Genomic DNA, 55,630 nt, shown 5'->3' with positions numbered 1-55,630 from the left:
GGGCGTCGGCCCGGGGGCCGGTGAGGCGTGTGCCTCCTGCGCGCTCGCCCCGGACGCGGCACGCCTCGCCCGCCTGGGGCTCGACCCCGGGCGCTACTCCTACGTCGTCGCCCTCGCGGGCAACCCGAACACCGGCAAGAGCACCGTCTTCAACGCGCTCACCGGTCTGCGCCAGCACGTCGGCAACTGGGCGGGCAAGACCGTCGCGCGCGCCGAGGGCGGCTTCTCCTACGGCGGGGTCGGCTACCGCATCGTCGATCTGCCCGGGACGTACTCGCTGCTGTCCACCAGCGCCGACGAGGACGTCGCCCGCGACGTGCTGCTGTTCGGGCGGCCCGACGTCACCGTCGTCGTGGTCGACGCGACGCGCCTCGAGCGCAACCTGCCGCTGGTGCTCCAGGTCCGCCAGATCACCGGACGGGTGGTCGTCGCCCTCAACCTCGTCGACGAGGCCCGCCGCCACGGGATCACCGTCGACGTGCGCCACCTGACCCGCGAGCTCGGCGTCCCCGTCGTCGCCACTGCGGCCCGGCGCGGCGAGGGCCTGTCCGACCTGCTCGCGGCCATCGAGCAGGTCGCGACCGCCGACGACCCGCCCGCGCCCCTGCGCCTGACCCATCACGACCCCGAGCTCGAGCGGGCGGTGTCCGCGCTGGCCCAGCAGGTCGCGGCGCGCTTCCCGTCGCTGCCCAACACCCGGTGGGTCGCGCTGCGCCTGCTCGAGGGCGACCCGGGCATCGAGGCCGCGGTGCGCGACGGCACGCTGGGGGACCTCGCCGCGCCCACGACGGACACCGCCGCGGAGGCCGCGGGATGACCGACCTCCTCGACGAGGCCGCCCGCCTGCGCCGCGACCTCTCCGACGACGTCGGCGACCGCATCGTCGAGTCGCTCTACACCGACGCCGCCCGGCTCGCGGCCGAGAGCGTCGACCGCGACGGCGCGGCCGCCCGCCTGACCGTCGACCGGGCCCTGGACCGCGTGCTCACCCACCGCGTGTGGGGGTTCGTGGCGATGGGCGTGCTGTTCTTCGGCGTCTTCTGGTTCACGATCGCCGGCGCCGCGGTGCCGTCCGACCTGCTCTACACGCTGCTGGTCGAGAACGGGCACACGTGGCTGCGCGACGGGTTCACCGCCCTGGGCGCGCCCGCGGTGGTGACGGGTCTGCTCGTCGACGGGGTCTACCTGGCCACGGCCTGGGTGGTCGCGGTGATGCTCCCGCCGATGGCGATCTTCTTCCCGCTGTTCACCCTGCTCGAGGACTTCGGCTACCTACCGCGCGTGGCGTTCAACCTCGATCGGCTGTTCGCCCGCGCCGGGGCGCACGGCAAGCAGTCGCTGACGATGATGATGGGCTACGGCTGCAACGCCGCGGGCGTCACCGCCACGCGCATCATCGACAGCCGCCGCGAGCGGCTCATCGCGGTCATCACCAACAACTTCAGCATCTGCAACGGGCGCTGGCCGACGCTGATCCTCATGGGGACGATCTTCGTCGGGGCCGTGGTGCCGCCGGCCCTCGCCGGGTTCGTCGCCGCGGGCGCCGTGGTCGCGGTGGTGATCCTCGGGATCGGCGTGACGCTCGCGGTGTCCTGGGCGCTCTCCCGCACGGTGCTGCAGGGCGAGAGCTCCGTCTACTCCCTGGAGCTGCCGCCCTACCGACCGCCGCGCGTGCTGCGCACCCTGTACACGAGCATCATCGACCGCACGCTCAAGGTGCTCCGCCGTGCCGTCGTGATGGCGGCGCCGGCCGGTGCGGTGATCTGGCTGGTCAGCAACGTCGACCTCGGCGACGCGAGCGTCGCCGCCCACCTCGTCACGGCCTTGGAGCCGATCGGCTGGCTGATGGGGCTCAACGGGATCATCCTGCTCGCCTACGTCGTGGCGGTCCCGGCCAACGAGATCATCATCCCGACGATCGTCATGCTGACGCTGACCCTGGGCGCGCCCGCCGCCGGTGCGGCGCCGGGGGTGATGCTCGAGCTGGGCGACGACGCGCAGATCGGGTCGGTGCTGGTCACGACCGGCGGCTGGACGCTGCTCACGGCCGTGAACCTCATGCTGTTCACGCTGCTGCACCACCCGTGCAGCACGACGGTCCTGACCATCTGGCACGAGACCCGCAGCCTGCGCTGGACGCTCGTGGCGACGCTGCTGCCCCTCGCGCTGGGCTTCGTGGTGTGCGCGTCGGTCGCCGGGCTCTGGCGTCTCGTCTCGTGAGTGCTCGTCCGTGCCAGGGCACGGACGAGCACTCACGAGGCGGCAGCCACAGGGCGCTCGGAGGTCTCGGCGCGGGCCATCCGCCGCTCGACCAGCGCCCCGAACACCAGCCCGAGCACGCCCCAGAGCAGCATCTGCGCGGCGAACGACGCGAGGCGGAAGTCGTAGAGCACGTCCGCGTCGAAGCCGGGGTAGAGGATCGCCCCGGACGCGTCGCGCAGCGGTATCGGTGTCTCGCTGACCCGCGGTCCGTTCTCCACCACGTTGATCGTCAGCTCGCCCAGCCCCGGCAGCACGGCCATCAGCACCGCTGAGAGCGCCACGTAGACGACCCCACCGACGAGCACGGCGTTCCAGGTGCCGAGATGCTCGCGGACCAGGCGCGCGACGAAGACCGCGGCGGCCAGGAACGCCAGCGACCCGATGACCATGAGCAGGTAGAGCGCCGTGCGATCACCGATGGTCTCGTCACTGCCCACCGCCGGCGGGCTCGCCGGGTACTTGAGGAACGGCGTCGCGTAGATCGTCAGGAAGCCGGCGCCGGCCACGACCAGCGCGAGCACCCGCGGGCGCAGCGCCACCCGGCCGTGCAGCAGCGTGTACGCGACGGCGAACAGCAGGCCCAGCGCGATGCCGATGCCCACCATCCCGACCCCGATCCCCAGGGTGGCCTGCACCCCGCGGGAGACGATCTCCTCCTCGCCGCCCGCGGCGGGGGCCGACCCGGCCGCGACGGCCAGGGCCTCCTCCGCCGCGCCGCGACCCTCCTCGTAGGCGATCGCGGCCTCGATCTGCGGCTCGGCGAACACCAGCGAGAACACCCACGAGACGAGCCCGGCGGCCGCGCCCGCCAGCACGCCGCGCAGCACGAACGAGCGCGCCTCCATCCCCACTCCCTCCTCGTGCGACAGGGGACTAGTGGCAGGGGAAGCCGAGGAAGTGGCGGGCGTCGTGGACGAACTCGTGCAGCACGGTGGTGTCACCGAGAACCGACACCGCGCCCTCGTCGACGCCGATGACGTAGTAGAGCACGAGACCGACGACCAGGGCGCTGAGCAGCCACGGCAGCGTCTCCGACGCCGGGACGGCGGTGGCCTGGGCCTTCGCGGTGGCCTGGTTGCTGGACACGGCACCGGCAGAGGTCACGGTGTTCTCCTTCTCGGAACGGCACGATTGCGGCGGCCGGCCGTGACGGGCGGCCGCCGGCCCACGCTAGGCGGCCCCGCCGATCACCGTCAACACCTCAGCATGTGGTGAGCTATGGGCCCTGAACAGGACATTCCATCGTGGGCGCGGCTACGGTCATGCCGCCACATGATGGCAATACATGACGATATGCGCGTGCGACCAGTGCGTTGCAGAGCACGAAAGGCAGGCGCCCTCCGACGGCGAGTGCCCTCTAGGGTGAGGGCCGATGACGTCCTCTCCGGCCACCGAGGTCCGCGACCTGCGCCTCACCATCGGCGGCACCACCGCGGTCGACGGCCTGTCACTGCGCGTCGACGCCGGCGAGCGCTGCGGGATCGTCGGGCCCTCGGGGGCGGGCAAGTCGTTCACCGCGGCCGCCCTCGCCGGGTTGCTGCCGCCCGGTGCGGCCGCGACCGGCAGCGTCCGGGTCGCCGGCGCCGAGCTCGTCGGCGCGTCCGAGCAGGCCCTCGCCGGGGTCCGCGGGCGCGAGGTCGCCCTCGTCGCCCAGGACTCGGCGACGGCGCTGCACCCGCTGATCGACGTCGGCCGCCAGCTCGCCGGGGTCCTGCGTCGCCACCAGGGCCTCGCGCGCGGCGCCGCCCGCGGCCGGGCCGCCGAGCTGCTCACCGAGGTCGACCTGCCGGAGGAGCTGGCCCGCGCCCGCCCGGCCCAGCTCTCCGGCGGACAGCGCCAGCGCGTGGCCCTCGCCGCCGCCCTGGCCTGCCGGCCGCGGCTGCTCGTCGCCGACGAACCCACCGCCGCGCTCGACCCGCCCGTCGCCCGCGCCCTGCTCGACCGACTCGGCACCGCGCTCGCCGCCACCGGGACCGCGCTCGTCATGGTCACCCACGACCTCGGCGTGCTGGCCGCCGTGTGCGAGCGCGTGCTCGTCCTGTCGGGCGGGCGGGTCGTCGAGCAGGGCTCCGTGCGCGAGGTCCTCGCCGCGCCGGAGCACGAGATCACCCGCGCGCTCGTGGAGGCTGCGCGGCTGTCCGTGCCGGAGGTGCCGGCGTGACCTTCTCCCTCGCGGGCGTCACCCGCCGCTACTCCGTGCCCGGCGACCGGCCCCGGCCGTGGCGACGAGGCGTGACGCGCACGGCGCTCGACGGCCTCGACCTCGAGGTGCCCACCGGACGCGATCTCGCGATCGTCGGGGCGTCCGGGTCGGGGAAGTCGACGCTGCTGCGGGTGCTGCTCGCCCTCGAGGCGCCCGACGCGGGGACGGTCCGCTTCCGCGGCGACCTCGTGACGCCCCGGGCCCCCGGCGCGCTGCGCCACGCGGTCGGCGTGGTAGCCCAGGACCCGGCCAGCTCCCTGGACCCGCGGCTGCCGGTGGGCGCGAGCATCCGCGAGCCGCTCGAGTGTCTTCGGGTGGACGGCGACCACGGCGCGCGGGTGGCCCAGCTCCTCGACGCCGTGGGTCTCGACCCGGCCGTCGCCGCCCGCCGACCCGCCGCGTTCTCCGGCGGCGAGCGCCAGCGCATCGCCCTGGCACGCGCCCTCGCCGCCGGCCCCGAGGTGCTCGTGGCCGACGAGCCGTTCAGCGCGGTGGACCCGACGACGCGGGCCCGGCTGGTCGCGCTGGTCGACGACCTCACCCGTGCCGGGGGCACGCAGCTGCTGCTGGTCAGCCACGATCTCGGGATCGCCCAGCGGCTCTGCGCCGATGTGGCCGTCCTGGACGCCAGCCGGGTCGTGGAGACCGGTCCCGTCGCCACCGTGTTCGCGCGGCCGTCGGCCGACGCCACGCGGGCGCTGCTCGGCGCCGTCCTGCCCGTGGAGTGGGGATGACGGCACTGAAAGCCCTGCTGCGCCGCTGGTCGGTGCTCGGCCGGCTCGCCGAGCTGCCCGCGCCCATGCGCCTCATCGTGCTCGGGCAGCTCGCGTTCAACACCGGCTTCTACCTGGTGCTGCCGTTCTTCGCGCTGCACCTCACCCGCGATCTCGGGCTCGGCGCGACGCTCGTCGGGCTCCTGCTGGGGCTGCGCACCTTCAGCCAGCAGGGGCTGTTCTTCCTCGGCGGGGCGCTCGCCGACCGTTTCGGGACGCGGCCGGTGGCCCTCACCGGGTTCGTCGTGCGGATCGCCGGCTTCGTGCTGCTCGCGCTGGCCGACGGGCTGCCGCTGCTCGTCGCCGGCACCGTCGCCACCGGGTTCGCCGCGGCGCTGTTCTCGCCGGCGGTGGAGTCCGAGCTCGCGCGCCGCGCCGGGGAGCTGGAACGGGCGGGAGGTCCGGCCGGACCGACGCGCAGCGAGGCGTTCGCGATGTTCGGGGTCGCGGGCGAGGTCGGCGTCGTCGTCGGGCCCGTGCTCGGGTCGGTCCTGCTCGCCGTCGACTTCGCGGTCACGTCTCTCGCGGCGGCGGGCGTCTTCGTCGTCGTCCTCGTCGCGTTCGCGCGCGTCATGCCGCGCGAGCCCGCCGCCCATGCCGGTGAGCCGTTGCTCGGCGGCTGGGGCCGGGTGCTGCGCAACCCCGCCTTCCTCGCGTTCACGGCCGCCTACTCGACCTGGCTGCTCAGCTACAACCAGCTCTACCTCGCGCTGCCCGTGGAGCTCGAGCGCGTCGGGTCCGCGGGGGTGCTCGGCGCGCTGTTCGTGCTCTCCGCGGTGATCGTGGTGCTGGGTCAGATCCCGCTGGCCGAGCTCGTGCGCCGCCGCCTGGGCACCCGCGCGTTGCCGCTCGGTTTCGGCGTCCTCGCCGCGTCCTTCCTCGCCACGGCGGTGCTCATCGCCCTCGAGGTGCCGGGCCCGGTCCCCGCGGTGGTGTTCGTCGTCCTGCTGACCCTGGGCCAGATGACGGTCGTGCCCGTGGCCCAGGACGCCGTCGGGCGGCTGGCCGGCGAGCGCCGTCTCGGCGCGCACTTCGGCGTGCTGGCCTCGGCCGGCGGGCTGGCGGTGCTCGGCGGCAGCTCGCTGCTCGGTGCCCTGCTCGACGTGGACGCCCGGCCCGCCCTGCCCTGGGCCGTCACCGCCCTGCTGCCCCTGGCCAGCGCCGTCGTCATGGGCGTGCTCGTGCGCCGCGTCCCCGCCCTGCGCGCCCCCGTCCCCACCCCCGAGAGGACCTCGTCGTGATCCGGTTCGCCGCCGTCCTGACCCTGCTCGCGCTCGTCCTCGCCGGTTGCTTCAGCGGCTCGGGCGGCGTGGAGGGCGGCGTGGAGGGCAGCGAGGGCACCGAGAGCCGGCTCCGGGTGGGCCTGTCGTTCCCGCCCACCTCCGGGCTCTCGCCCTACGGCAACGAGGCCACCCTGGCCACGAGGCTCGGGGTCACCGAGCCCCTGGTGACGCTCGCCGCCGGTGGCCCGGAGCCCGCGCTCGCGACGGCGTGGACGCAGCTCTCCCCCACGAGCTGGCGCTTCACCCTGCGCCCCGGCGTCGCCTTCCACGACGGGTCGCCGCTCACCCCGGAGGCGGTGGTGAACAGCCTGACGCGCGCCGCGGCGGCCACCCCGGCGCCCCGCGCGCTGGCGTCCCTCGCCGAGGGCCGCGCCCCTCTCACCGCGCGCCCCGACGGTCCCGACGCCGTCGTCGTCACCACGCCTGTCCCCGACCCGGTGCTCCCGCAACGTCTGGCCTCCCCCGAGCTGGTCGTCCTCGCCGCCGGCGCCTACGCCGACCCGACCCGTCCCAGCCCGGTCCGTGCCGGCACGGGCCCGTTCGTCCTCACCCGCGTCGACGGCTCGACCGGCGCCGCGCTGGACGCCAACCCGTCCTCGTGGCGGGGACCGGTGGCCGCGCCCGGCATCGACGCCCGATTCCTGACCGACGGCGCGGCACGGACGAACGCGCTGCGCGCGGGCGAGCTCGACGTCGCCGAGGCCATCCCCGCCTCCCAGGTCGCCTCGATCACCGCCCCCCAGCGCGTCGTCGGTGTGCCGTTGCCGCGCAGCGTCGCGGTGTACCTCGACCAGCGCTCGCCGGTGTTCGCCGACCCGGGCCTGCGGGCCGCGGCGCGCGCGGCGATCGCCCCGATCGACGTCGCCGGCACCATCTACGAGGGCCGCGCCGACCCCGCCGGCGGCCTCTTCGGGCCGGCCACCCCGTGGGCTGTGGCTCCTGGCGCGCGTCCCGCGCACGCCGACACCCCGCCGACCCCGCCCACCGGCCAGCGCATCCGGCTGGCGACCTACTCCGACCGCGCCGAGCTGCCCGAGATCGCCGCGGCCGACGCCGACGCGCTGCGGCGCGCCGGTTTCACCGTCGACGTCACGGTGCTGGAGAGCTCGGCGTTCGAGGCGCAGCTGGGCACCGGCACGTTCGACGCCGTGATCGTCAGCCGGTCGCAGCAGCTCGACACCGGCGACCCGATCGGCTACCTGACCAGCGACTTCTCCTGCGCTGGCGGCTACAACTGGGCCGGCTACTGCGACCCGGCCACCGATGCGGTCCTGGCGACCGCCGCGCAGACCAGCGACGTCGAGGCCCGCCGCCGGGCCGCGCTGGAGGTGGAGGCCCGGGTGCTGGCTGCCGACGCGGTCGTCCCGCACGTCACCGAGCGCGCACGGATCGGCGTCGGCGCGGGCGTCACCGGCGTGGCCGAGGATCCGAACGAGCAGGTCCTCGTCACGCAGGAGACCCGGCGCGGATGAGGCGTTCGAGCAATGCGGCTTTGCTGGCGACGAACGCCAGGATCGCCACACGCTCGCGGCCGCGACACGCCGGGACGGGCCCGTGACCCCGGCCCGGCGGCTCCTGCCCCTCGTCTCGGGCGCGGTCGCCGTGGTGCTGGTGTCGCTCGTCGTCGCCGCCCTGCCGTGGCTGTGGGAGACCGACCCGGCGGCGAGCGTGCTGCACGTGCGCTACCCCGAACGCGGCGTCGACCCGGCCGCCCTCGAGGCCCTGCGGGCCGAGCTCGACCTGCCCGCCGACCCCGTCCGTGGGGCGCTGGGCTGGCTGGGCGATGTCGCGCGGGGTGACCTCGGGACGTCGTGGGTGTCGCGCGCGCCGGTGGGTCCGTCGGTGTCCGGGGCGCTGGGCGTGTCGCTGACGCTCGCGGTCGCGGCGGTCGTGGTCGCCGCGGTGACCGCCGTCGCCCTGCTCGCACCGGGGGTGTGGCAGGCGGCGCGGCGGGGCGGGACGGACACCGGGCGCGGGAGCGCGGTCGCCGCCTCGGTCCTGGGTGCGATCCCCGAGATCGTGCTGGGCGCCGTGCTCGTCGCGGTCGTCGCCGTCGGTGCGGGGCTGCTGCCCAGCACCGGGTTCGCCGGCCCGGCGAACCTCGTCCTGCCCGCGCTCGCCCTCGGCCTGCCCGCGGGCGGGCTGCTGGCGCGGATGCTGTCGTCGGCGACCGAGTCGGCGCTGGCCGAGGAGTGGGTGCGGACGTGGCGCTCGTGGGGCACGCCGCCGGCGACGGTCGCGGTCGGGGTCGCGCGACGCGCCGTCGCCACGGCGACACCGCAGATCGCCCTGCTCGTCGTCGGGCTGCTGGGCAGCGCCGTGGCCGTCGAGCAGCTCTTCGGCATCCCGGGGGTGGGCACGCTCGCGCTCGACGCCGTGCTGGCCCAGGACCTGCCCGTCGCACAGGCCGCGATCATGCTGCTGGTCGTGCTGGGCCTCGCCCTCGGCGGGACCGGGGTCCTGGCGCACCGTGCGCTGCTGGGCCCGGCGGGCGCGGGCGGGGAGCTGCCCTCCGGGGTGCCCGACGCCTCCGGCCGCGCGCGCTCGTGGGCGCCGTGGGCCGCCGCGGGTGTGCTCGCCGCCGTCGTCGTGGCGGGCCTGCCCCGGGACGCGTCGACCACGGTCCCCGGGCGCCGGCTCGCCCCGCCGTCGTGGTCCCTGCCCCTGGGGGCCGACGCGGTCGGCCGGGACCTGTGGGCGCGGATCGCGCACGGCGCCCTGCTGACGGTGGGCACCGCCGTCGCGGTGACCGCGGTGGGCCTGGTGATCGGGCTCGCGGTCGGGGTCGGTCGGCGGTCCGCGCGGGCCGGGGCGGCCGACGTCCTCAACGCGCTGCCCCCGGTCGTGGTCGGCCTGGTCGTGGCGGCGATCGCGGGCCCCGGCCTGCTCGGGGCCGCGATCGCCGTCGCCGCCGTCGGCTGGGTGCCGCTGGCCGTGCACGCTCGGACGCTGGCCGTCGAGGCGCGGGCGTCGGGGTACGTGCGCGCGGCGGTACTCGCCGGGGCGTCGCCGTGGCGCGTGGCGCGCAGGCACGTGCTGCCCGCCGTCGTCGGTCCCGTCGTACGCCACGGGCTCGCCCGCGTCCCGCACGCCGCGCTGGGCATCGCCGCCCTGTCGTTCCTGGGGCTCGGCGCGGCGCCCGACTCCCCGGAGTGGGGCGCGGTGCTCGCCGCCTCGCTGGCCTACGTCGAGCGCGCCCCGTGGACGATCCTCGCCCCGGCCGTCGGGCTGGTGCTGCTCGCCGTCGTCGTGGCCCTCGTGCGCGAGACGCGGACGAGCAGTTAGGTCGGTGCCGTGCGCCTGCACCTGCTCGCCCACGCCGCGACCACCGCGTCCCGGCACGCCCGCTTCCCCGCCGACGAGCCGCTCGACGACGGCGGGCGGCGCGCCGCGTCGGCGCTCGCGGGCGTCCTCGCCCCGCCCGAGCTCCTGTGGTGCGGGCCGACACGCCGCTGTCGGGAGACCGCGGAGCTCGCGCTGCCCGGTCGTCCGGTCGACGGCGACGCCCCGGCCGAGCCCGACCCCGGCGCCTGGGTCGGGCGGGCGCCCGACGATCTGGCGGTCGAGGACCCGGCGACGCTGCAGGCATGGCTGACCGACCCCGACGCCGCACCGCCGAGGGGCGAGTCCCTCGGCGCGCTCCTCGGGCGCGTGGGGGCCTGGATGGACGCCCTCCCCCGGACCGACCGGGCGGTCGTGCTCGCCGTCGTCGACCCGCCCGTCGTCCGCGCCGCGGTCGCCCACGCCCTCGGGGCCGGGCCCCCCGGCGCGTGGCGGGTCGACGTCGCGCCGCTGTCCCGGTGCGTGCTCACCGGCGGCGACGGGCGGTGGAACCTCAGGCTGGGCTGACCGCGCCGCGGCGCAGGCCGTCGACCAGCAGCGCGGTCATGCGCCGGGCGTGATCCGGGCCGGCGTCGTGGGCCGGCCCGCAGAGGTTGGCGACGGCGCGCAGCAGGTCGTTCGCCGCGACGTCGCAGCGCGCCTCGCCGGCGTCGACCGCCGCGGCGAGCAGCGCGTCGAGGGCGGGCCGGAACCGTTGGTCGAAGTAGGCGGGCAAGGCGTCGAACGCCGGATCGCCGGAGTGCAGGGCCGCGGCGAGCCCGCGCTTGGTGGCGATGAAGTCGGTGTAGCGCAGCAGCCAGCGGGCGAGCGCCTCGCCCGGCGGGTGCTCGGCGGCCAGCGCCGGGGCCTCGTCGGCGCAGGCGTCGACGGCGTGGCGGAACACCGCCGCGACCAGGTCGGCGCGCTTCGGGAAGTGCCGGTACACCGTGCCGACGCCCACCCCGGCCGTCGTCGCGATCTCGCGGACCGGGGCGTCGACGCCGGACGTGGCGAACACGGTCGCGGCCGCCTCGAGCAGGGCGTCGGTGTTGCGGCGCGCGTCCGCGCGCACGCGCCGCACCGGGCCCGCCTCTCCCACCGCACACCTCCTTGCAAACGGAACCACGTTCCGTCTACGGTTCCGGACGTACGTTCCGCTTCTGCGACGGTAGCCCGTCGCGTCGGCGCCCACCACCTCGTCCCCCGGGAGGGACCGTGCAGTACCGCACCCTGGGCCGTACCGGTATCAAGGTCAGCCCCTACTGCCTCGGCGCCATGATGTTCGGCGCCGTCGGCAACCCTGACCACGACGACTCGATCAAGATCATCCACCGGGCGCTCGACGCCGGGATGAACTTCGTCGACACCGCCGACGCCTACTCTCGTGGCGAGTCCGAGGAGATCGTCGGCAAGGCGCTGCTCGGCCGCCGCGACGACGTCGTCGTCGCCACGAAGGCGCACCTGCCCATGGGCGACGACCCGAACCGGCGCGGCAACTCACGGCGCTGGCTCGTCCGCGCCCTCGACGACTCGCTGCGCCGCCTGCAGACCGATCACGTCGACCTGTTCCAGGTGCACCGCCCCGACCCGGACACCGACGTCGAGGAGACCCTCTCGGCGCTCACCGACCTCGTCCGCGCCGGCAAGATGCGCGCGATCGGGTCGTCGACCTTCCCGGCGACGGAGATCGTCGAGGCGCAGTGGGCCGCCGAGCGGCGTTCCTACGAGCGCTTCCGCACCGAGCAGCCGAGCTACTCGATCCTCACCCGCGGCATCGAGCGCGAGGTGCTCCCGGTCGCCCAGCGCTACGGGATGGGCACGCTGGTCTGGAGCCCGCTGGCCGGGGGCCTGCTCACCGGGCGCTACCGCAAGGGGCAGGAGGCCACGGCGCACCGCGCCGGTTTCGGGTTCGCGCACCTGCGCGACGAGCGCCGGCTCGACGTCGTCGAGCAGCTCCTCGGACTCGCGCGCGACGCCGGGATGCCGCTGACCCACCTGGCCACGGCGTTCGCCATCGCCCACCCCGGCGTCACCTCGGCGATCATCGGACCGCGCACGATGGACCACCTCGAGGACCTGCTCGCCGGCGTCGACACCGTCCTCGACGACGATCTCCTCGACCGCATCGACGCGGTCGTGCCGCCGGGCACCGACGTGGGGCGCCTCGACATGGCCTACGACCCGCCGGAGATCACACAGCCTCGTCTCCGGCGGCGGCCGGTGGCGGAGCGGGCGGCCGCCTAGCGCCGTCGCACGAGATAGGTGTCCATGAGCCAGCCCTTGCGCTTCCGGAGCTCCTGGCGCGCGGCGAGGATCTCGTCGCGCACATCGCCCACCCGTCCGGCGACGAGCACCTCGTCGGGGGTGCCGACGTAGGCGCCCCAGTACACGATGGCGTCGTCGTCGAGGTGCTCCAGCCCGTGCTCGCGCGCCCCGTCGAGCATGACGACGAGGTCGGCCTCGCCGGAGTCCACGCTGTCGTCGAGCACCCGGCGGGCGGGGGTGATCGTCGCCGCGCGGGCGGTGCGGGTGAGCGTCGTGCGGTGGGCCGCGGCGAGCACCGTCGGCGCGCCGAGGCCCGGGACCACGCGCCAGTCGAGCGCGACGCGGCCGCGGGCGTCGAGGCGGTGCAGCATCTCGACGGTGCCGTCGTAGATCGCCGGGTCGCCCCACACGAGCAGGGCGCAGGAGCCGCCGTCGGGCACCTCGTCGAGAAGGGTCTGTTCGTAGAGCGCGGCGCGCTCGTCGCGCCATCGCTCGGTGGCGCCCTCGTAGTCGGGCGACGTCCGGTCGCGCACGGCGTCGTCACGCTCGACCACGCGGGCCTGCGGAGCGAAGCGCTCGACGATCCCGGCCCGGATCGAGGTGAGCTCGTCCGCCGGGCCGGGCTTGTGCAGCAGCACCACCACGTCGACGGCGCCGAGCGCCTCGACGGCGTCGAGGGTCAACTGACCCGGCTCGCCCAGACCGATCCCGACCACCAGCACCGTGCGCACGGGAGGCACGCTCTCACGGGCAGCGGGGGCGCCTCGGCCCGCCCGCGTCGTGACCGACATGAGGACAAGATCGCACCGAGACCGACACCGGCGCCTCGGCGCCTACGGAGCGGGTGACTCCGGCGCCACGTCGACCGTCACCGGCACGGTGACGATCCGCAAGTCGCGCTGCACCTGCAGCCACAACGCGTACCGCCCGGCGCGCGGGAACGTGTAGTCGAACGCGATGCGCGGACCGTAGGTGCCGGTCGGCCCCGCGGGCGCCATGTCGTGGACGTGGCCGAACGCCGAGGCCGGGTCGGTGGGGTCGGGACCCCCGCCGGTGCCGGGGCCGAGCACCATGAGGTGCCCGGCCATGCCCAGCCATCCCTGTAGGTTCGTGACGGGCGCGCCGCCCTCGTCGAGGGTCAACGACACCTGCGTCGGGCGGCCGGCGACGGGGTCGGGCACGGCGACGTCGGCGCGCATCCCGGCGACGTCGCGCACGCCGGGACCGGGCGCGGGTGCCGCGGCGGGAGCGGGGCCGGCGACGTCGAACGCCGTGCGCGCGACCTGGTGCCCGCCCTCGCCCGAGCGCTCCATCTCGGCGAACACCCCGTAGCGCCCGCCCGTCGCCGCCGTCATCCGCACCTCGTAGCGGCCGGGTGCGGTGCGCACGGGGTGGAGGTGCGAGAGCTGCCCGTCGGGTCCGATCACCGCGAGGTGGATCAGCGCCTCGTCATGGATCGTCAGGTCGTCCACCACGGCGCCGCTGGAGCCGTCGGTGAGGTCGAGGACGAGGTCGGTCGGGACGCCGGCGCGCGCGTCGGAGGTGGTCCGCGCGCTGAGCACGACGGCGCCGGAGGACGTGGTGGACATCGGCGCCGTCGCGGGCGCCGCAGGCGTCGGCGGCATGGCGGCCCCGCCGTGGCCGGCGTGGCCCGCGTGGCCGCTCGGCACCGGGGCCGTGCCCGTCGCGGTCGCGGGCGCGCCCGTCGTGCTCGCGGGGGCGGCCACCGCGGCCGTCACCGCCACCGTGACGGCCACGAGCGCCACCCCGCCGAGGGCGAGCGCGAGCCGTGGCCGCGCGCGGACCGCGGGCGCGAGGGCGGCGATCAGGGTGACGGCACCGAGCACCGCCCCGACGCGCACCGCCCACACCCAGCCGGGCGTCGGGGTGGTCGCGGCGACCGTGACCGGGACGCGGGCGGTCTGCGCGCCGTCGGAGACGGTGACCTCCCAGGCCCCGGGCCCGTCGGTGGTCAGCGCGACCTCGTGCGGCTGCCCGACGGGCGCGGCCGGCACGGGGACGGGACCCCCGGTCGACGCGTCGGCGCCCGGGCGCACCGCGGCGAGGGTGACGCCCCCGGGCACCGCCTCTCCGCGGGCGAGGACGACCACGGGCATCCGTCCGCCGCCCTCCGGCGGGGCGGTGATGGTGAGCGCGAGCGACCGCTCGCCGAGCGAGAGCTCGATGCGCTGGACCCCGGTCGGCAGGCTCTCGTGCGCGGAGGCGGCCGCCGGGACCAGGAGGACGCCGAGCGCGGCGAGCAGGACGAGGACACCCCACACGGAGCGGCGGCGCTGCTGCTCGGTCACGGCGCCACGGTAGGTGTCGGCGGGCCGCGTCGCCGCCCTGCTGTCGGCGACACCTCATCAGACGGTCAGATCTGCAACGGTGATCGCCCCCGGTGCTCCGTCGACCCGATCTCCTGGTGAGGCCGACGGAGCACTCGGAGCGATCACGAGGTCCGCGACGTCGACGGGCCGTCGGCGCCAGGAGCACCGGTCGTGGGCGCGCATCACGCTGCGGGTGCACTCGGCGCTGGACGCCGTCGCCTCGCCCCGGCCGCCGCCGGCGAGACATCCGTCGGAGTGCTTCGCTTCCCGAAGCGTTCGCTCAGTACCCCGGCCCAGCGTGCCGCACCACACCCGGCTGCGGGCCCGTGAAAACCGTGCGGCGCGGCGTCAACGACGCGTCAACGCGGGCCTCGCCGGCCCGCGTCGGGCGCACCCTCGACGGTCGGTGCGCCGCCATGGGGGCGGCGCTCGACGAAGGGGAACCGGTGCTCGACCTCCTCTACGCGGGCGTGGTGATCGTGGTCTTCGCGATCCTGCTGCTCGCCGTGCGCGGGCTGGACAGGCTGTGAGCGCCGCCGCCGTGACGGAACTGGTCGGCGGCCTCGTCGCGCTGGGCCTGCTGGTCTACCTCGTGATCGCGCTCGTCCGCCCGGAGAAGTTCTGATGGCCGGCGTCCTGCAGGTCCTGGTCCTGCTCGTGCTCCTCGCCGCCGTCTGGCGACCCCTGGGCGACTGGATGGCCCGCGTCCACACCGATGAGCGCGACTGGCGCCTCGAGCTCGGCATCTACCGGCTCGTCGGCGTCGACCCGCGCTCCGAGCAGCGGGCGAGCACCTACGCCGTCGCGATCCTCGCGTTCTCGTTCGCCGGCATCGTCCTGCTCTACCTGCTGCAACGCCTCCAGACGCTGCTGCCCTGGTCGTTCGACCGAGGGACCGTCGAGCCGGGGATCGCCTTCAACACCGCGATCTCGTTCGTCACCAACACCAACTGGCAGTCCTACGTCCCCGAGACGACGCTCGGCCATGCCGTGCAGATGGCCGGGCTGACCGTGCAGAACTTCGTGTCCGCCGCGGTCGGGATGGCCGTGGCCGTCGCGCTCGTCCGTGGCTTCGTGCGCAGCCGCACCGACCGCCTCGGCAACGCCTGGGTCGACATCGTCCGTGGCTGCACGCGCGTCCTGCTGCCGATCGCGGGCGTCGCCGCGGTCGCGCTCGTCGCGACGGGCGTCGTGATGAGCCTGCGTGCGGGCGTCGATGTCGTCGGTCCGGACGGGCGGCCATCGACGATCGCGCTCGCGCCGACCGCCTCCCAGGAGTCGATCAAGGAGCTCGGCACCAACGGCGGCGGCATCTTCAACGCCAACTCGGCGCACCCGTTCGAGAACCCGAACCCGGTCTCGAATCTGCTCGAGACCTTCCTGCTGCTCGTGATCCCGGTGTCCCTGACCCGCACGTTCGGTCGGATGGTGGGTTCGATGCGGCAGGGCGTCTCGCTGCTCGCCGTGATGGCCGGCCTGTGGGGCGCGATGCTCGCGGTGATCTGGACGGCCGAGGCCCGCACTGCGTCGTTCGCCGGCGCGAACCTCGAGGGCAAGGAGACCCGCTTCGGTATCCCGGCCTCGGCGCTCTGGGCGAACGCCACGACCGGGACCTCGACCGGCGCGGTGAACTCGATGCACGACAGCTTCTCCGCCTTCGGCGGCGGCGGGGCGCTGGTCAACATGCTGTTCTCGGAGATGACGCCGGGCGGGGTCGGGACCGGCCTCTACTCGATCCTCGTCGTCGCGATCGTCGCGGTGTTCCTCGCCGGGCTGATGGTCGGGCGCACCCCGGAGTACCTCGGCAAGCGCCTCGGGCGCCGCGAGGTGACGTGCGCCGTGGTGGTCGTGCTGACGATGCCGGCGCTGGTGCTCGGGGGCACGGGGCTGGCGATCGCCCTGCCGTCCACACGCGACGCGATGACCAACTCCGGGCCGCACGGCCTCTCGGAGGTCCTCTACGCCTACGCCTCGGCCGCGAACAACAACGGCTCGGCGTTCGCCGGCCTCACAGTCACCAGCGGCTTCTTCCAGACCACGCTCGGGATCGCGATGCTCCTCGGCCGCTTCCTGCCGATCGTCGCCGTGCTCGCCCTGGCCGGGCTGCTGGCACGCCGGCCCCGGGTGGAGCCCCGGCCGGGGACCCTGTCCACCGGCACGCCCCTGTTCTCGGTGCTCGTCGCCGGCACGGTCGTGCTGGTCGCGACGATCACCTTCCTCCCCGCCCTCGCTCTGAGCCCGCTCGCGGAGGGACTGACATGACCGCTCCCCCTGTCGTTCCGGCAGCTCACCGTTCCCCGGCCGAGGCCGAGCAGCTCCACGCCGGCCGCACCGGCCGCGCCGTCGGCGCCGGCGCCTTCCGGCCCCGGCAGCTGCTCGAATCGCTGCCCACCGCCCTGCGCAAGCTCGACCCACGCCGGCAGGCGCGCAACCCGGTCATGTTCGTGGTGTGGGTCGGGTCGGTCGTCGTCACCGTCGCCGCGATCCTCGACCCGACGGTGTTCGCATGGTCGATCGCCGTCTGGCTGTGGCTGACGGTGGTCTTCGCGAACCTCGCCGAGGCCGTCGCCGAGGGCCGCGGGCGGGCGCAGGCCGACGCGCTGCGGGCCACGCGCACCGACACCGTGGCGCACCTGGTCGACGGACGTGCCGTACCCGCCACCGAGCTGCGCGTCGACGACCGCGTCGTCGTCGAGGCGGGGCAGACGATCCCGGGCGACGGCGAGATCGTCGAGGGCATCGCCACCGTCGACGAGTCGGCGATCACGGGCGAGTCGGCGCCGGTGGTGCGCGAGTCCGGCGGCGACCTGTCGTCGGTCACCGGCGGCACGACCGTGCTCTCCGACCGCATCGTCATCCGGATCACCGCGAAGCCCGGCGAGTCGTTCGTCGACCGGATGATCGCTCTGGTCGAGGGCGCGCAACGCCAGAAGACGCCGAACGAGATCGCACTGACCATCCTGCTGTCGGCGCTGACGATCGTGTTCCTGGTGGCCGTGGTGACGCTGCAGCCGATGGCGGCGTACTCGGGCGGGGAGCAGTCGCTCGTCGTGCTCGTCGCGCTGCTCGTGTGCCTCATCCCGACGACGATCGGCGCGCTGCTCTCCGCGATCGGGATCGCGGGGATGGACCGGCTCGTGCAGCGCAACGTGCTCGCGACGTCGGGGCGCGCCGTCGAGGCGGCCGGGGACGTGTCGACGCTGCTGCTCGACAAGACCGGCACGATCACCTACGGCAACCGGCGCGCGACGGCCCTGCACCCGCTGCCCGGGGTCGACGTCGCCGAGCTGGCCGAGATCGCCCGGCTCGCGAGCCTCGCCGACACCACCCCGGAGGGGCGCTCGATCGTCGAGCTCTGTGCCCGCGAGTACGGCCTGCCCGTGGAGGCCTCGGCGACCGAGGCCGCGGCGGAGTTCGTGCCCTTCAGCGCGACCACCCGCATGTCGGGGGTGGACATGGACGACGGAGACGGGCGCGAACTGCGCAAGGGCGCGACGTCGGCGGTGCTCGCGTGGCTGGACGACGACACCGATCGCGCCCGCCTCGAGGCGATCGCCACCGCGATCGCCGAGCGCGGTGGCACACCCCTGGTGGTCGCCTATGTGCGTGATCTTCTGGGCTATAGCACCAAAGATCGCTCACGTGGGGGCGCGCTCGGGGTCGTCGAACTCTCGGACGTCGTGAAGCCGGGGATCGCGGAGCGGTTCGGCGAGCTGCGGGCCATGGGCATCAAGACCGTGATGATCACCGGCGACAACCCCGTGACCGCGCGGGCCATCGCCGCCGAGTCCGGTGTCGACGACGTCCTCGCCGAGGCCACGCCGGAGGACAAGCTCGCGCTGATCCGCTCCGAGCAGGCCGGCGGGCGCATGGTCGCCATGACCGGCGACGGCACCAACGACGCGCCCGCCCTCGCGCAGGCCGACGTCGGTGTCGCCATGAACTCGGGGACCGCCGCGGCCAAGGAGGCCGGCAACATGGTCGACCTCGACTCCGACCCCACCAAGCTCATCGGGGTGGTCGAGGTGGGTAAGCAGATGCTCGTCACCCGTGGCGCGCTGACCACGTTCTCGCTGGCCAACGACCTCGCCAAGTACTTCGCGATCCTGCCCGCGATGTTCCTGGCGCTCTACCCGCAGCTCGGGGCGCTCAACATCATGGGCCTGGCGACCCCGGAGTCGGCGATCCTCTCGGCGGTCGTCTTCAATGCGCTGATCATCGTCGCGCTCATCCCGCTGGCCCTGCGCGGGGTGCGCTTCCGGCCCTCGTCCGCGGACCGCCTGCTGCGCCGCAACATGCTCGTCTACGGGCTCGGCGGCGTCATCGTCCCGTTCGTGGGCATCGTCGGAATCGACCTCGTCGTCCGGCTCGTCCCGGGGATCGGCTGACCGCCGTGACCACCCTCCTCGAACCCGACACCGAGTCCGGGACCTCCGCCGTCACCGGTGCCCAGCTGCGGCGCCAGGCGGGCGCCGCGATCCGGGTCCTGCTCGTGCTCACCGTACTGCTCGGCGTCGTCTACCCCGCCGCGATCTGGGGCCTCTCCCGGCTCCCGGGACTGCACGGGAACGCCGAGGGCTCGGTGATGCCGAGCGGCGGCTCGAGCCTGATCGGCATCGACCCCGTCCCGGCGGATCCCGCCGCCGACCCGTGGTTCCACACCCGGCCGTCGGCGTCGGCACCCGACGACCCCGGATCGGTCCCGGCGCCGGGCCTCGGCCCCGCCGACGCCACCACCTCGGGCGGCTCCAACCTCGGCGGCGACGCCGAGGACCTGGGCGCCGCCGTGGCGGAGCGCCGCGCCGCGATCGCGGCCCGCGAGGGGATCGACCCCGCCGCCGTCCCGCCCGACGCGCTCACCGCCTCGGCCTCCGGTCTCGACCCGCACATCGGCCTGGAGTACGCGGCGCTGCAGGTGCCCCGCGTCGCCCGCGTGTCCGGGCTCGGTGAGGACCGCGTCCGGGCGCTGGTCGCCGACGCCACCGACGGGCGCGTGCTCGGCGTGCTCGGCGAGCCGCGCGTGACCGTGCCGGAGCTGAACGCGGCCCTCGTCTCGGCCCTGACCCCAACGGCTCCGGGGGTCGGTGAGGAGTGCGGGTGCACGATGAGGAGGTGACCTCGCAGGACGCCCCGCGCCGCGGTGAACTGCGCATCCACCTCGGTGCCGCCCCCGGGGTCGGCAAGACCTACGCCGCGCTGAACGAGGCCCGCCGCCGGCTCGAACGCGGCACGGACGTCGTCGTCGGGCTCGTCGAGACCCACGGGCGGGCGCGGACCGCCGCTCTGCTCGAGGGCCTCGAGGTGCTGCCCCGCAAGGTCCTCGATCACCGCGGCACGGAGCTCACCGAGCTCGACGTCGACGCCGTGCTCGCCCGGGCGCCCGAGGTCTGCGTCGTCGACGAGCTCGCGCACTCCTGCGCGCCCGGCTCGCGGCACGCCAAGCGCTGGGAGGACGTCGAGGACCTGCTCGCCGCCGGGATCGACGTGATCTCGACGGTGAACGTGCAGCACCTCGAGTCGCTCGGCGACGTCGTCGAGCGCATCACCGGGGTGCGCCAGCGCGAGACGATCCCGGACGCCGTGGTGCGCGCGGCGGACCAGATCGAGCTGGTCGACATCACCCCCGAGGCGCTGCGCCGGCGCATGGCCCACGGGAACATCTACCGGCCCGAGAAGATCGACGCCTCGCTGGCCCACTACTTCCGCACCGGCAACCTCATCGCGTTGCGCGAGCTCGCGCTGCTCTGGGTCGCCGACCAGGTCGACGTCGCGCTGCAGCGCTACCGCAGCCGGGAGGCCATCTCCGAGGTGTGGGAGGCGCGCGAGCGCGTCGTCGTCGCCGTCACCGGCGGGCCGGAGAGCGCAACCGTGATGCGTCGGGCCGCGCGGATCGCGCGTCGTGCCGGGTCGGCCGACCTGCTGTGCGTGCACGTGCTGCGCAGCGACGGGCTGGCGGGCACCGGTCCGCCCGGCACCAGCGGGCCGGGCCTGCGTCGGCTCGCCGAGGACGTCGGCGCGTCGTTCCACACCGTCGTGGGTGACGACGTGCCGGCGGCCCTGCTCGAGTTCGCCCGTGCGGCCAACGCCACCCAGCTCGTGCTCGGGACGTCGCGGCGCTCCCGCTGGGCGCGCTTGGTCGACCCCGGGATCGGCGCCCGGACCATCGCCGAGTCGGGCTCGATCGACGTGCACCTCGTCAGCCACACCGAGGCGGGCGAGGGGCGACGACGGCGACTGCGGCTCGCGCTGCCCGCGCGGCGCCACCGCTACGGGTGGCCCGCGGCGGTGCTGCTGCCGGTGCTGGCGACGCTGATCGGTGTGGGATTGCGCGAGGAGGTCGACCTGTCGACCGACGTCGTGCTGTTCCTCCTGGCCACGGTCGTCACGGCGATGATCGGTGGCCTCGCGCCGGCCCTGGTCGCCGCGATCGGCGGCGGCCTGCTGCTCAACGTCTTCCTCACCCCGCCGCTCCACACGTTCACGATCGCCGAACCGCAGAACGCGTTCGCCATCGTCGCGATGGTGGTCGTCGCCCTGCTCGTCGCCGCTGTCGTCGACCGCGCCGACCGCCGCGCAGCCCAGGCCGCCCAGGCCCGCACGGAGGCGACGCTGCTCGCGTCGTTCGCCCGCGTCGTCCTCTCGCGCTCGGACCCGCTGCCCAAGCTGCTCGAACGCGTCCGGGAGGCGTTCGGGCTCTCCGCGGTGGCCCTGCTCGAGCGCGGTCCGCAGGCGACCTGGGAGGTCACCGCGTGCACCGGTGGCAACCCCTGCGCCAGGCCTGCCGACGCCGACGCCGACGTCGAGATCGACGAGGGCGTGCACCTCGTCGGCACCGGCCGCGCGCTCACCGCCAGCGAGCGCGCGCTGTTCTCCGCGGTCAGCGGGCAGGCGCTGCTGGCGCTGCGCAACCGCCGCATGGCCGCCCAGGCCACCGACGCCCAGCGCCGCGCGGACGCCGCGGACCTGCGCACCGCGCTGCTCTCCGCCGTCGGGCACGACCTGCGCACGCCGCTGACCGCGATCAAGGCGGCGGCCGGCAGCTTGCGCGACCCCGTGCTGCGCATGTCCACCGCCGACCGCCAGGAACTGCTCGCCACGGTCGAGGAGTCCGCCGACCGCCTCACCGGTCTCGTCGACAACCTGCTCGACTCCTCGCGCCTGGCCGCGGGCGCGGTCACGCCCGTCGCCGCCCCGGTGGGGCTCGACGGGATCGTCGCGGCGTCCCTGACGGGGCTGTCGTCCGCCGACGGCGATCGCATGGTCGTCGACGTGGCCGAGGACCTGCCCGACGTGCGCGCCGACCCCGGACTCGCCGAGCGGGTCGTCGCCAACCTCGTCGACAACGCGCTGCGCCACGGCGGGGACGGCACGGTCGCGGTGCGCGCCAGCGCCTACGCCGACCGCGTCGAGCTGCGCGTCGTCGACCGCGGACCGGGTGTGCCCCGCAAGCAGCTCGACGGCCTGTTCACCCCGTTCCAGCAGCTCGGCGACCGCCGCCGCGCCACCGGCGTGGGCCTCGGGCTGCACGTCGCGCGCGGCTTCGCCGAGGCGATGGGCGGCACGCTCGACGCCGAGGACACCCCGGGCGGCGGGCTGACGATGGCGCTGTCGCTGCCGGCGGCCTCCCGCCCGCTGCGGGACACGCAGTCAGCCGAGCACGGCGATCGGGGAACCCGACCCGACTCGCTGGTCCCGTGAGCCGCGTCCTCGTCGTCGACGACGATCCCCACCTGCGCCGCACGCTGCGGATCAACCTCGCCGCGCACGGCCACACCGTCGTGCTCGCCGCCGACGGCGCCGCCGCCCTGCGCGCGAGCGCCGACCACCCGCCGCCCGACGTCGTCGTGCTCGACCTCGGGCTGCCGGACATGCCCGGCCTCGACGTGCTCGCCGGCCTGCGGGGCTGGAGCTCGGTGCCGGTCATCGTGCTCTCGGCGCGCACCGACTCCGCCGACAAGATCGCCGCGCTGGACGCCGGCGCCGACGACTACGTGACCAAGCCCTTCGGCGTCCCCGAGCTGCTCGCGCGCCTGCGCGCCGCGGTCCGCCGCGCCGCCGTCGTGGTCCCCGAGGGGACGCCGGTGGTCGAGACGGCGAGCTTCACCGTCGACCTCGTCGCCAAGAAGGTCGTGCGCGACGGCGCGGAGGTGCACCTGAGCCCCACCGAGTGGGGCGTGCTGGAGCACCTGGCCCGTCACCCGGGGATGCTCGTCACCCAGCAGCAGATCCTGCGCGAGGTCTGGGGCCCGTCCTACGGCACCGAGGGCCACTACCTGCGCGTCTACCTCGCCCACCTGCGTCGCAAGCTCGAGCCCGACCCGTCCCACCCGCGTCACCTGGTGACGGAAGCCGCGCGGGGGTACCGGTTCGAGCCGTGATCAGCGGTCCGCCCGACCGGCCCTCGCCGCGTGCTCCGTAACGCTCAGCGCGCTCCGCCGATCCCTCTCCAGGACGACGCGTCGGTGGAGAGGTCGGGGGACATGGGGACGACGACCCGGGAGACGGACACCTCCGGACCGGCGCGTGCTGAGCAGGACGAGCCGGCCTCGATGAGCCGGGGCAGGCGGCTCGGGATCACGGCGCTCATCCTCCTGACCCTGGTGGGGATGCTCGCCAGCACCGCCCCAAGAGGGGTGATCAAGGACGGCCTCCTCGACCTGACGCGCCCCTACCTCCTCGCCACCGGGCTCGACCAGGCGTGGGGTGTGTTCGCGCCCAGTCCGCCTCGCGTGACGAACGAGGTCGTCGCGCGCGTCGAGCGCGCGGACGGGACCGTCGGCGTCTACCCGCTGCACGGCGGGAACGGGCTCACCGAGTACTGGGACTACCGCTGGCGCAAGTACGGCGAGCAGATGTGGAAGAAGCGCTCCGCCGAGCGGGAGCGCGCGGCCTTCGCCGGCTGGGTCGCCGACCGGGACCGCGCCGCGGGCCACCGGCCGGTGCGCGTCACTCTGGTGCGCGCCGTCCGGCCCAACGCCCCACCGGGAGGACCCGCACCCGACGCGGGCTCCGGGCGCGAGATCCCGTTCTTCACGACGCCGGTCGCCCAGCGATGACCGCGTCATTGGTCCGGCTCCGCGACGGCTGGGACCGGTTTTGGTTCGCCCCGCAGTCGACGGCCCCGGTGGAGGTCCTCCGCATCGCTTTCGGGGTCGTGACGACGGTGTGGATGCTCTCGCTCGTCCCCGTCCTGGACCCGTTCTTCGGCCGCGACGGCGCTATCCCGGTGCGCGAGCTGCCCGTCGGCGGCTGGACGCTCTTCAGCCTTGTCCAGGGCTCACCGCTGATCTGGGTGCTGTGGCTGGCGGGCGTGCTCGGCGCGGTCGCGCTCACGGTCGGGTTCCGCACGCGCGTGGCGGCTCTGGTCGTCTTCGTCGTGATCATGTCGGTGACCCGCTCGGCGCCGCTCGCCTTCAACGCGGGAGACGGCCTGCTGCGGCTCGTCGCCTTCTACGTGCTCCTCATGCCAGCGGGGTCCGCGGCGTCGGTGGACCGGTGGCGCGCCGATCCCGAGCACCTGTGGAGCTTTCCCCGTCGTGCGCCGTGGGCCCTGCGCCTCGCGCAGATCCAGCTCAGTGTCATCTACGTCTCCACCGTGTGGGAGAAGGCGGGCGGCGCGCGCTGGCGCGACGGGACCGCGGTCTCGTACGCGGTGCGCATCGGCGAGGTCAGCCGCGTCCCGGTGCCGTCGTTCGTCACCGGCTCGCCGCTGCTCGCCGAGCTGGCGACCTACGGAACGCTCGCCGCGGAGCTCGCGATCGGCGTCCTCGTCTGGAATCGGGCGGCCCGGCCCTGGGTTCTCGCCCTCGGCGTGCTCCTCCACCTCTCGATCGAGATCACCCTCGCCGTCGGCTTCTTCAGCCTCACGATCGTGACCCTCTACCTGGCGTTCCTCCCGCCCGACCGTGCCGAGCAGGTCCTGCGGTGGGTCCGCGACCGGGTCGGGTGCCGAGGACGGCGGCGCCCGACGAGGACGCCGGCGAGCGAGGAGGGGCCCGAACCCGAGGACCGGCCGACCCCGGCGGCCCGGGAGTGCGTGGACGCCGAGTCGCAACCTGTCGCCGAGGCCGCGCAGGGGATCGGCGTGAGCGCCGAGGGTCGCGCGGAGCCTCAGTCCGACGGTGAGCCCAACGGCCTGCCCGGCAGCGGACCTAACGCTTTCATCACGGTGCTCCCCGCGAGTAACAACGAACGGGTGATGGTCGACACGGACAACGTCGACGGGGCGGCGGTCAGCGCAGGGAACGGGCCGGCACGAGCCGGGAACGGAGAGAGGACATGACAAGTCAGGGGATGGGACACCGGGCCCTGGTGCTGGGGGCGGGCGTGCTGCTCATCGGATCGCTCGGTGTCGGCTCGGCCTCGGCGACGTCGTACACGAACAGCAACTGCGTCGAAGTGTCGACCCACTACCACCCGCGCCACCACGGCAGCAGCGATAGCCGCACCGACAGCAGCACGGACGGCTCGACCGACAGCACCGGTATCCCAGGCCTCACCGAGATCCCTGGTCTCACCGAGATCCCCGGTCTCACCGAGATCCCCGGCCTCACCGAAACGCCCGGCCTCACCGAAACACCCGAACTCACCGAAACACCCGAACTCACAGAAACACCCGAACTCACCGAAACACCCGAACTCACCGAAACACCCGAACTCACAGAAACATCCGAGTCGTCCGACACCTCTGGAGGCATGGGTGGGGATGAGTCGGTAACCGTTGGCGGCGGCGTTCCCTCGGTGGCCCCCGCCGGCACGTTGGGGCTCCGCGCGAGCGTGCCGGCCCCGGGCACTGATTCGGGCTCCGGCACCGACTCGGGCTCGGGCACCGACTCGGGCTCGGGCACCGACTCGGGCTCGAACGTCGACTCCGATCTGGACCGCAGCGAAGCCACCCTCACGACCACGGACGAGGGCGACAACTACGACTCCGGCTACGATTACCGCCGCGGTCACGGTTACGGCCACCACGGATACGACCGCACCGTGTGCTACTACAACAGCTCGGTGCACCACTACTGGTACGACTACCGCCCCGTCGGTGAGGTGTACGCGACGCAGGTGAAGCGCGTGCCGGTCGGCGGCGTCGACACGGGGAACTGAGCGAGCCGGCGATGGCCATCACCGACAAGAGCCCGGACCAGAAGTCCGGGATCTCGATGACGAACATCTCGATCGGACTGATCGTGGTCCTGGTCGGCCTGGCCCTGGTCGCCGGGATGGGATCGGGTCCGTCCGCGTTCACGTCCCCGGAGCCGCTGGCCGCGTCGGCCCCGAGCCGGGTCACGGTGCCGTCGATCTCGGCGGAGTCGAGCCTCGTCCCGACCGGGCTCCAGGAGAACGGCAGCCTCGAGGTCCCGCCGGTCTTCCAGCCGATGCAGGCGTCCTGGTTCGACCAGAGCCCGACCCCGGGCGAGATCGGGCCGAGCATCGTCCTGGGGCACGTCAACGGGGGCGGGCAACCGGGCATCTTCGCCAACCTGAAGGACGTGGTCGCCGGCGCCCAGGTGTTCGTCGACCGCGTCGACGGTCAGCGCGCGGTGTTCGAGGTCTCGCGGGTGGAGACGATCCCGAAGGACTCCTTCCCGACCGACGCCGTCTACAACGACACGGCCAACCCGCAGCTGCGTCTCATCACCTGCGGCGGGGACTTCGACCGGGGTGCCCGGTCGTACCTCTCCAACGTGATCGTCTACGCCGACCTCGTCGAGGTGCAGAGGATCTGACCGACGATGCGGGACCCGGGCGCGCCCCGGGTCCCGCATCGTGTCAGCGGTCCCGGCCGAGGTCGGACTTGACGTCGACGATCGGCGTGCCGTCGACCGCCTCGAGGGCGTCGACGTGGATGCGCAGGCCGTCGACCCCGAGCACGGTGACGGGGTGCAGGCCCAGCGGGTTCGGTCGCGCCGGGGAGCGGGTGCTGAAGACCCCGGTGAGCGGACGGGTGGTGTCGCTGCGCGGGTGGACGACGAGGACGTCGCGGTCCGCCTCGTGCAGCCACGTGACCACCACGAGCCCGTCGCCGGGGTGGATGTCGGCCGCCGCCGCCTGCAGGCCGTCGTGCAGGACGAGCCAGGCCTCGGGAGCACCCTCGTCCGCCTGCTTCGGGGCGTCGGCGAGGTCGGTCAGGGTCGACTCGACGTGCCCGATGGGCCGGATCTCGATGGTGTCCACCTTCACCTCTCATTCCATCGCGGTGACAGCACCAGACCCCCGGACCGAACACCACCGCGGCTCCGCGGGCCACCACCCGCGAGCCGACGCCGACACACCGCCGGGAACTCGACCAAGCTCCGGCTCGTTGTCGCGGATGTCCGCTTCGAGTCCCACCCTGGGGAGCCCATGTCCCGCCGTCCGCGACGGCCCGTCCCCTCGGTCGTCCCGTGATCGAGGCCCTCCTGATCCTCGCGGCGGTGCTGCTCGTCGGCGCCTGCGGCGTCTTCGTCGCCGCCGAGTTCGCCTTCGTCGGCGTCGACCGCGCGTCGATCGAGCGTGAGGCCGAGCACGACCGGCGGGCCCGCGGGGTGCTCTCGGCCCTGCGCTCGCTCTCGACCCAGCTCTCGGCCGCGCAGCTCGGCATCACCGTCACCAACCTCGCGATCGGCTTCCTCGCCGAGCCGGCGATCGCACGGCTGATCAGCGGCCCGCTCACCGATCTCGGCCTCAGCGGCGGCGCTGCGTCGGCGGTGTCGCTCACCATCGCGCTCGCGCTCTCGACCGCGATCACCATGATCTTCGGCGAGCTGGTCCCGAAGAACCTCGCCATCAGCGAGCCGGTCCGGACGTCCAAGGCCGTCCAGGGCGCCATGCGCGCCTTCACCACCGTCACGCGTCCGCTGGTGCTGCTGCTCAACAACAGCTCCAACGTGGTCGTGCGCGCCGTCGGCGTGCAGCCCACCGAGGAGCTGGCATCCGCCCGCTCCCCGGAGGAACTGTTCTCGCTCGTGCGACGCTCCGCCGACCAGGGCACGCTGCCGGGCGAGACCGCGACGCTGGTCCAGCGCACCCTCGCCTTCACCGAGCGCCACGCCGCCGACGTGATGACCCCGCGCGGCGCGACGGAGACCCTCGCGCCGGGCGACACCGTCACGACGCTGCTCGAGCGCGCGGCCGCGACGGGGCACTCGCGCTTCCCGGTGCTGGGTGAGCCCGACGACCGAGCCGAGCCGGGGGTGGTCCAGGTCCGCGACGCCCTGGGCCTCGCCGAGGCCGACCGGGCGGGCACGACGGTCGCCGAGCTGGCGCGCCCCGTCGAGGTCGTCCCCGAGACCGTCGACCTCGACCGCCTGCTCACCCTGCTGCGCGGGGGCGAGGCACAGCTCGCGCTGGTCGTCGACGAGTACGGCGACCTCGCGGGCCTGGTGACGCTCGAGGATCTCGTCGAGGAGATCGTCGGCGACGTCCGCGACGAGCACGACCCGAGCGCCCCGCCCGGACAACACCTCGGCGACGGCGCCTGGCGCTGCGACGGCCGTCTGCGGCCCGACGAGGCATCGGCGCTGCTGGGCTGGTCGCTGCCCGAGTCGCCGGAGTACGACACGCTCGCCGGCCTGCTCGCCGAGCATCTCGGCCGCGTACCGGACGAGGGCGACACCGTCACGGTCACCGCGACACGGGCCGGCGACGAGCTCGGCGACGTCGAGGAACGTGCCGTGCGGCTGACCGTCGAGACCGTCGAGCGCTGGCGCGTCGCCGCCGTGCGACTCGAGCTGCTGCCCGCCGAGGAGGTGAGCGCATGAGCATCGAGCCCGCGATCGCCGCGGCGATCGTGCTGCTGGCGCTCAACGCGTTCTTCGTCGGCGCCGAGTTCGCGCTGATCTCCGCCCGCCGCGCCTCGCTCGAGCCGCGCGCGGCGACGTCGCGGGCGGCGCGGATCACCGTGCGCGCCATGGAGAACGTCTCGCTGATGATGGCCGGCGCGCAGCTGGGCATCACGATCTGCTCGCTCGGCCTGGGCGCGCTCGGCGAGCCCGCGGTGGCCGCGGCGATCGAGCCGGCGTTCACCGCGCTCGGCCTGCCCGAGGCCGCCGTGCACCCGGTGGCGTTCGCGATCGCCCTGATGATCGTCGTGTACCTGCACGTGACGGTCGGCGAGATGGTGCCGAAGAACATCGCGCTCGCCGTCCCGGACCGCGCCGCGCTCGTGCTGGCGCCGCCACTGGTGGCGGTCGTGACCGTGCTGCGTCCGTTCCTCTGGGTGCTCAACGGCCTGGCCAACCTCACCCTGCGGGCGATGCGTGTCGAGCCGCGCGACGAGATCGCCAGCGCGTTCAGCCGCGACGAGGTCGCCGGGCTGGTCGAGCAGTCCCGCGCCCACGGCCTGCTCGACCGGGACGAGGCGGCGCTGGTGCACGGTGCGCTCGGGTTCTCCGAGGCGACGCTGGCCTCGGTCGCGGTGGACGACGTCGTCACCGCCCGTCCGGGCGCGACGGTGGCCGAGCTCGAGGCGCTGGCCCACGAGCACGGGTTCTCACGCCTACCGCTGCGCGACGAGCGGGGCTGGCACGGCTACGTGCACGTCAAGGACCTGCTCGCGCCCCCGGCGCCGCCGCGCGACCGCCCGGTGCCGGCGCGGCTCGTGCGGCGGCTGGCGACGCTGTCCCCCGACACGACGCTCGCCGAGGCCCTGAGCGGCATGCGCCGCAGCGGCGCCCACCTCGCCCTCGTCGCCGACCCGGGCGCGGATCCCGACCGCGTCGTCGCGCTCGACGACGTCCTCGCGGCACTCGTCGGCGAGATCCACCACGCCGGGACGGGCTCCTAGGGCTTCACCGCGAGCACGGGCACGGGTGCCTCGAGCAGGAGGCGCTGCGCGACGTCGCCGAGGAACGCCTTGCCCACCGGGCTGCGCCGGCGCAGGCCGATGACGAGGAGGTCGACCTCGACGTCCTTCTCCAGTCGCTCGAGGACCGCGTCGCCGTCCTCGACCCCGAAGGTGCGGTCGACGACGGTGAGGCGGGCGTCGGACGGGACGGCGAGCGGCTCGGGCCGCAGGTTGAGTGCCACCACGTCGGTGTCGCGGCGCCGACCCTCGGCGAGTGCGCCCTTCAGCGCCGCGGCGCCCTCGGCGTCGTCGGTGACGGCGACCAGGATGGTCATCGGTGCTCCGGTGGCTCGGCGGTGTCCCCCGTCGGACATCCGCCCCCGACGATAGGTCCGCCGGCCGCGTCGCGCCCTCGTCGGGTCGGCGGGGTCCGCGCCGGGCGTCCGCGCCCCGGCGTGATCCCGCGGTCACGTGCCTCACCCAGCACGTGGAGCGTCATCAGTCTGTAGTGTGTGATACAGACCGCCCGCTTCCTGGACCGGACACTCGCCGTGCCCGTACGAACGTTCAGGAGGTCCCGTTGAGCAGCCCCGACGCGTCGACGCCGAGCACCGCGGCCCCACCGATGCGCCGCATCGCGATCGCGAGCATGACCGGCACGGTGATCGAGTTCTACGACTTCTTCATCTACGGCACGGCCGCCGCCCTCGTGTTCAACAAGGTCTTCTTCCCCGAGCTCGGGGCGGCCGCGGGCACGGCACTGGCGCTGGCGACGTTCGGTGTCGCGTTCGTCGCGCGCCCGTTCGGCTCGGTGCTGTTCGGGCACTTCGGCGACAAGCTCGGGCGCAAACGCACGCTGGTGACGACGCTGCTGCTCATGGGCCTCTCGACGCTGGCCATCGGCCTGCTGCCCACCACGGGGACGATCGGCGTGATCGCCCCGATCCTGCTCGTCGTCCTGCGGATCCTGCAGGGCCTCGCGGTCGGCGGCGAGTGGGCCGGCGCGACGCTGCTCACCGCCGAGAACTCTCCCGGGAAGGCGCGCGGCAAGTACGCGCTGTTCCCCCAGCTCGGCCCGTCGCTCGCCTTCGCCCTGGCCAGCGCCACCTTCCTCACCACCGCGCTGACCATGAGCAACGAGGCCTTCGTGGCCTGGGGCTGGCGGGTCCCGTTCATCGCGAGCGTCCTGCTCGTCGCGGTCGGCCTCTACGTCCGGCTGGCCATCACCGAGACCGCGGCCTTCCGGTCCCGGGACAAGAACGTGAGCACGCGCATGCCGGTGGCCGAGGTGCTGACCACCCACCCGCGCCGCGTTCTGCTCGGCGCCGGTTCGACCATGGCCGTGTTCGCGTTCTTCTACATCGGTGTCACGTACCTGACGAGCTACGGCACCCAGAACCTCGGGCTGCCGCGCACCACCGTGCTCGCGATGGGCATCATCGGCGGCCTCGTCTTCGCCGGGACGACGATCGCCGGCGCGATCCTCTCCGACCGCGTCGGACGCCGGAAGATGATCATCATCGGCAACGCCTCGGCCGTGGTCGCGGGGATCATCGCCTTCCCGATCCTCGACATCGCGACCGCCTGGGCGTTCGGGCTCGGGCTGGCCGTCGTGCTCGGCGTCGTCGGCATCGCCTACGGCCCGCAGGGCGCGCAGCTGCCGGAGCTCTTCCCGACGCACTACCGCTACACCGGTGCCGGCATGGCCTACAACCTCGCCGGCGTCCTCGGCGGCGGCATCGTGCCGCTCATCGCGACGGCGCTGGTGGCGTCGCTCGGATCGAGCCTCGCGATCGGCATCCTGCTCGCCGGCCTGTCGCTGGTGAGCCTGCTGTGCACGCTCGCCCTGCCCGACACCGACGCCGCGTCCATCACCACCTCGCCCGAGCCCGCAGCGGCCTGAGAACCGGCCGGACGGGCGCCCGGATCCTCCCTTTCCGGGCGCACGTCCGCGCCGTACCCTCCCCTCACCCCCGCCGGTCCTCCGGCGGCCCGGATCGAGGACGCCGATGGCCCCGCGCAGCGTCGTGCCCACACCGACGGTCTCCCCGTTCCTGCTCGCGGAGCCGGGGGCGGTCAGCCGGCGGGTCGAGGCCCTCGGGGTCCCGCGCACCGTGCGGGAAGGCGAGCACCTCTACCGCCAGGGCGAGACGTCGTCGTCCTTCCACGTGCTGGTCTCCGGCCGGGTGCGGGTCCACATGCTGCGCCCGGACGGCACGATGCGCGTCATCTCCTGGGCCGAGCCCGGCGCCAGCCTGGGCGAGGGCGTCTGCTTCGACGGCGGACTGAACCCGGTGTCGGCCACCGCGCTCACCGCCTGCGAGGTGCTCGCCGTCGGCCGCGACGTCCTGATCGAGGCCGCCCGCGACGACCCGGAACTGCTGGTCGAGGTCGTGCGCCGCGTCGCCCACAAGCAGCGGGTGCTGCACCTGCACGTCTTCCTCGACGGCCTGCCCGCGCACGAGCGGGTCGTCCTGCTGCTCGGGCACCTCGTCGAGGCCTACGGTCACGGCGCGCTCGGCTCGTCGGCGCGACTGAGCGTGCGGCCGTCGGTGGACGAGCTCGCGCTGATGGTGGGGCTCACCCGGGTGACCACGAGCCGCGAGCTCTCCCGCCTCGTCGCCGAGGGCGTCCTGGTCAAGGACGGCCGGCACATCGTGGTGCGTGACCTGCCGACGCTGCGCCGGCGGGTCGACGCCGTGGCGGTGTGACGGCTCAGGACATCATCGGCCGCAGGTGGCGCAGGAGCGTCCGCACGGCCAGCGGTGCCCCGACCGGCAGGAGCAGGCACCCGGCCGCCCCCGCGACGGTCAGGGCGGCGAGCGAGTAGGCGACCCCCAGTGCCAGCGGGAGGACGCCGAGCAGCACGGTGGCGACCAGGCCGACGACGATCATGAGGTCGGCGACGCCGAGCCCGCCCGGAGCGGGCGCGGTCATGCGCCGGACGAACCGCGGGTCCTGGCGCGCGAGGGCGTGCACGATGGCGGTGAAGGGGTCGGTGGGCCCGGTCGGTCGGGGCCGGTCGTACTGCTCCACGCGTCCAGGGTGCGGCAGGTCGCGCACAATCGGCACGTGTCCTCGGCCACCGACGCGACGCGTCGACCAGCGGGGACGCCACGCCCGCCCTCCCCCGTCCGCGACCCTCGGCGCGCAGGAGCGACCGCTGGGCGCGGACGGGCCCTGCGGGTCAGGCGCGGGGCCGTCACCCCGCCGTCCAGCGCCGATCACCTCGGCAGCCCGGGTCCGGCCGCGCTCGGCCGACAGACCGTCCGGACGGTCCACTCAGGAGGAGCAGACGATGTCCCGCCGGTCGCCGTGGATCGCGCTCGCCGTGCTGGTGCTGCCCGTGCTGCTCGTCAGCATCGACATGACGGTGCTGGGCACGGCGCTGCCCGCCCTCGCCGAGGACCTGCGTCCCGGCGCCGCCGCGCAGCTCTGGATCGTCGACGCCTACTCGTTCGTCCTTGCCGGGCTGCTGGTCACCATGGGCACGCTCGGCGACCGCATCGGGCGGCGCCGGCTGCTCCTGTGGGGGTCCGCCGCCTTCGGCGTCGCGTCGGTGCTCGCGGCGGTCGCGCCGAGCGCGGGGACGCTCGTCGCGGCCCGGGCACTGCTCGGCATCGGCGGGGCGACGCTCCTGCCCTCCACGTTCTCCCTGATCAAGACGGTGTTCCCGGAGCCGCGGCGACGGGCCACCGCGGTGGCCGTGTGGTCCGCGGCGTTCGCCGGTGGTGCGGCCGCCGGCCCGGTGGTCGCCGGCGTGCTCCTCGAGCACTTCTGGTGGGGCGCGGTGTTCCTCGTCAACGTTCCGGTGATCGCGTTGCTGCTCGCGGTCGGTCCCGTCGCGGTGCCCGAGAGCCGCGATCCGCACCCCGGCCCCTTCGACCTGCCCTCCGCCGCCCTGTCGCTGGTCGCGATGCTGCCGCTGGTCTACGCACTGAAGACCCTCGCGACCGAGGGCGCGACCGGCGGCGCGGGCCTGGCCGCCGCGCTCGGGGTCGTCGCCGGCGCCGTCTTCGTGCGCCGCCAGCGCCGCCTCGCCCACCCGCTGCTCGACCTGGACCTGTTCGCCCGGCGCGCGTTCTCGGTGTCGGTGACGGCGAACCTGCTCGGGGTCTTCGCGCTGGTCGGACTGCTCCTGCTGCTGCCGCAGTACCTGCAGCTCGTGCTCGGCATGGGCCCGCTCACCGCCGCTCTGTGGATGCTGCCGGGGTCGGTGGCCGGGGTCGCCGGGGCCCTCGGCGGCGCCCGGCTGGGTCGGCACCTCGGTGCGCCGGCGCTGGTCGGCCTCGGGTTCGCGACAGCCGCCGCGGGGCTGCTCGTCGTCGCGCTCGTCGGCGGCCTCGCCGGCGTGGTCGCCGGCTTCGTCCTGCTCGGTGGCGGGGTCGCGCTGGCCGAGGCGCTCACCAACGACCTCATCCTCGCCGCCGCACCCGCCGATCGTGCCGGCGCGGCCTCGGCGATCTCCGAGACCGGCTACGAGCTCGGCGGCGCGCTGGGTACGGCGGTCCTCGGCAGCATCGCCGCCGCGGTGTTCACCGGGCGCACGGGCCAGGAGACGCTGGGCGGCGCGGTCGCGCACGCCGCCGGGATGCCCGCCGAGGCCGGGGCGACCCTGCTCGCCGACGCGGGCGAGGCGTTCGTCCTCGGCCTGCAGGGTGCCGCTGTCGTGGGAACGGTCGTGCTGGCATTGACCGCCGTGGGCGCGTGGCGCCTGCTGCGGCGCGACACCGCGACCGCGGACCGCGAGCCCGCCGCCGTGTGACGGCGGGACCGTACCGGCCGTCGCGTCACCGCGGCTGGATCTCGCCCATCTCGCCCCAGCCGTCCTGCGGGACGTTCTGGACGTTGATGATCTTCGGCGTCGTCGCCACCCAGTCGGGGGCCTGCGCGACGAACTTCCTGAAGTGATCGGACTGGACGTGGGCCTCGCCCGCGTCGTCCTGGAACGCCTCGACGAGGACGTAGGTGTTCTCCTCCTCGAGGTGCCGCGACCACTCGAAGAAGATGTTGCCGGGCTCCTGACGCACCGCGTCTGTGAACTCCTTCACCAACGACGGGAACTGCTCGGCGTACTCCGGCTTCACCGTCCACTTGACGTTGATGAGGATCAACGGGGCTCCCTCTCTCGTCGCCGGCCGCCTCGTGTCACGGCCCGTCGGTCGGCGGTCATCCTCGCGCGCCCGGGTCGTCACCCGCCACGGTCCGCGCGGAGCGGTGCTGAGACAAAAAATCACTATTGTTTCAGCGGCGCACGGAACCTACCGTCGGGTCAGCCCTCGACGAACCCGCGGGAGGACGCCGTGACCGCCACCGAGTCGTCGCAGTCGCCGCAGCCGTCGGCGCCGTCGCGCCGGGTGCTCAGCGAGGAGGAGGCCGCGGCCGTCCGCCGCGGGGTGCCCGATCCCGGCATCCCCCTCCCCTCCGTCGCCTGGCCGACCGTCGCCCTGTGGGCCGGGTCGTTCGCGCTCTGGGTGGGTGCGACCGTCCTCGCGCTGGCGGCGCTCGGTGGCGGGGTCAGCCGGTGGTGGCTGGTGGCGACGGTGCCGGCGCACGCACTGGTCACCTTCACGATGTTCACCGTCCTGCACGAGGCCACCCACCACGCCGCGGGCCGGCTGCGGTGGATCAACGACGTCCTCGGGCGGGTGTCGATGCCGTTCGTCGTGGCGTGGGCGACGTTCCCGCTCGTGCGCTTCATCCACATCGAGCACCACCGGCACACGAACGAGGACGTGCTGGTCGACCCCGACGCGTGGGTCGAGGGCGGGCCGACGTGGCAGCGCCCGCTGCGCTGGCTCGCGATCGACGGCTGGTACTTCCGCTTCTACGGCCCGCGCATGGCCTCCCGGCCCCGCCGCGAGGTGATCGGTGCGCTGGTGAACCTGGCCATGGTGATCGGGCTGGCCGTCACCCTCGTCGTCACGGGCCACGGGCTCGCCCTGCTGATGATCTACCTGCTGCCGCAGCGGCTGGGGATCGGCGTGCTGGCCTGGTGGTTCGACTGGCTGCCCCACCACGACCTCGGCGTCACCGCGCGCACCGACCGCTTCCGCGCCACGCGGGTGCGCGTGGGCCGCGAATGGTTCATGACGCCGGTGATGCTGTACCAGAACTACCACCTGGTGCACCACATCCACCCGACGATCCCCTTCTACCGCTACGTGCGCGCCTGGGAGAACACCCGCGACGACTTCCTCGCCCGCGACGTCCCGATCGCCACGGCGTGGGGCACCGAGCTCACGCCCGCGGAGTACCGGGCGTGGCGCGGGCTCACCGACGGGATGGACCTGCCCGCCGGCGAGGTCCGTCCCGGCTTCCACCGGCTGCGCGTGGCCGAGGTCCGCCGGCTCACCCCGGACAGCGTCGCCGTCACGTTCGACGTGCCCGACGAGCTCGCCGCGACGTTCGCCCACCGGGCCGGGCAGCACGTCACGGTGCGCGCCTGGCTCGACCGCGCCGACAGCTCTGCCGGGGCCGGTCGCGAAGAGGTCCGCCGCACCTACTCGGTCTGTTCGGCGCCGGGGTCCGGAGTGCTGCGGATCGGGGTGCGCACGGTCGACGGCGGCCGCTTCTCCACGTGGGCCGGATCGGAGCTGGCCGCGGGCGACACCCTCGAGGTCGCCGCGCCCTCGGGCCGGTTCACGCCCGAGCCGCCCGCCGGGCTCGGGTCCGGGCGGCGGGTCGTCGCGGTGGCCGCGGGCAGCGGGATCACGCCGGTGCTGCCGATCGTCGCGGACCTGCTCGACGCCGAGCCCGCGACGCGGGTGACGCTGCTGGTGGGCAACCGCGACGCCGGCTCGACGATGTTCGCCGACGAGCTGTCGATGCTCGTCGCGCGGGCCGAGGGCCGCCTGCGCCTGGTCCACGTGCACTCACGGGCCGACGTCGCGGCCGGCGAGCGTCCGGAGGACCCCCGTGACGACCAGGTGCGCTGGGAGACCGTCGAGGCCGGTCGCCTCGACGTCGACCGGGTCCTGTCCCACGTGTCGCGGCCCGAGGAGGTCGACGGCTGGTTCCTGTGCGGACCGGAGGCGCTCACCGACGCGCTGGTGAGCGGGCTCGACGCCCACGGGGTACCGGGCGAGCGGGTGCACCGCGAGCTGTTCACCAGCGGCACGCCGGAGGGGCCGGTCGAGGGCGCCACCGCGGCGACGGTGTCCGTCACGCTCGACGGCAGCACCACCGAGGTCGACTGCGGGCCCGACGAGGCCGTGCTCGACGCGGCCCTGACCGCGGGTCTCGACGCCCCGTACTCGTGCGCCGGCGGAGCGTGCGGCACCTGCGTCGCGACGCTGCGCTCGGGCACCGTGCACATGGCGGTGCACCACGCCCTGACCGACGCCGAGGTGGCCGACGGCCGCATCCTGACCTGCCAGGCCCGTCCCACCAGCGAGGCGCTGACCGTCGACTACGACGGTGGCTGAGGCCAGACTGGGGGCGTGCCCAGCACGGACGGTCGGTCGAGCGCGCCCTCCGGGGCCCTGCGTGGCCACGTCGCCTACCACGGCTACGACCTGCGCGGCGGCCCGCCGGGCGTGCACCGCGGCCTGCCCTCGCCGTACCTGACGCTGATCGTCACGTTCGACCGCCCGCTCGTCATGCGGGCGCCCGACGGCGGCCTGGTGGAGCGGGCGGTGGCGCTCGGCGGGCTGCACACCACACCCGAGTCGATCGTCCACGACGGCCACCAGTCCGGCGTGCACGTGGTGCTCGACCCCCTCGCCGCGCGGGCCCTGCTCGGCCGGCCCGCGTCCGAGCTCGCGGGGGTGACCGTCGACGGGGACGAGGTCCTCGGCGGCCTCGCCCGCGAGGTGGCGGAGCGGGTGCAGGACGCCGACGGCTGGGACGGGCGCTTCGCCGCGCTCGACGCGGTCCTGCAGCGCGCGCTCGACCGCGCGTCCCCGGCGCGTGCCGCCGGCCGCCCGGTCGCGCCCGAGGTACGCCACGCCTGGCGCCGCGTCGTCGGCTCCGGCGGCACGATCCCGGTGCACGCGCTCGCGGACGAGGTCGGCTGGAGCGAGCGCCACCTCGGCCAGCGGTTCCGCGCCGAGGTCGGCGTGCCCCCGAAGGTCGCGGGGCGGATGGCGCGCTTCGACCGCGCGCGACGCCGCCTCGCCGCCCGGGCGGTCGCCGGGGCGCCGCTGCGCCTGGCCGACGTCGCCGCCGAGGGCGGCTACGCCGACCAGGCGCACCTGACCCGCGAGTTCTCCGCGCTCGCCGGCTGCTCGCCCACCCGCTGGCTCGCCGAGGAGATCGGGAACGTCCAAGACGCCCCGGGGCTCGCGGCGGAGGATGCGGAGCCATGAACGACAAGACGCCTGCCCCCCAGGTCTGGCCCACCCTCGCCGCGCGCGACGCCCGCGCCCTGATGTCCTTCCTCACCGACGTGCTCGGCTTCACCGAGGTCGTCGACTACGCCGGCGACGACGGCGTCATCCAGCACGCCGAGCTCGCCGGACCGGCCGGCGGCGGGATCATGATGGGCCAGCAGCGCCCGGGCGCCGAGGGCCGCGCGACCCCCACCGGCAGCTTCACCGCGTACGTCGTGCTGCCGGAGGCGGCGGAGATCGACGCCCTCGCCGCCCGCGTGCGCGACGACGGCCGCGGCGCGGTCGTCCAGGGCCCCTACGACACCGACTACGGCTCGCACGACGTCGCGCTCCGCGACCCCGAGGGCAACCACTGGCAGTTCGGCACCTACCCGGGTGCGCCGCGGCCCTGAGGTCGTGGCGCCGGCCCGAGGCCCCCGTGATCAACGGGGACTTCGCGCGCGTAGAAGCAGCGAACAGCGCGTTCGCTGCTCTCAGTTGGCCGCCGGGAACGACAGGTGCTGGTGGATCATCTCCCACCCGCCGGCCGTGCGGCGGAACACGCGGGTGCCGCGCGAGTGGATCGTGTCGCCGCCGCCGGGGGTGAGGTGGTCGATGCCCCACGACACGGCGAGGTCGCCGCTCGCGACGACGCGCAGGTCGGGGATCACCCAGGTCACCGGCTCCGGTGAGGCCTCGAGCCCGGCGCGGCACACCTCGCGCACCTCGTCGATGCCGACGTACTGCAACGGACCGGCGTGCTCGTAGGAGACGACCTCGTCGGCGACCGGCGCGACGAGCCCGTCCAGGTCGCGGGCGGCGGTGTCCTCGGCCCAGCGCCGGTGGACCTCGCGCACGGCCGCCTCGTCGTCGGCGGGGACCGGGGTCTCGTCGGGGAACGAGTGGTGCTCGTGGGCGACCAGCCAGCGCCCGCCCTCCCGGCGCAGGCCGAGGGTCAGGCGCAGGCGCCGGTCGGAGTGCGCGGCCGGCCCCGCCGGGGTGTCGCAGCGCAGCAGGGCGTGGGCGAAGGCGACGTCGACGCCGGCGGTGACGTCCAGCTCGACGATCTCGAAGCTGCCCCCGCCCGCCTGGAACGCGAAGAACGGCGGCCAGGTCGCGGCGTAGTCGTCGAGGCCGCGCACGCCGTCCTGCGGCGGCGGGACGTCGAACATGACGACGTCGTCGGTGTGGTCGGCGAGCACCCCGTCGAGGTCGCCCGCGTGCACCGCGTGGGCCCAGCGCTCGATCAGCGCGCGGATCTCGTGCTCGTCGTCGGCCATGGTGGTCCCTCCCGGGTCGGTTCCCGTGTCCTCACCCGGTGGAACTCCCGCGGCCGCGGGGACTCATCGCTCAGCGGCGCGCGGTCTCCAGGAACCGCTCGAGCTCGCGCTCGGTGTCGGGGCCGCAGGGCTGGAACACGATCTCGGTGACGCCCTGCTCGCCGAGCTCGTCCAGACGCCGCCGCAGCTCGTCGGTGGTGCCGCTGAGCGTGGCGTCGCGCAGCATCTGGTGCCCGCCCGCGTCCCAGGCGGCCTGGTCCGCGTCGTTGAGGGCGACGCAGTGGCGGTCGTGGACGGCGAGGTGGCGCTCCTCCGGCGGGGCCTTCTCCACCGCGTCCATCCACGCGTCCCCCGCCGGCAGGTCGCGCACCGCGTCGGCCCCGCCGAACTCGTAGGCCCCGTGGTAGGCCAGCGCCCAGCCCGGGCCCGCCGCGAGCCGCGCGTGCTCGGAGTCCGCCGCCTCGCCCTCGTCGAGGACGGTGCCCCACGCCAGGTACGGCACCCACCGGTGCTCCGGGGCGAAGTCGGGCATCTGCAGGGTCACGAACAGGCCGTCGCCGAGCTCGCGGGCGACGGCGTCACCCTTCGGCCCGAGCGCGCCCACGAGCACCGGCACGTCGACGGGCCGGGCCGGGGCGTGCCCGTCGGGGTGCAGCATCTGCATCCGCGCGCCCTCCCACTCGACGACCTCCCCGCGGAGCAGCCCGCGGTAGGCACGCAGGTAGGAGGCCATGAACGACCACGGGATGGCGCGGTAGCCCATCGCGCGGCGTCCGGTGAAGCCGGTGCCGAACGCGACCGCCGTGCGGCCCGGCGCGAGCGCCGCGAGCGTGGCCGTCGCCGCCGCGTTGACCATGGGGTGGCGCAGGCTCGGGATCAGCACGCCCGGGCCCAGCCCGATCCGCTCGGTGCGCTCCGCGGCCAGGGCGAGGGTCATCCAGACGTCGGGACTCTGCTGCGGGGTGTCGTACACCCACGCCCGGTCGTAGCCCAGGCGCTCGGCGAGCGCGATGTCGTCGGGCGAGTGCAGCGTCGTCGGGAACGCGCAGGACACCTCCACGGGGGCCTCCCAGTGGCCTCGGGTGTGGCTGTGGCTCGGGTGTGACTGAGCGCATAGTCACCGCCACGGCGAGGAGGTGTCAAGCGCCGGCCGTGACCATCCGCACCGCCAGCTCGCCGTAGAACGCGCCGAGGTCCTCGGGCGAGTCGGCACCCCCCAGGCGGTACCAGCGCACCAGGTCGATGCCCAGCGAGAGCATGGCCCGCACGACGCGGTCGACGTCCCCGGTGGCGAAGACGCCCTGCGCCGTGCCGGTGACCACCGCGTCCCGGAACACGGTGTTGAAGCGGCGCCGGAGCCGGCGGATGTCCTCGTGGTGCTCCGCGGTCAGGGACGCGAGCTCGTACTGGCAGACGCGCGCCACCACGTGGTGACGCGCGTGCCAGGCCACGAACGCCGCGACGATCGCCCGCAGGCGGGTCGCGGCCTCGGGGATGTCCGTGACGGCCGGGTCCCGGACGACCGCGAGCGCGCTCTCGTGGCCCCGCCGCGTGATCTCGTACAGGACGGCTTCCTTCGACGGGAAGTGCACGTACAGCGCGGCCGGGCTCAGCCCCGCGCCCGCGGAGACGTCCCGGGTGGTCGTGGCGTGGAAGCCGCGCTCGGCGAAGCACCGCACCGCGGAGTCGAGCAGCGTGCGGGGGACCTCGCCGAGGTCGTCCCCCCACACCGGAGCCTCCGAGCCCGCCGGGGGCGCCTCCTCCCGGACCGCCGCGCGGCCGCGCCGACCTGCCATGACCGCTCCCCTCTCGCGGCTTGACACCCTAACCGCGGCACAGTGACTATGCGCTCAGTCACAGGGTCGTCGACGAGGAGGCCGCGTGGAGCGCGAGTTCACCCCGGTGGTCGAGGGGATGTCGTACCTGGAGTGCCCGCGCTGGCACGAGGGCCGGATCTGGTTCGTCGACTTCTACACGCACCGGGTGTTCTCGGCCCGCGAGGACGGCGGCGACCTGCGCGTGGAGGCCGAGGTGCCGGCGCAGCCCTCGGGGCTGGGCTGGCTGCCCGACGGCCGCCTGCTCGTGGTCTCGATGCGCGATGCGCGGCTGCTGCGCCGCGAGGCCGACGGGCAGCTGGTCACCCACGCCGAGCTCGGCGCCCACGTGGGGGGCCACCCCAACGACATGGTCGTCGACGACCGGGGGCGGGCCTACGTCGGCAACTTCGGCTTCGACCTCATGGGCGGGGCGCCGGTCGAGACGGCCGCGCTCCTGCGCGTCGACCCCGACGGCACTGTCACTCGGGTGGCCGAGGACCTGTGGTTCGCCAACGGCAGCGTCATCACCGACGACGGCGTGCTGCTCGTCGACGAGACGTTCGGCAACCGGGTGAGCGCCTTCGACATCGCCCCCGACGGCGCGCTCTCCGAGCGCCGGACGTGGGCCTCGTTCGGCGACCCGCCCACCGAGCGGGAGCTGGAGAAGGCGCTCGGTCAGCTCGCGGTCGCGCCCGACGGCTGCTGCCTGGACGCCGAGGGCGCGCTGTGGATCGCCGACGCGCTCGGCGGACGCCTCCTGCGGATCCGCGCGGGCGGGGAGGTCGCCGACGAGCTCCCCGTCGGGACCGGCGTGTTCGCCTGCATGCTCGGCGGCGACGACGGCCGCACCCTGTTCGCCTGTGCCGCGCCCGACTTCCACGAGGAGGCCCGCCGGCAGGCCCGGGAGGCGGCGCTGCTCGCGGTGCGCGTCGACGTCCCGCACGCGGGCCGCCCCTGAGCCCGGGGTCAGGACTCCAGGAACGCCGCGGGCGGGAGGGCCCGGGGGTCGCCGTCGGCCCAGCGTCCGGGGTCCGGGCCCAGCGGGGCGAGGTCGCGGACCTGGTCGGCGCACCACGGGGAGATGCCCGGCCAGGTGCCGGCGAGGACGTCGTCGCGGAACGGCGCCCAGGCCACCGCGCGCACCTCGTCGACCTCGGACGGGTCGGGGGCGCCGGGCGCCGCGGCGGTCCGGGCGACGAACACCGGGCACATCTCGTTCTCGAACACCCCGCCCTGCTCGGCGCGGTAGCGGAACCCGGGCAGCACGAGGCGCAGGGCGTCGAGCTCGAGACCGAGCTCCTGGCGGGCGCGGCGACGGATCGCGGTGTCCATCGGTTCGCCGGGCGCGGGGTGGCCGCAGAAGGTGTTGGTCCACACGCCCGGGAACGTCGTCTTGCTGCGCGCTCGCCGCGTCACCAGGAGCTCCCCGCGGGCGTCGAAGACGTAGCAGGAGAACGCCAGGTGCAGCGGGGTGGAGTCGTGGTGCACCTCGGCCTTGGCCGCCGTCCCGGCCACCCGGCCGGACTCGTCGAGCAGCACGACCCTCTCGATGATCCCCATCGCCCTCCAGCTTCCCCCGTGACGCCCGCGGCGGCACCTCGGAGCGCCCGGCCGAACGCGGTGATCACGCGGCCGTGACGCGCTCGCGCACGTGCAGCAGGGCGACCTTGTGCGGCAGCCGTACGCGCGCCGTGGCGACGAAACCCGCCTTGGCCAGCGCCCGGTGCATCGCGGCGTTGCCCTCCTCGGGCTCGAGGACGATGCGCTCGCACGCCGGGTCCGCCGCCAGCAGCGCCTCGGCCAGGGCGGTGAGCAGGGCCGTGCCCAGCCCGAACCCGGTCCGGTCCTCCTCGCCGATGGCGACGTGCAGGCCCAGGTCGTCCGGGCCGGCGTCGTAGTGCTCGGCGAGGCCGTCGCGCGCCACCCGGTAGATCTCGACGTAGGCCAGCTCCAGGCCGTCGCGCGCCACGAGGCACGGGCGGCTGTGCTCCCCGGCGAGCTGGCGGGCGATCTCGGCGTCCCACCGCTCGCGGCTCCACGCCTGGTCCCACCGCGTCGCGACGTGCGGGCGGTGCATCCACGCGTGCACGGTCGCCGCGTCGTGCGGGGTGACGAGCCGGAGCGACCACGGCGCGTCGAGTGCCGGCACCGGCGGCGGCCGGAGGGGCAGGCGGGCGGGGTCTCCGTCGTCCTCCGACACGCGGCGAGTCAAGCAAGGCTCCCCTCACCGGGCAATCGGGCGTGCGCCACCCACGACCAGGACGCAACCGGGCGGGCCCTCCGGGACTCGACCTCCTGCCGTGGCGCGGATCACGATCACGCGGCGCGAGCCGACGGCCTGCACGGGCCTCGCCGGGGAAGCCGGGCAGAACAGGACGCGGAGTGCTCGACGGCGGACGCCGGAGCCCGTGACATGGTATCCAGGAGAGGTCGGTGGGCCCGGGCTCGTCCCTCGAGCCCGGGCCCACCTCTCGCCGCTGCCGCTGGGCGCCACCACAACACCCGCGCAGCGATGAGGCAAACCTAACCTCATGTTCGGCGCCGGCGCCAGCCCCCGGTCACCACCGATTTCCGGGCCCGTGCCGGTGCCCGCGGTGCATCCCGCTCATGAGCAGGATCAGCAGCGGCAGGACCAGCAGCCCGCCACCGCCGGGGCCCGCGGCGAGGATCAGCATCACCGGCAGGGCGACCGCCGCCGCGAGGATGCCGGCGCGCAGGGCCGGGGGCAGCCCGGGGTGGTGGTGCTCCGGCACGGCCGGCGCGCGTCGAGGATCCGCGGGCGGCTCGGGCCGGGCCTCGGGCGCCGGTTCCGGCGCCGGGGGCCGCGGCAGCGGCGGGTGGGGCGCCGGCAGGTCGGTGAACAGCACGCGGATGTCGGAGCAGTGCACCGCGATCGACGCGCGCGCCGAGCGCTCGCCGAACTCGTCGACGTCCAGCCGCCCGGCCTCCAGGTGCCGCCCCAGGGCGTCGAGCGCCGCGGCCCGGTCGGCGTCGCCCACGCGCAGGTCCGCCCGCCCCCCGCGCTCGTCGTCCCGGTCCTGTCCGCCCGGTCGGTCCGTGTCCACGGCGCCTCCTCCCGCCGCGCGGACGCCCCCGGCGCGCCCGATGCGGCACCTCCATCGTGCGCCTCCCGGCGCCGGTTCGCGGTGAGGAGCGGGGGAGCGAGGTGAGGCTCAGCTTTCTGGAAGCGTTCCAGTCTTCGTGGGAGGGTCGGGGCATGGCCGAACCCGTCAACGGCACGGACGTCCCGGGCGACGTCCACCCCGAGCCGCACGGCGGCGAGCTGTCGCAGCGCCTGAACTGGCTGCGGGCCGGAGTGCTCGGCGCGAACGACGGCATCGTCTCGACCGCCGGGCTGGTGGTCGGGGTGGCCGGCGCGACGATCGAGCGGGCGCCGATCGCCACGGCCGGGGTGGCGGGCCTCGTGGCCGGCGCGGTGTCGATGGCGCTCGGCGAGTACGTCAGCGTCTCCAGCCAGCGCGACGCCGAGCGGGCGCAGCTGGCCAAGGAGACCCGCGAGCTGCGCGAGACGCCCGAGCAGGAGCTCGAGGAGCTCGTCGAGCTCTACGAGGCCAAGGGGCTCTCCCCCGCCACCGCGCGGCAGGTGGCGACCGAGCTGACCGAGCACGACGCCCTCGCCGCGCACCTCGAGGTCGAGCTGCACCTCGACCCCGAGGAGCTGACCAGCCCGTGGCGCGCCGCCGGGGCCTCGGCGGTGTCGTTCGTGCTCGGCGCACTGCTCCCGCTGGTCGCGGTGCTCGCGACCCCCCCGAGCTGGCGTGTGCCGATCACCGTCGCGGTGGTGCTCCTGGCCCTGGGGCTCGCCGGCGGGCTCGGGGCCCGGCTCGGCGGGGCGCCGGCACAGCGCGCGGTGCTGCGCGTGGTGCTCGGCGGCGCGCTCGGCCTGGCCGCCACCTACGGGATCGGCTGGCTGGTCGGCGGCGCGGTGGGCTGACCCGGAGACGGACCTGCCGCGCGCTCGTAGCGCGCGGCGATCTCCCGCAGCTCGTCGACCAGCGCGTCGGGCGACTCCACCACGAAGTCGGCGTCGAGCCCCGTGAGGATGATCCCCGCCGCCCGCGCGTCGTCGGTCGACAGCGCGACGCGGCAGGCGTCGGGCCCGAGCGCCTCGATGCGCACCTGGTCGGTCCAGATCGTCTGCCGCACCCGCTCGGCCGGCGCCTCGACGCGCACGACGGACCGGAACGGGCGGACGTCCGCGACCCGGCGGGCGACGAAGGCGGCCGGGTCGCCGCCGGGGATCGCGCGTGGCGCGAAGCGCGGCCCGGTCGGCAGGCCGTCCGGTCCCAGGCGCGGGACGAGGCGGTCGACGCGCAGCGTCCGCCAGTCGTCACGGTCGCGGTCCCACGCGGCGAGGTACCAGCGCCGTCCCCACGCCACGAGGTGGACGGGCTCGATCCGCCGCCGTGTCGACGCCCCGTCGCGGGCCGTGTAGTCGACCTCGAGGACGCGGCGGTCGTGGCAGGCGGCGCCGAGGACGGCCAGCACCGAGGGGTCGACCGGCGACGCGACGCGGGGCGCGACGGTGGCCACCGGCATCGCCGCGACGCGGTGGCGCAGGCGCGACGGGAGGATGCGCTCGAGCTTGAGCAGCGCCGCGAGCGCGGTCTCCCCCGTGCCCGCGACCCCGGAGCCGGCCGCGGTGCGCAGGGTCACCGCGACGGCCACCGCCTCGTCGTCGTCGAGCAGCAGCGGCGGCAGCGCGGCACCGGAACCCAGCCGGTAGCCGCCGCCCGGCCCGTAGTCGACCTCGACGGGGTAGTCGAGGCCGCGCAGCTTGTCGACGTCGCGCCGCACGGTGCGGGTGGTGACGCCGAGGCGCTCGGCGAGCTCGGGGCCCGTCCACTCGGGGCGGGCCTGGAGCAGCGAGAGCAGGCGCAGCAGGCGGGCCGAGGTCTCGAGCACCCACCCAGTGTGCCGCGGGACGCGGACGGGAGCGGTCCGCTCCTCAGGGCGTGAAGCCCGCCGCGGCCGCGTCGAGCGTGCCCAGGAGCGCCGGCACGTCCGACCACACGGTGACCAGCGCGAAGCCGTCGCGGGCGCGGGCCGCGGCGTACGCGGCGCGGGTGGCGTGCACGCCCGCGCGGACGCCGGCGGCGGCGCACGCGTCGAGCACCCGGCGGAACGCGTCGTGGATCGCCGGCTCCTCGCGGTCCTGCGCCGGCCCCAGGCCCAGGGCCACCCCGAGGTCGCCGGGCCCGACGAAGAGCCCGTCGAGCCCGTCCACCGCGGCGATCGCGTCGGCGCGCTCCAGCGCGTCCGCCGTCTCGATCATCGCGAGCACCAGGACGCGGTCCGCCGCGGCGACCGGGTCGTCGCCCGCGCGCAGGGCGGTGCGCACGGGGCCGAACGAGCGGCGCCCGGCCGGCGGGTAGCGGCAGGCGGCGACGAGCTCGGCGGCGGTCGCGGGGTCGGACACCATCGGCGCGATGACGCCGTGCGCGCCGACGTCGAGCACGAAGCCGACTTCGGCGTCGTCGACGGCGGGCAGGCGCACCAGCGGGGCCAGCCCATGCGCGGCGATCGCCCGGACCGCGTCGGCCGTGCGGGCCCGGTCGAACAGCCCGTGCTGGAGGTCGAGGGTGAGCGCGTCGAGCAGGTCGTGGCCCGCGGCGCGCGCGGCGACGACCTCCACCAGGTGCGGGTCGGCCACGGTGAGCCATCCGTTGCGGGCGGCGCGACCCGCGGCCCAGGCGGCCCGGACGGTGTCGGTCACGGGGTCAGCCACAGGTGGACACCACCTCCCGCCCGGCGACGCGGGCCTCGAGGAACGGGAGCGCCGCCGCGAACCCGCGGGTGGCGCCCCGACGTGCGTGGCGGGCGTCGGCACGCGTGGCGCCGTCGCCCGCTGCGCGCGCCATTGTGCCGCCGGCTCGCGGTCCTGCTCCGCACGGGACGACGCCGTCGGCGACGCCGCGCACGATCAGCACGACCTCGCGAGCGAGCGTGTGGCGTTACGGACACTGGGTGTCAGCGATGGCCCACCGCTGACACGACACGCCGAGGAACGACACGCGAGCACGCGGACCTCCCCGGTCCGGGCGGGCGCCGAGACCTCGATCACCTTCTCGTGTGATCGTTCGTGGGAGCGTGGGGGGTCGGTACTCCGTGCTCGTACGATCGACGGTGATGGCCGCCCCGTCCCGTTCCCCCGCGCCGCGCTTCACCTTCGCCCGCGACACCACCTACCGGATCACCGTGCGTGACGAGTCCGGCGAGCGCCGCGACTACGAGGTCGACGCCTACCAGGGCTGGCTCTCCGGCCCCGACGGGATCCGTCACCGCTTCGGGGCCCACCGCCGCGCGCGCACCGAGCTGCGCGACGACCGCATCCGCACCGTCGTCGGTCCGTGACGACGGCACGGTCACCGGCTGGTACCGCTCGCCGTGCGGGCGACACCAGCCGGTGACCGGGGCTGTCCACCGTCCCGACGACCTCCTGCCGCCTCCGACCCGGCGGGACGTCGTCTCCGGTGTCCTCCCGAGGGGCCCGTCAGGAGACGAGACCGCAGCGGAAGCCCTGGGCCACCGCCTGCGCCCGGTCGGCCGCCGACAGCTTGCGGAACAGCCGGCGGGCGTGGGTCTTCACGGTGTCCTCGGACAGGTAGAGCTCGCGGCCGATCTGGCCGTTGCTCTTGCCCTGGCTCATCCCGCGCAGCACCTGCATCTCGCGCTCGGTGAGGTTGACGCTCGCGCCGGGCGAGGCGGTGCGCTGCATGGGCATCGTCCCGGCCTCGGCGCCGACGGCCGAGTGCGCGAGCGCCGCGACCAGCTCGGGGCGCGAGGCGTCCCAGCGCAGGTAGCCGCGGGCCCCGCCGGCGATCGCGGCGGCGATGCTGCCGGCGTCGTCGGGGGCGCCGAAGACCATGACGTTGGCCTGGGGGTGGGCGGACATGAGGCGTCGGGTCGCCTCCGCGCCCGAGGCCACCGCGCGCTGCGTGCCGACGAACACGACGTCGGCGCTCTGCCGGGCGTAGCGGGTGAGCAGCTCGTCGGCGGTGGCGACGCAGTCGATGCGCTGGACCCCGGGCACCGCGGACATGACCCGCGTCAGGCCCTCACGGACACTGCGCCGGTCGTCGCAGATCAGAACCGTCCTCATACAGACTCCGTCCGGGTGGGGAGACCGCCCGACCGTGGGCACGGTGGGCGCTGTTCCCCTCATCGGTCACCCCACCCGTCCGCTTGACCCCCGAATGACAAGGGCGTGGTTATGAACCCCCGATGGAGTGGCACATGAGCCCGCAGGCGAATCCACCGCGCGTGCTGGTCGTCAACGGCCCGAACCTGGACCTCCTGGGGCGGCGCGAGCCGGAGGTCTACGGCACCGACACCCTCGACGTCCTGGTGGATCGCTGCCGGCGGGTCGCGGGCGAGCTCGGCCTCGAGGTCGACGCGCGGCAGAGCAACCACGAGGGCGTGCTCATCGACGCGGTCCACGAGGCCATGACCGGCCACGGCGGAGTGATCATCAATCCGGGCGGCTACACGCACACGTCCGTGGCCCTCCGCGACGCTCTGGCCGCGCTGCCGGTGCCCGTGGTGGAGATCCACCTGTCGAACGTCCACGCCCGCGAGGCGTTCCGGTCGCACTCGTACGTGTCGCCGGTGGCCACGGCCGTGATCGCCGGCGCCGGGGTCACCGGCTACGACCTCGCACTGCGCTTCCTCGCGGAGCGGATCGTGCGCCGGACGTGATCGTGCGTCAGGCCTGGTCCCCGCGCAGGCGGCTGCGGTCGGCCAGCCTGGCGAGCTCGCCGGCGAGGGCGTCGGGGAACTGCAGCGGCAGGAAGTGCGAGCCCGGCAGGCGCACCAGCCGCGCGTCGCCCAGGGCCGCGGCCAGGGCGGCCATGTCCGCGGGCGGGGCGAGGGTGTCGAGATTCCCGCTGACCACGGTGACCGGCACCGTGATCGCCGCGAGGTCGGCGTCGTCGAGCTGCTCGTGCTGGGCGCCGGCCAGGACCATGCGCGAGAACCAGGTCCAGTCGTGCCGGGCGAACTGCCGCGCCACCTCGGCGAGGGTGACCAGCGGCGCCGCCGTGCCCGTCGGGTCGAGCTGCGCGGGGTCGACCCCGGCGCGGTCGAGCGCGTCCCGGCTCGCGTCCAGGCTGCGCGGCAGCAGGTCGATCACCCCGGCCACGGGCGGACCGACGACGCGCAGCAGCCAGCCTCCGAGCTGCGCCGCGCGGCGGTGCACGCCCTCGGGGACGCCGGTGGGCAGCGGGGAGAGCTGTGGCAGCACGCGGAACGTCCCGGTGGCCGCCCCGCCGAGGACCATCAGGCCCGCCACCCGATCCGGTGCCCGCCGCGCGGCCTCGATCGCGATCGGGACGCCCAGCGACCAGCCGACGACGAGCGCGGACTCCATGCCTGCGGCGTCCATCACCGTGAACAGGTCGTCGACGTGGTCCTCGACGCGGATGTGGGTCTCGTCGGAGGGGCGGTCCGAGCCGCCGAGACCGCGGTGGTGCCAGGTCGTGGCGTGGTATCCGCAGTCCTCCCCGTGGAGGAAGGTCCACGCCGTCGGGCTCGCGCCCAGGCCGTTGGACACCACGACGGGCACGCCCGTGGCGCCGTTGTCCCAGCGCCGCAGGCGTGTGCCGTCGCGGGCGATCACGTCCTCGACGTATCCGCCGCCGTCCTCGGGGGTCGTCACGGACGTCAGGATGCCGCCGCGGCCCGCTCCTTCATCTCCTCCTCGGAGAGGTACTCGCGGGACTCCTCGAACGACGACGTCTCGTTCTTGCGCCCGGCGAGGAAGCCGATGCGGATGAAGTCGTCGCCACCGAACAGGTGGAGGATCCAGTTGGCGACGACCCGCACCCGCGTGCGCGTCAGCGGCAGGGCGTAGAGGTGGTAGGCCCGCGTCACGGTCTGGGCGAGCATCCCCTTCAGCCGCAGGCCCAGCGGGTGGGCCACCGCCTGGGTGCCGCCGAGGTCGACCACGAGGCCGAGATCGTGGTGCTTGTACTCGCGCAGCGGCTCGCCCCGCAGGGAGGCGACCACGTTGTCGGCCGCGGTCACCGCCTGGCGCACGGCGTGCTGCGCGGTGGGCGGGCACATCGCCGAGTCCGGGTCGTCCGCGGTGAGGTCGGGCACCGCGGCCGCGTCGCCGAGGACGAACACGTCGTCGTAGCCGTCGAGGCGCAGGTCGGTGCGCGTCTTGACCCGGCCGCGCACCAGCTCCACGCCGAGCGTCTTGACCAGCGGGCTGGCGGTGACGCCCGCGGTCCACACCAGCGTCTTGGTCGGGATCGTGCTGCCGTCGGTGAGGGTGACGTCGTCGGCGGTGACCTGCTCGACGCCGGTCTCCAGCCGGATGCCGATCCCGCGGCGGCGCAGCAGGTCGAGGGCCTCCTCGCCGAGGCGCTGCCCGAGCTCGGGCATGAGGCGCGGGGCGATGTCGACCACCGTCCAGCGCACGAGCGTCGGGTCGAGGCGCGGGAAGCGCTTCAGCGCGGCGTCGGTGAGCAGCTCGAGGCACGCCGCGGTCTCGACGCCCGCGTAGCCGCCGCCCACCACGACGAAGCTGCACCGCGCGGCGCGCTCGGCCGGATCGGTGGACGCGTTGGCGAGCTCGAGCTGGGAGAGCACGTGGTCGCGCAGGTACGCGGCCTCCCCGAGGTTCTTCATGCCCAGGCCGTGCTCCTCGAGCCCGGGGATGTCGAACTGACGGGTGACGCTGCCCGCGGCGATGACGAGGCGGTCGTAGGGGAGGTCGACGACCTCCTCGCTGATCTTCTTGACCACGGCGACCTTGCGCTCGAGGTCCAGCCCGACCACCTGACCCGGCAGGCGCGCGGCCCGCTTGATCGCCCGCGGCAGCGGCACCGTGACCGACTGCGCGGTGATGACCCCCGCGGCCACCTGCGGGAGCAGGGGCAGGTAGAGCATGTAGTCGTGGGGGTTCACCACCACGACCTCCACCTCGCCGCGCGACAGCTCGCCCTTGAGCTCACGTTCGAGGCGCTGGACGCACTTCAAGCCGGCGAACCCGGCGCCGACCACCACGATGCGCTGCGCGCTCATCCGAGTCGTCCTCCCGTCGTGCCCGAGCTGGTGCCCGAGGGCAGATTTCGTCCGTGGTGAGTTTCCCCTGGTGGCGCTCGCGACACCTCCCCGCACGAACGCGCCGCGTCGGCGACCCCCATGAGCGTGGTCACAGCCCGCCCGACCGGGTGCCGTCGTCGGGCGGTGGCGCGCCGGGCGTGGTCTGCTCCCCGCACCCCGACCCCGCCCGCCGTCCCGGGAGGCCCGCGTGCCGACGACCGTGCTGTTCACCGGCTTCCCCGGCTTCCTCGGGACCGCCCTGCTGCCCCGGACGCTGCAGCGCGCGCCCGAGGCCACGGCCGTCGCGCTGGTGCAGGAGCGCTGGCTCGACCAGGCGCGGCGCACGCTCGCCCGGCTCGAGGCCGACGAGCCCCGGATCGCGGGCCGCACGCGGCTGGTCGCCGGCGACATCACCCGCCCCGGACTCGGGCTCGACGACGACGAGCTGGACGCCCTGCGCGAGGGGCCGCTCGAGATCTTCCACCTCGCCGCGGTGTACGACCTGTCGGTGCCGGCGGACCTCGCGTGGTCGGTCAACGTGGAGGGCACGCGGAACGTCGTCGCCCTGGCGCAGGGCGCCGACGAGCTGGTGCGGCTGCAGTACGTCAGTACCTGCTACGTCTCGGGCCGCTACCCCGGGATCTTCTCCGAGGACGACCTCGAGCTCGGGCAGACCTTCTCCAACCACTACGAGCACACCAAGCACGAGGCCGAGCGGGTCGTGGTGAAGGCGCGCGACGCCGGCGTGCCCGTGACGATCTACCGGCCGTCGGTCGTGGTCGGGGACAGCCGCACCGGCGAGACGCAGAAGTACGACGGGCCGTACTACGCGCTGCAGCTCATCGCCCGCCAGGGCCGCGTCGCGGTGATGCCGCTGCCCGGCGACCCGTCGCGCGTCCAGTTCAACCTCGTGCCGAGCGACTTCGTCGTCGATGCGATCGCCGCGCTGGCCCCGCACCCGGGCGCGCTCGGCCGCACCGTCGCCCTCGCCGCGCCGCACCCGCCGTCGGTGCTCGAGATGTGCGAGGCGTTCGCGGCGCACACCGGAAAGCGCCTGAAGGTCGTGCCGGTGCCGACCGTGCTCTCCCGGTTCGCGATCGACCACCTGCCCGGTGTCGGGCGGGTGTTCCGGCTGCCGTCGTCGACGCTGGACTACCTCACCCACCCCACCGTCTACGACGTCGCCGCCACCACCGCGCTGCTCGACGAGGTCGGGGTGCGCTGCCCGTCGTTCGCCGAGCACGTCGGCGCGATGGTGGCGTACCACCGCGAGCACCCCGACGTCGGCAGCGCCGCGATGGTGTGAGGGCGGGGGGCCTAGACTCGCCGGCGATGGTCCGGCAACCCGCGCGTGTGGCCCTGATCGACTCGGGGTTCGGCCTGCTGCCCACCGCCGGTTGGCTGCGCCACCTGCGCCCGGACCTCGCCCTCGATCTCTACCTCGACCCCGAGGGCATGCCGTGGGGGTCGAAGTCGTCGGCCTGGATCGTCGACCGCGTGCTCGACACCGGGCGCCTCGCGATCGCCCGGGGCGCCGACGCGATCGTCGTGCCGTGCAACACGGCCTCGGTCACCGCCGTGGTGCCGCTGCGCGCGGCGGTCGAGCCGGAGCGTCCGGTCGTGGCCACGGTCCCGGCCGTCAAGCCCGCGGGGGCGACCGGACTGCCGTTCGCCGTGTGGGCCACGGAGCGCACGACCGGCAGCGAGTACCAGCGCGACCTGCTCGAACGGTTCGCCGCGCCCGGCCAGGCCGACGCCGTCGCGTGCCCCGGGCTCGCACGCGCGGTCGAGGACGCCGATCCCGCCGCGGTGCGCGACGCCGTCGCGGTCGCCGCGGGACGCACCCCGGCCCGGTGCCGGTCGGTGGTGCTCGGGTGCACCCACTACCCGCTGGTGGTCGACGACATCCTCGCCGCGCTGCCGCCGGGCACCGGGCTGCACGACAGCTCCCGCGCCGTCGCCGGGCAGGCCCTGCGTCGCCTCGGGCTGCCCGAGGACCCCGCGGCCGAGCCCGCCGGGGTCCGGGTGCACCTGGGCGGGGACGAGGGGACGCTGCCCGCGATCGCGTGCCGCTACCCGATCGGCGCCGCCCTGGCCCGCGGTGGACGGGTCACCCGCGACGACCTCCCGGCCACCGACGAGTCCGACCAGCAGACCCGGCCCGACACGGCCACGCACCCCGGCGCCCCGCTCCTGCGCCGGGTGTGACCCCGCCCGCACTACGCTGGAGGTCCCCACCGCCCGAGAGGACCGCCCGTGATCCCCGCCGAGAACGTCCGCGACTGGCGCGGGCGCCCCGTGCTCGACCCCGACGGCGCCAAGATCGGGGAGCTCGAGGCGGTCTACTACGACACGCTCGGCGACGAGCCGGTGTTCGCCACCGTCAAGGTGTCCTCGCTGTTCGGGAGGAGCCGCCTGGTGTTCGCGCCGCTGAGCGGGGCGGTCGTGACGCCCGATCACCTCAAGGTCGCGTTCGGCAAGGAACTCGTGCGCGAGGCCCCGTCGATCGACACCGACGGCGAGCTGCTCGCCGAGGACGAACCGGGCCTGTTCGCGCACTACGGGCTCGAGTACCGCACGGGGTCACTCGGCGAGCGGCGGCTCGCGCGCCGCTGAGGCGTCGGCGGCGGGCAGGGCGCGTACCGGCGGCCGTCCGGCCGTACCGCCCGCCGGTACCACCGGGAGTGTCGTCGTGTGCGACACGCGCCTCACCCGCTCGTCCCCGTACGACGGCTGCCGGTCACCGACGGCCCCCGATCGGTGGTCCGTCCGTGGCGCACGGAGGACGGGTGATGGGGCACTCTGGCGGCCTCGCCGGTGATCACCGTGGCGGCGGGTCGCGGGAGGTGACGCATGGACATCGGCGTCCGGCTGCGCATGTTCACGTGGTTCGCCGACGTCTCCGGGGCCGTGGCGGTCAGCCGCATGGGCCCCGAGGAGATCGAGCGCGCGCGGGCCCGCCGGCTGAGCCACAACGTCGTCACCTCGCAGGTGTTCGGGCCGATGCCGCGCGGGGTGTTCGTCTCCGACCGCGTCGCCGAGACCGACCTGGGGCCGCGTCCCGTCCGCCTCTACCGCCCGCTGACCGCCCGCGCCCTGCCCGTCGTCGTCAACTTCCACGGCGGGGGCGGCACGCTGGGCAACCTCGACCAGTCGGACTGGCTGTGCGCGCACGTCGCGTCACGGGTGGGCGCCCTGGTGGTGTCCGTCGACTACCGGCTCGCGCCCGAGCACCCGTACCCCGCGGGCCGGGAGGACGGCTACGCCGCGGTGACGTGGGCGGCGCGCGAGGCCGAGGCGCTGGGCGCGCGGCCCGACCGTCTGGCCGTGATGGGCGACAGCGCCGGCGGCAACCTCGCCGCCGTGGTCTGCCTGCTGGCGCGGGAGGCGGGCCCCGCGATCGACGCGCAGGTGCTGCTCTACCCCACGCTGGACCTGACGTTCAGCCGCCCGTCGGTCGAACGCTTCGCCGACGGCCCCGTGCTCACCCGCGCGGACATGGAGGTCTTCCGGTCGCACTACCTGGGCTGCGACGGCGATCCCACCGACCCGCTCTGCTCGCCGCTGTTCGCGCCCGACCTGGGCGAGCTCCCACCCGCCCTGGTCGTCACCGCCGCGCTCGACCCGCTGCACGACGACGGCGTGGACTACGCCCGCCGGCTGGGCGAGGCCGGTGTGCCCGTGCGGCACACCGACCACGCCCGGGCCGTGCACGGCTTCCTGTCGTTCCCCGGTGTGTGCCGGGCCTCGGCGGCGGCGCTCGACGACGTCTGCGCCGAGCTGACCGCACGCCTCGCCTGACGACCCGGCCGGAGCTCAGGCGTCCATGTGCATGCCGCCGTTGACCGAGTAGACCTGCCCAGTGATGTACTCGGACTCCGGGTCGGCGAGGAACTCGACGACCCGGGCCACCTCGTCGGGCTGGCCGAGGCGCCGCATCGGGATCCCGGCCAGGATCTTCTCCATCGCCTTCTCCGGCACCGCGGCGACCATGTCGGTCTCGATGTAACCCGGCGCCACGCAGTTGACGGTGACGCCCTTGCGCGAGCCCTCCTGGGCCATCGACATCGTCATGCCGAACAGGCCGGACTTCGTCGCCGCGTAGTTCACCTGGCCGGCGTTGCCCTTCTCGCCGATCACCGAGCTGATGCTGACGATGCGGCCCATCCCCCGCTCGGCCATGTGCAGGTAGGCGAGCTGGGACATGTAGAAGGTGCCCGAGAGGTTGACCTGGACCACGCGGTCCCAGTCGTCGACCTCCATCTTGGCCACCATCTTGTCCGCGGTGATGCCGGCGTTGTTGACCAGCACGTCCACCCGGCCGTGGGCCTGCATCACCTCGTCGAAGACGCGCTCGCAGTCGCCGCGGTTGCCGATGTTGCCCTGGTGGATGGTGATCTGGTCGGGGTACTGCGACTTGAGCTCCTCGGCCGACGTCGGGTCCGACGAGTAACCCACCGCGACCTTCATGCCCCGCTTCGCGAGGCGCTCGCTGATCGCGCGGCCGATGCCCCGGGCACCCCCGGTCACGATCGCCACCTGTCCGGTCATGTCTCCCATGCGTGCTCCCTCGCTGGTTCGACACCGTCGTCGGTCGGCACCTACCTACCCGGAAGGTGGTCGGGACCACACGGTCCGTGCCCCATCGAAACCCGCGACGGGCCCTCTCGGGAAGAGGCGGGCCCTCTACCCGTGGGTAAACAGGTCGTTGCGAAACATCCCAAGCGCCCGTACGTTCCGTGCAGCACCCAGAGCAGGGTGTGGTCGAGCGCCCGCGAGCCGGGCGCGAGGAGGTGTGCCATGACGGCCCCGACCGACGAGCACGTCGACGTCCCCGAGGCTCCCGGGATCACGGACCCCGACCCCACGGCGGTCCAGACCGAGGCCCCCGCCACCGACCCGGCGGCCTACCTGCGCGGCTACCACCTCACGGCCGCCGTGCGCGGGGC

Annotated in this window: 59 protein-coding genes (2 of these 59 only partly in view); 37 read left to right on the top strand and 22 right to left on the bottom strand. The window is 74.9% G+C overall.

Annotation, left to right across the window (positions count from 1 at the left end):
• Together C8D89_RS06890 and C8D89_RS06885 are read left to right on the top strand one after the other, a co-directional pair.
• Positions 1 to 817: the 3' portion of a FeoB small GTPase domain-containing protein gene (locus tag C8D89_RS06890; RefSeq protein ID WP_207787096.1), read on the top strand. Its footprint begins 23 nt before the window's first position; the window shows 817 of its 840 coding nt (coding positions 24–840); the start codon falls outside the window, past its left edge; it ends in the stop codon at positions 815 to 817.
• Positions 814 to 2,220 carry a nucleoside recognition domain-containing protein gene (locus tag C8D89_RS06885; protein ID WP_116707307.1) on the top strand — a complete coding sequence of 469 codons (1,407 nt, stop codon included), beginning with the start codon at positions 814 to 816 and terminating at the stop codon, positions 2,218 to 2,220. The genes C8D89_RS06890 and C8D89_RS06885 overlap by 4 nt, the downstream gene beginning before the upstream one ends.
• 32 nt (positions 2,221 to 2,252) lie before the next feature.
• Here C8D89_RS06885 and C8D89_RS06880 read toward each other — a convergent pair whose 3' ends face one another.
• Entirely contained in the window at positions 2,253 to 3,107 is an 855-nt protein-coding gene (locus C8D89_RS06880; RefSeq protein WP_116707306.1) for a CbtA family protein, read from the bottom strand.
• A gap of 28 nt (positions 3,108 to 3,135) precedes the next feature.
• On the bottom strand, positions 3,136 to 3,366 hold the full coding sequence (locus C8D89_RS06875; RefSeq protein ID WP_243417908.1) for a CbtB domain-containing protein: 231 nt from the start codon (positions 3,364 to 3,366) through the stop codon (positions 3,136 to 3,138).
• A gap of 268 nt (positions 3,367 to 3,634) precedes the next feature.
• Here C8D89_RS06875 and C8D89_RS06870 point away from each other — a divergent pair, with 268 nt between their 5' ends.
• The 6 genes from C8D89_RS06870 (at position 3,635) to C8D89_RS06845 (ending at position 10,370) form a co-directional block, all read left to right on the top strand.
• Positions 3,635 to 4,423, top strand: a complete 789-nt coding sequence (locus C8D89_RS06870) for an ATP-binding cassette domain-containing protein (protein WP_116707304.1) — start codon at positions 3,635 to 3,637, stop codon at positions 4,421 to 4,423.
• On the top strand, positions 4,420 to 5,199 hold the full coding sequence (locus C8D89_RS06865; RefSeq protein WP_116707303.1) for an ABC transporter ATP-binding protein: 780 nt from the start codon (positions 4,420 to 4,422) through the stop codon (positions 5,197 to 5,199). Before C8D89_RS06870 ends, C8D89_RS06865 begins: the two co-directional genes overlap by 4 nt.
• Positions 5,196 to 6,479: an MFS transporter gene (locus C8D89_RS06860; protein WP_116707302.1), complete on the top strand. Its 1,284-nt coding sequence runs from the start codon at positions 5,196 to 5,198 to the stop codon at positions 6,477 to 6,479. Before C8D89_RS06865 ends, C8D89_RS06860 begins: the two co-directional genes overlap by 4 nt.
• Positions 6,476 to 7,993, top strand: a complete 1,518-nt coding sequence (locus C8D89_RS06855; RefSeq protein ID WP_116707301.1) for an ABC transporter substrate-binding protein — start codon at positions 6,476 to 6,478, stop codon at positions 7,991 to 7,993. The genes C8D89_RS06860 and C8D89_RS06855 overlap by 4 nt, the downstream gene beginning before the upstream one ends.
• Before the next feature lie 82 nt (positions 7,994 to 8,075).
• The gene (locus C8D89_RS06850) at positions 8,076 to 9,806 is read left to right on the top strand and encodes an ABC transporter permease subunit (protein WP_243417907.1); all 1,731 of its coding nucleotides are present in this window, start codon (positions 8,076 to 8,078) and stop codon (positions 9,804 to 9,806) included.
• 9 nt (positions 9,807 to 9,815) lie between these two features.
• On the top strand, positions 9,816 to 10,370 hold the full coding sequence (locus tag C8D89_RS06845; protein WP_116707300.1) for a histidine phosphatase family protein: 555 nt from the start codon (positions 9,816 to 9,818) through the stop codon (positions 10,368 to 10,370).
• Here the strand turns inward: C8D89_RS06845 and C8D89_RS06840 are convergent.
• Positions 10,357 to 10,941 carry a TetR/AcrR family transcriptional regulator gene (locus C8D89_RS06840; protein ID WP_207787095.1) on the bottom strand — a complete coding sequence of 195 codons (585 nt, stop codon included), beginning with the start codon at positions 10,939 to 10,941 and terminating at the stop codon, positions 10,357 to 10,359. The genes C8D89_RS06845 and C8D89_RS06840 overlap by 14 nt on opposite strands.
• A 116-nt stretch (positions 10,942 to 11,057) precedes the next feature.
• Between C8D89_RS06840 and C8D89_RS06835 the strand changes: the two genes are divergently transcribed.
• On the top strand, positions 11,058 to 12,086 hold the full coding sequence (locus C8D89_RS06835; RefSeq protein WP_116707298.1) for an aldo/keto reductase: 1,029 nt from the start codon (positions 11,058 to 11,060) through the stop codon (positions 12,084 to 12,086).
• Here C8D89_RS06835 and cobF read toward each other — a convergent pair.
• Entirely contained in the window at positions 12,083 to 12,838 is a 756-nt protein-coding gene (gene cobF / locus C8D89_RS06830) for a precorrin-6A synthase (deacetylating) (RefSeq protein ID WP_165825578.1), read from the bottom strand. The two genes, C8D89_RS06835 and cobF, sit on opposite strands and share 4 nt — an antisense overlap.
• Positions 12,839 to 12,940: 102 nt before the next feature.
• Positions 12,941 to 14,416, bottom strand: coding sequence for a hypothetical protein (locus C8D89_RS06825; protein WP_116707296.1), 1,476 nt, complete (start codon positions 14,414 to 14,416; stop codon positions 12,941 to 12,943).
• Between the two features lie 347 nt (positions 14,417 to 14,763).
• Here C8D89_RS06825 and C8D89_RS06820 point away from each other — a divergent pair, with 347 nt between their 5' ends.
• The 11 genes from C8D89_RS06820 to C8D89_RS06770 all read left to right on the top strand — a co-directional run bounded on the left by C8D89_RS06820 (position 14,764) and on the right by C8D89_RS06770 (position 26,163).
• On the top strand, positions 14,764 to 14,967 hold the full coding sequence (locus C8D89_RS06820) for a hypothetical protein (protein WP_133251828.1): 204 nt from the start codon (positions 14,764 to 14,766) through the stop codon (positions 14,965 to 14,967).
• A complete protein-coding gene (gene kdpF / locus C8D89_RS06815) occupies positions 14,964 to 15,062 on the top strand; it encodes a K(+)-transporting ATPase subunit F (protein ID WP_116707294.1) in 99 nt (32 codons plus the stop codon). The genes C8D89_RS06820 and kdpF overlap by 4 nt, the downstream gene beginning before the upstream one ends.
• Positions 15,062 to 16,699 (top strand): potassium-transporting ATPase subunit KdpA, encoded by a 1,638-nt coding sequence (gene kdpA / locus C8D89_RS06810; RefSeq protein ID WP_116707293.1) that lies wholly within the window; start codon positions 15,062 to 15,064, stop codon positions 16,697 to 16,699. The genes kdpF and kdpA overlap by 1 nt, the downstream gene beginning before the upstream one ends.
• The gene (gene kdpB, locus C8D89_RS06805) at positions 16,696 to 18,825 is read left to right on the top strand and encodes a potassium-transporting ATPase subunit KdpB (RefSeq protein ID WP_116707292.1); all 2,130 of its coding nucleotides are present in this window, start codon (positions 16,696 to 16,698) and stop codon (positions 18,823 to 18,825) included. Before kdpA ends, kdpB begins: the two co-directional genes overlap by 4 nt.
• Positions 18,826 to 18,830: 5 nt before the next feature.
• Positions 18,831 to 19,553, top strand: a complete 723-nt coding sequence (locus C8D89_RS06800; RefSeq protein WP_243417906.1) for a potassium-transporting ATPase subunit C — start codon at positions 18,831 to 18,833, stop codon at positions 19,551 to 19,553.
• A complete protein-coding gene (locus C8D89_RS06795) occupies positions 19,535 to 22,135 on the top strand; it encodes a sensor histidine kinase (RefSeq protein WP_243417905.1) in 2,601 nt (866 codons plus the stop codon). The genes C8D89_RS06800 and C8D89_RS06795 overlap by 19 nt, the downstream gene beginning before the upstream one ends.
• Entirely contained in the window at positions 22,132 to 22,815 is a 684-nt protein-coding gene (locus tag C8D89_RS06790; RefSeq protein WP_116707291.1) for a response regulator, read from the top strand. The genes C8D89_RS06795 and C8D89_RS06790 overlap by 4 nt, the downstream gene beginning before the upstream one ends.
• 102 nt (positions 22,816 to 22,917) lie before the next feature.
• A complete protein-coding gene (locus tag C8D89_RS06785; RefSeq protein WP_116707290.1) occupies positions 22,918 to 23,493 on the top strand; it encodes a hypothetical protein in 576 nt (191 codons plus the stop codon).
• Positions 23,490 to 24,719: an HTTM domain-containing protein gene (locus C8D89_RS06780; RefSeq protein ID WP_116707289.1), complete on the top strand. Its 1,230-nt coding sequence runs from the start codon at positions 23,490 to 23,492 to the stop codon at positions 24,717 to 24,719. The genes C8D89_RS06785 and C8D89_RS06780 overlap by 4 nt, the downstream gene beginning before the upstream one ends.
• On the top strand, positions 24,716 to 25,540 hold the full coding sequence (locus tag C8D89_RS29085; RefSeq protein ID WP_165825548.1) for a hypothetical protein: 825 nt from the start codon (positions 24,716 to 24,718) through the stop codon (positions 25,538 to 25,540). Before C8D89_RS06780 ends, C8D89_RS29085 begins: the two co-directional genes overlap by 4 nt.
• 11 nt (positions 25,541 to 25,551) lie before the next feature.
• A complete protein-coding gene (locus C8D89_RS06770; protein WP_243417904.1) occupies positions 25,552 to 26,163 on the top strand; it encodes a class F sortase in 612 nt (203 codons plus the stop codon).
• Between the two features lie 43 nt (positions 26,164 to 26,206).
• Here C8D89_RS06770 and tsaA read toward each other — a convergent pair whose 3' ends face one another.
• Entirely contained in the window at positions 26,207 to 26,611 is a 405-nt protein-coding gene (gene tsaA / locus C8D89_RS06765; protein WP_243417903.1) for a tRNA (N6-threonylcarbamoyladenosine(37)-N6)-methyltransferase TrmO, read from the bottom strand.
• A gap of 209 nt (positions 26,612 to 26,820) precedes the next feature.
• Here tsaA and C8D89_RS06760 point away from each other — a divergent pair, with 209 nt between their 5' ends.
• Entirely contained in the window at positions 26,821 to 28,176 is a 1,356-nt protein-coding gene (locus tag C8D89_RS06760) for a hemolysin family protein (protein WP_116707287.1), read from the top strand.
• A complete protein-coding gene (locus tag C8D89_RS06755) occupies positions 28,173 to 29,201 on the top strand; it encodes a hemolysin family protein (RefSeq protein WP_116707286.1) in 1,029 nt (342 codons plus the stop codon). The genes C8D89_RS06760 and C8D89_RS06755 overlap by 4 nt, the downstream gene beginning before the upstream one ends.
• Here the strand turns inward: C8D89_RS06755 and C8D89_RS06750 are convergent.
• Positions 29,198 to 29,536, bottom strand: a complete 339-nt coding sequence (locus C8D89_RS06750; RefSeq protein WP_116707285.1) for a universal stress protein — start codon at positions 29,534 to 29,536, stop codon at positions 29,198 to 29,200. The two genes, C8D89_RS06755 and C8D89_RS06750, sit on opposite strands and share 4 nt — an antisense overlap.
• Before the next feature lie 245 nt (positions 29,537 to 29,781).
• On the opposite strand from C8D89_RS06750, the gene C8D89_RS06745 reads away from it, so the two are divergent.
• Together C8D89_RS06745 and C8D89_RS06740 are read left to right on the top strand one after the other, a co-directional pair.
• Positions 29,782 to 31,104, top strand: coding sequence for an MFS transporter (locus C8D89_RS06745; RefSeq protein WP_243417902.1), 1,323 nt, complete (start codon positions 29,782 to 29,784; stop codon positions 31,102 to 31,104).
• A 106-nt stretch (positions 31,105 to 31,210) separates the two neighbouring features.
• On the top strand, positions 31,211 to 31,912 hold the full coding sequence (locus C8D89_RS06740) for a Crp/Fnr family transcriptional regulator (protein WP_116707283.1): 702 nt from the start codon (positions 31,211 to 31,213) through the stop codon (positions 31,910 to 31,912).
• Positions 31,913 to 31,916: 4 nt separating this feature from the next.
• Here C8D89_RS06740 and C8D89_RS06735 read toward each other — a convergent pair whose 3' ends face one another.
• Positions 31,917 to 32,237: a DUF3040 domain-containing protein gene (locus C8D89_RS06735; RefSeq protein ID WP_133251827.1), complete on the bottom strand. Its 321-nt coding sequence runs from the start codon at positions 32,235 to 32,237 to the stop codon at positions 31,917 to 31,919.
• A 262-nt stretch (positions 32,238 to 32,499) separates the two neighbouring features.
• Here C8D89_RS06735 and C8D89_RS06730 point away from each other — a divergent pair, with 262 nt between their 5' ends.
• On the top strand, positions 32,500 to 33,966 hold the full coding sequence (locus C8D89_RS06730) for an MFS transporter (RefSeq protein WP_116707281.1): 1,467 nt from the start codon (positions 32,500 to 32,502) through the stop codon (positions 33,964 to 33,966).
• Between the two features lie 25 nt (positions 33,967 to 33,991).
• On the opposite strand, the gene C8D89_RS06725 is transcribed toward C8D89_RS06730, so the two are convergent.
• Positions 33,992 to 34,315 (bottom strand): putative quinol monooxygenase, encoded by a 324-nt coding sequence (locus C8D89_RS06725; RefSeq protein WP_116707280.1) that lies wholly within the window; start codon positions 34,313 to 34,315, stop codon positions 33,992 to 33,994.
• 189 nt (positions 34,316 to 34,504) lie between these two features.
• On the opposite strand from C8D89_RS06725, the gene C8D89_RS06720 reads away from it, so the two are divergent.
• Genes C8D89_RS06720 through C8D89_RS06710 form a run of 3 tightly spaced genes read left to right on the top strand, consistent with a single transcriptional unit; the run spans position 34,505 to position 37,926 of the window.
• Positions 34,505 to 36,628 (top strand): fatty acid desaturase, encoded by a 2,124-nt coding sequence (locus tag C8D89_RS06720; RefSeq protein WP_341477306.1) that lies wholly within the window; start codon positions 34,505 to 34,507, stop codon positions 36,626 to 36,628.
• A 15-nt stretch (positions 36,629 to 36,643) separates the two neighbouring features.
• Positions 36,644 to 37,510 (top strand): helix-turn-helix domain-containing protein, encoded by an 867-nt coding sequence (locus tag C8D89_RS06715; RefSeq protein ID WP_116707279.1) that lies wholly within the window; start codon positions 36,644 to 36,646, stop codon positions 37,508 to 37,510.
• Complete coding sequence (locus tag C8D89_RS06710) at positions 37,507 to 37,926, top strand: VOC family protein (RefSeq protein ID WP_116707278.1); 420 nt, start codon at positions 37,507 to 37,509, stop codon at positions 37,924 to 37,926. The genes C8D89_RS06715 and C8D89_RS06710 overlap by 4 nt, the downstream gene beginning before the upstream one ends.
• A gap of 81 nt (positions 37,927 to 38,007) precedes the next feature.
• Here C8D89_RS06710 and C8D89_RS06705 read toward each other — a convergent pair whose 3' ends face one another.
• The 3 genes from C8D89_RS06705 to C8D89_RS06695 form a co-directional block, all read right to left on the bottom strand.
• Positions 38,008 to 38,793, bottom strand: coding sequence for a YybH family protein (locus C8D89_RS06705; protein WP_116707277.1), 786 nt, complete (start codon positions 38,791 to 38,793; stop codon positions 38,008 to 38,010).
• Positions 38,794 to 38,863: 70 nt separating this feature from the next.
• Positions 38,864 to 39,853: an LLM class flavin-dependent oxidoreductase gene (locus C8D89_RS06700; protein WP_116707276.1), complete on the bottom strand. Its 990-nt coding sequence runs from the start codon at positions 39,851 to 39,853 to the stop codon at positions 38,864 to 38,866.
• 79 nt (positions 39,854 to 39,932) lie between these two features.
• Positions 39,933 to 40,589: a TetR/AcrR family transcriptional regulator gene (locus tag C8D89_RS06695; RefSeq protein WP_116707275.1), complete on the bottom strand. Its 657-nt coding sequence runs from the start codon at positions 40,587 to 40,589 to the stop codon at positions 39,933 to 39,935.
• Between the two features lie 85 nt (positions 40,590 to 40,674).
• Between C8D89_RS06695 and C8D89_RS06690 the strand changes: the two genes are divergently transcribed.
• A complete protein-coding gene (locus tag C8D89_RS06690; protein WP_243417901.1) occupies positions 40,675 to 41,568 on the top strand; it encodes an SMP-30/gluconolactonase/LRE family protein in 894 nt (297 codons plus the stop codon).
• 8 nt (positions 41,569 to 41,576) lie between these two features.
• Here C8D89_RS06690 and idi read toward each other — a convergent pair whose 3' ends face one another.
• From idi to C8D89_RS06675, 3 genes are all read right to left on the bottom strand, one after another.
• Complete coding sequence (idi, locus tag C8D89_RS06685; RefSeq protein WP_423716750.1) at positions 41,577 to 42,161, bottom strand: isopentenyl-diphosphate Delta-isomerase; 585 nt, start codon at positions 42,159 to 42,161, stop codon at positions 41,577 to 41,579.
• Between the two features lie 73 nt (positions 42,162 to 42,234).
• A complete protein-coding gene (locus tag C8D89_RS06680; RefSeq protein WP_243417900.1) occupies positions 42,235 to 42,810 on the bottom strand; it encodes a GNAT family N-acetyltransferase in 576 nt (191 codons plus the stop codon).
• A 358-nt stretch (positions 42,811 to 43,168) separates the two neighbouring features.
• Entirely contained in the window at positions 43,169 to 43,675 is a 507-nt protein-coding gene (locus C8D89_RS06675; RefSeq protein WP_116707273.1) for a DUF1707 domain-containing protein, read from the bottom strand.
• A gap of 152 nt (positions 43,676 to 43,827) precedes the next feature.
• Between C8D89_RS06675 and C8D89_RS06670 the strand changes: the two genes are divergently transcribed.
• Complete coding sequence (locus C8D89_RS06670) at positions 43,828 to 44,565, top strand: VIT1/CCC1 transporter family protein (RefSeq protein WP_116707272.1); 738 nt, start codon at positions 43,828 to 43,830, stop codon at positions 44,563 to 44,565.
• On the opposite strand, the gene C8D89_RS06665 is transcribed toward C8D89_RS06670, so the two are convergent.
• Genes C8D89_RS06665 through C8D89_RS29080 form a run of 3 tightly spaced genes read right to left on the bottom strand, consistent with a single transcriptional unit; the run spans position 44,526 to position 46,561 of the window.
• Complete coding sequence (locus tag C8D89_RS06665; RefSeq protein ID WP_116707271.1) at positions 44,526 to 45,536, bottom strand: helix-turn-helix transcriptional regulator; 1,011 nt, start codon at positions 45,534 to 45,536, stop codon at positions 44,526 to 44,528. The two genes, C8D89_RS06670 and C8D89_RS06665, sit on opposite strands and share 40 nt — an antisense overlap.
• A gap of 43 nt (positions 45,537 to 45,579) precedes the next feature.
• Complete coding sequence (locus tag C8D89_RS06660; protein WP_165825577.1) at positions 45,580 to 46,359, bottom strand: HpcH/HpaI aldolase family protein; 780 nt, start codon at positions 46,357 to 46,359, stop codon at positions 45,580 to 45,582.
• A complete protein-coding gene (locus tag C8D89_RS29080) occupies positions 46,352 to 46,561 on the bottom strand; it encodes a hypothetical protein (protein WP_207787094.1) in 210 nt (69 codons plus the stop codon). Before C8D89_RS29080 ends, C8D89_RS06660 begins: the two co-directional genes overlap by 8 nt.
• 199 nt (positions 46,562 to 46,760) lie before the next feature.
• Between C8D89_RS29080 and C8D89_RS06655 the strand changes: the two genes are divergently transcribed.
• Entirely contained in the window at positions 46,761 to 46,985 is a 225-nt protein-coding gene (locus C8D89_RS06655; protein ID WP_116707269.1) for a hypothetical protein, read from the top strand.
• Positions 46,986 to 47,124: 139 nt separating this feature from the next.
• Here C8D89_RS06655 and C8D89_RS06650 read toward each other — a convergent pair whose 3' ends face one another.
• On the bottom strand, positions 47,125 to 47,733 hold the full coding sequence (locus C8D89_RS06650; protein ID WP_116707268.1) for a response regulator transcription factor: 609 nt from the start codon (positions 47,731 to 47,733) through the stop codon (positions 47,125 to 47,127).
• Between the two features lie 134 nt (positions 47,734 to 47,867).
• Here C8D89_RS06650 and aroQ point away from each other — a divergent pair, with 134 nt between their 5' ends.
• Positions 47,868 to 48,329, top strand: coding sequence for a type II 3-dehydroquinate dehydratase (gene aroQ, locus C8D89_RS06645; RefSeq protein ID WP_116707397.1), 462 nt, complete (start codon positions 47,868 to 47,870; stop codon positions 48,327 to 48,329).
• 7 nt (positions 48,330 to 48,336) lie between these two features.
• Here the strand turns inward: aroQ and C8D89_RS06640 are convergent, their stop codons facing one another.
• Positions 48,337 to 49,287 carry an alpha/beta fold hydrolase gene (locus C8D89_RS06640; RefSeq protein ID WP_165825575.1) on the bottom strand — a complete coding sequence of 317 codons (951 nt, stop codon included), beginning with the start codon at positions 49,285 to 49,287 and terminating at the stop codon, positions 48,337 to 48,339.
• 5 nt (positions 49,288 to 49,292) lie between these two features.
• On the bottom strand, positions 49,293 to 50,660 hold the full coding sequence (locus C8D89_RS06635) for an NAD(P)/FAD-dependent oxidoreductase (RefSeq protein WP_116707266.1): 1,368 nt from the start codon (positions 50,658 to 50,660) through the stop codon (positions 49,293 to 49,295).
• Positions 50,661 to 50,889: 229 nt separating this feature from the next.
• Here C8D89_RS06635 and C8D89_RS06630 point away from each other — a divergent pair, with 229 nt between their 5' ends.
• The 4 genes from C8D89_RS06630 (at position 50,890) to C8D89_RS06615 (ending at position 54,482) form a co-directional block, all read left to right on the top strand.
• On the top strand, positions 50,890 to 51,987 hold the full coding sequence (locus C8D89_RS06630) for an SDR family oxidoreductase (RefSeq protein WP_116707265.1): 1,098 nt from the start codon (positions 50,890 to 50,892) through the stop codon (positions 51,985 to 51,987).
• Positions 51,988 to 52,013: 26 nt separating this feature from the next.
• Positions 52,014 to 52,889, top strand: coding sequence for a glutamate racemase (locus tag C8D89_RS06625; protein ID WP_116707264.1), 876 nt, complete (start codon positions 52,014 to 52,016; stop codon positions 52,887 to 52,889).
• Between the two features lie 48 nt (positions 52,890 to 52,937).
• Positions 52,938 to 53,297 carry a PRC-barrel domain-containing protein gene (locus C8D89_RS06620; protein ID WP_116707263.1) on the top strand — a complete coding sequence of 120 codons (360 nt, stop codon included), beginning with the start codon at positions 52,938 to 52,940 and terminating at the stop codon, positions 53,295 to 53,297.
• A 237-nt stretch (positions 53,298 to 53,534) separates the two neighbouring features.
• Positions 53,535 to 54,482 carry an alpha/beta hydrolase gene (locus C8D89_RS06615; RefSeq protein ID WP_116707262.1) on the top strand — a complete coding sequence of 316 codons (948 nt, stop codon included), beginning with the start codon at positions 53,535 to 53,537 and terminating at the stop codon, positions 54,480 to 54,482.
• Between the two features lie 15 nt (positions 54,483 to 54,497).
• On the opposite strand, the gene C8D89_RS06610 is transcribed toward C8D89_RS06615, so the two are convergent.
• On the bottom strand, positions 54,498 to 55,232 hold the full coding sequence (locus C8D89_RS06610; protein ID WP_243417899.1) for a beta-ketoacyl-ACP reductase: 735 nt from the start codon (positions 55,230 to 55,232) through the stop codon (positions 54,498 to 54,500).
• Positions 55,233 to 55,481: 249 nt separating this feature from the next.
• Between C8D89_RS06610 and C8D89_RS06605 the strand changes: the two genes are divergently transcribed.
• Positions 55,482 to 55,630: the 5' end (the start) of an alpha/beta fold hydrolase gene (locus C8D89_RS06605; protein WP_116707260.1), read on the top strand. It continues 1,117 nt past the right edge of the window; only the first 149 of its 1,266 coding nucleotides appear in the window; its start codon is at positions 55,482 to 55,484; the stop codon falls past the right edge of the window.

Origin of the sequence: Actinomycetospora cinnamomea (assembly GCF_003096675.1) — a bacterium.
Classification (GTDB): domain Bacteria; phylum Actinomycetota; class Actinomycetes; order Mycobacteriales; family Pseudonocardiaceae; genus Actinomycetospora; species Actinomycetospora cinnamomea.
This window is presented reverse-complemented; position numbering and strand designations above follow the sequence as displayed.

Coding starts and splice junctions, on each gene's coding strand:
- C8D89_RS06885 (WP_116707307.1), top strand. CDS start 814: ATGACCGACCTCCTCGACGAGGCCGCCCGCCTGCGCCGCGACCTCTCC.
- C8D89_RS06880 (WP_116707306.1), bottom strand. CDS start 3,107: ATGGAGGCGCGCTCGTTCGTGCTGCGCGGCGTGCTGGCGGGCGCGGCC.
- C8D89_RS06870 (WP_116707304.1), top strand. CDS start 3,635: ATGACGTCCTCTCCGGCCACCGAGGTCCGCGACCTGCGCCTCACCATC.
- C8D89_RS06860 (WP_116707302.1), top strand. CDS start 5,196: ATGACGGCACTGAAAGCCCTGCTGCGCCGCTGGTCGGTGCTCGGCCGG.
- kdpA (WP_116707293.1), top strand. CDS start 15,062: ATGGCCGGCGTCCTGCAGGTCCTGGTCCTGCTCGTGCTCCTCGCCGCC.
- kdpB (WP_116707292.1), top strand. CDS start 16,696: ATGACCGCTCCCCCTGTCGTTCCGGCAGCTCACCGTTCCCCGGCCGAG.
- C8D89_RS06785 (WP_116707290.1), top strand. CDS start 22,918: ATGGGGACGACGACCCGGGAGACGGACACCTCCGGACCGGCGCGTGCT.
- C8D89_RS06780 (WP_116707289.1), top strand. CDS start 23,490: ATGACCGCGTCATTGGTCCGGCTCCGCGACGGCTGGGACCGGTTTTGG.
- C8D89_RS29085 (WP_165825548.1), top strand. CDS start 24,716: ATGACAAGTCAGGGGATGGGACACCGGGCCCTGGTGCTGGGGGCGGGC.
- C8D89_RS06770 (WP_243417904.1), top strand. CDS start 25,552: ATGGCCATCACCGACAAGAGCCCGGACCAGAAGTCCGGGATCTCGATG.
- C8D89_RS06755 (WP_116707286.1), top strand. CDS start 28,173: ATGAGCATCGAGCCCGCGATCGCCGCGGCGATCGTGCTGCTGGCGCTC.
- C8D89_RS06750 (WP_116707285.1), bottom strand. CDS start 29,536: ATGACCATCCTGGTCGCCGTCACCGACGACGCCGAGGGCGCCGCGGCG.
- C8D89_RS06740 (WP_116707283.1), top strand. CDS start 31,211: ATGGCCCCGCGCAGCGTCGTGCCCACACCGACGGTCTCCCCGTTCCTG.
- C8D89_RS06730 (WP_116707281.1), top strand. CDS start 32,500: ATGTCCCGCCGGTCGCCGTGGATCGCGCTCGCCGTGCTGGTGCTGCCC.
- C8D89_RS06710 (WP_116707278.1), top strand. CDS start 37,507: ATGAACGACAAGACGCCTGCCCCCCAGGTCTGGCCCACCCTCGCCGCG.
- C8D89_RS06705 (WP_116707277.1), bottom strand. CDS start 38,793: ATGGCCGACGACGAGCACGAGATCCGCGCGCTGATCGAGCGCTGGGCC.
- C8D89_RS06695 (WP_116707275.1), bottom strand. CDS start 40,589: ATGGCAGGTCGGCGCGGCCGCGCGGCGGTCCGGGAGGAGGCGCCCCCG.
- C8D89_RS06670 (WP_116707272.1), top strand. CDS start 43,828: ATGGCCGAACCCGTCAACGGCACGGACGTCCCGGGCGACGTCCACCCC.
- C8D89_RS06655 (WP_116707269.1), top strand. CDS start 46,761: ATGGCCGCCCCGTCCCGTTCCCCCGCGCCGCGCTTCACCTTCGCCCGC.
- C8D89_RS06650 (WP_116707268.1), bottom strand. CDS start 47,733: ATGAGGACGGTTCTGATCTGCGACGACCGGCGCAGTGTCCGTGAGGGC.
- aroQ (WP_116707397.1), top strand. CDS start 47,868: ATGAGCCCGCAGGCGAATCCACCGCGCGTGCTGGTCGTCAACGGCCCG.
- C8D89_RS06635 (WP_116707266.1), bottom strand. CDS start 50,660: ATGAGCGCGCAGCGCATCGTGGTGGTCGGCGCCGGGTTCGCCGGCTTG.
- C8D89_RS06625 (WP_116707264.1), top strand. CDS start 52,014: ATGGTCCGGCAACCCGCGCGTGTGGCCCTGATCGACTCGGGGTTCGGC.
- C8D89_RS06615 (WP_116707262.1), top strand. CDS start 53,535: ATGGACATCGGCGTCCGGCTGCGCATGTTCACGTGGTTCGCCGACGTC.
- C8D89_RS06610 (WP_243417899.1), bottom strand. CDS start 55,232: ATGACCGGACAGGTGGCGATCGTGACCGGGGGTGCCCGGGGCATCGGC.